The sequence below is a fragment of the Endozoicomonas sp. G2_2 genome (genome assembly GCF_017744135.1).
In the GTDB taxonomy this organism is placed as follows: Bacteria; Pseudomonadota; Gammaproteobacteria; order Nevskiales; family Salinisphaeraceae; genus Salinisphaera.
This window is the reverse complement of sequence record NZ_JAGHQU010000008.1, coordinates 56,222-111,446: the sequence shown is the minus strand read 5'-3', so window position 1 is coordinate 111,446 and position 55,225 is coordinate 56,222. Positions and strand designations below refer to the sequence as shown.

56 protein-coding genes (2 of these 56 cut by a window edge) are annotated in these 55,225 nt (G+C 65.7%); 19 read left to right on the top strand and 37 right to left on the bottom strand.

Annotated elements, in window-relative coordinates; genetic code table 11:
* The 5 genes from glmS to J7355_RS11255 all read right to left on the bottom strand — a co-directional run.
* Nucleotides 1–1,179 carry the 5' portion of a glutamine--fructose-6-phosphate transaminase (isomerizing) gene (gene glmS, locus J7355_RS11275; protein WP_209062728.1) on the bottom strand. The gene continues 666 nt to the left of window position 1, outside the view, so only the first 1,179 of its 1,845 coding nucleotides appear in the window; the start codon lies at nt 1,177–1,179; its stop codon lies beyond the left edge, outside the window.
* 60 nt (nt 1,180–1,239) lie between these two features.
* On the bottom strand, nt 1,240–2,616 hold the full coding sequence (glmU, locus tag J7355_RS11270) for a bifunctional UDP-N-acetylglucosamine diphosphorylase/glucosamine-1-phosphate N-acetyltransferase GlmU (RefSeq protein WP_209062726.1): 1,377 nt from the start codon (nt 2,614–2,616) through the stop codon (nt 1,240–1,242).
* A gap of 30 nt (nt 2,617–2,646) precedes the next feature.
* A complete protein-coding gene (gene mdoH / locus J7355_RS11265) occupies nt 2,647–5,178 on the bottom strand; it encodes a glucans biosynthesis glucosyltransferase MdoH (protein WP_209062724.1) in 2,532 nt (843 codons plus the stop codon).
* Nucleotides 5,175–6,803 (bottom strand): glucan biosynthesis protein, encoded by a 1,629-nt coding sequence (locus J7355_RS11260; RefSeq protein ID WP_209062722.1) that lies wholly within the window; start codon nt 6,801–6,803, stop codon nt 5,175–5,177. Before J7355_RS11260 ends, mdoH begins: the two co-directional genes overlap by 4 nt.
* Before the next feature lie 132 nt (nt 6,804–6,935).
* The gene (locus J7355_RS11255) at nt 6,936–8,057 is read right to left on the bottom strand and encodes a hypothetical protein (RefSeq protein WP_209062720.1); all 1,122 of its coding nucleotides are present in this window, start codon (nt 8,055–8,057) and stop codon (nt 6,936–6,938) included.
* Between J7355_RS11255 and J7355_RS11250 the strand changes: the two genes are divergently transcribed.
* The gene (locus J7355_RS11250) at nt 8,056–8,211 is read left to right on the top strand and encodes a hypothetical protein (protein WP_209062717.1); all 156 of its coding nucleotides are present in this window, start codon (nt 8,056–8,058) and stop codon (nt 8,209–8,211) included. The genes J7355_RS11255 and J7355_RS11250 overlap by 2 nt on opposite strands.
* A 79-nt stretch (nt 8,212–8,290) precedes the next feature.
* Here the strand turns inward: J7355_RS11250 and J7355_RS11245 are convergent, their stop codons facing one another.
* The 12 genes from J7355_RS11245 to rsmG form a co-directional block, all read right to left on the bottom strand.
* Nucleotides 8,291–8,704, bottom strand: coding sequence for a F0F1 ATP synthase subunit epsilon (locus J7355_RS11245; RefSeq protein ID WP_209062715.1), 414 nt, complete (start codon nt 8,702–8,704; stop codon nt 8,291–8,293).
* 70 nt (nt 8,705–8,774) lie between these two features.
* A complete protein-coding gene (atpD, locus tag J7355_RS11240; protein ID WP_209062713.1) occupies nt 8,775–10,166 on the bottom strand; it encodes a F0F1 ATP synthase subunit beta in 1,392 nt (463 codons plus the stop codon).
* Nucleotides 10,167–10,236: 70 nt separating this feature from the next.
* Complete coding sequence (atpG, locus tag J7355_RS11235) at nt 10,237–11,097, bottom strand: F0F1 ATP synthase subunit gamma (RefSeq protein WP_209062711.1); 861 nt, start codon at nt 11,095–11,097, stop codon at nt 10,237–10,239.
* Nucleotides 11,098–11,134: 37 nt separating this feature from the next.
* The gene (gene atpA / locus J7355_RS11230; RefSeq protein ID WP_209062709.1) at nt 11,135–12,676 is read right to left on the bottom strand and encodes a F0F1 ATP synthase subunit alpha; all 1,542 of its coding nucleotides are present in this window, start codon (nt 12,674–12,676) and stop codon (nt 11,135–11,137) included.
* 72 nt (nt 12,677–12,748) lie between these two features.
* Nucleotides 12,749–13,285 (bottom strand): F0F1 ATP synthase subunit delta, encoded by a 537-nt coding sequence (locus J7355_RS11225; protein WP_209062707.1) that lies wholly within the window; start codon nt 13,283–13,285, stop codon nt 12,749–12,751.
* A gap of 2 nt (nt 13,286–13,287) precedes the next feature.
* Nucleotides 13,288–13,761: a F0F1 ATP synthase subunit B gene (locus J7355_RS11220; RefSeq protein WP_209062705.1), complete on the bottom strand. Its 474-nt coding sequence runs from the start codon at nt 13,759–13,761 to the stop codon at nt 13,288–13,290.
* A gap of 53 nt (nt 13,762–13,814) precedes the next feature.
* A complete protein-coding gene (gene atpE / locus J7355_RS11215; RefSeq protein WP_209062704.1) occupies nt 13,815–14,093 on the bottom strand; it encodes a F0F1 ATP synthase subunit C in 279 nt (92 codons plus the stop codon).
* Between the two features lie 47 nt (nt 14,094–14,140).
* Nucleotides 14,141–14,983 (bottom strand): F0F1 ATP synthase subunit A, encoded by an 843-nt coding sequence (gene atpB, locus J7355_RS11210; protein ID WP_209062702.1) that lies wholly within the window; start codon nt 14,981–14,983, stop codon nt 14,141–14,143.
* Nucleotides 14,984–15,035: 52 nt separating this feature from the next.
* The gene (locus J7355_RS11205; RefSeq protein WP_209062700.1) at nt 15,036–15,410 is read right to left on the bottom strand and encodes an ATP synthase subunit I; all 375 of its coding nucleotides are present in this window, start codon (nt 15,408–15,410) and stop codon (nt 15,036–15,038) included.
* Nucleotides 15,411–15,556: 146 nt separating this feature from the next.
* A complete protein-coding gene (locus J7355_RS11200) occupies nt 15,557–16,405 on the bottom strand; it encodes a ParB/RepB/Spo0J family partition protein (protein WP_209062698.1) in 849 nt (282 codons plus the stop codon).
* Nucleotides 16,406–16,435: 30 nt separating this feature from the next.
* Complete coding sequence (locus J7355_RS11195) at nt 16,436–17,281, bottom strand: ParA family protein (RefSeq protein WP_209062696.1); 846 nt, start codon at nt 17,279–17,281, stop codon at nt 16,436–16,438.
* Between the two features lie 322 nt (nt 17,282–17,603).
* Nucleotides 17,604–18,251 carry a 16S rRNA (guanine(527)-N(7))-methyltransferase RsmG gene (gene rsmG / locus J7355_RS11190; protein ID WP_209062694.1) on the bottom strand — a complete coding sequence of 216 codons (648 nt, stop codon included), beginning with the start codon at nt 18,249–18,251 and terminating at the stop codon, nt 17,604–17,606.
* Nucleotides 18,252–18,425: 174 nt separating this feature from the next.
* On the opposite strand from rsmG, the gene J7355_RS11185 reads away from it, so the two are divergent.
* Complete coding sequence (locus tag J7355_RS11185) at nt 18,426–19,916, top strand: carboxyl transferase domain-containing protein (protein ID WP_209062692.1); 1,491 nt, start codon at nt 18,426–18,428, stop codon at nt 19,914–19,916.
* Between the two features lie 198 nt (nt 19,917–20,114).
* Here the strand turns inward: J7355_RS11185 and J7355_RS11180 are convergent, their stop codons facing one another.
* Entirely contained in the window at nt 20,115–21,836 is a 1,722-nt protein-coding gene (locus J7355_RS11180) for a glutamine--tRNA ligase/YqeY domain fusion protein (protein WP_209062690.1), read from the bottom strand.
* A gap of 177 nt (nt 21,837–22,013) precedes the next feature.
* Between J7355_RS11180 and J7355_RS11175 the strand changes: the two genes are divergently transcribed.
* Entirely contained in the window at nt 22,014–22,781 is a 768-nt protein-coding gene (locus J7355_RS11175; protein ID WP_209062689.1) for a hypothetical protein, read from the top strand.
* Nucleotides 22,782–22,790: 9 nt separating this feature from the next.
* Here the strand turns inward: J7355_RS11175 and J7355_RS11170 are convergent, their stop codons facing one another.
* The 5 genes from J7355_RS11170 to J7355_RS11150 form a co-directional block, all read right to left on the bottom strand.
* Nucleotides 22,791–24,305, bottom strand: coding sequence for an NAD(P)/FAD-dependent oxidoreductase (locus tag J7355_RS11170; protein WP_247739929.1), 1,515 nt, complete (start codon nt 24,303–24,305; stop codon nt 22,791–22,793).
* 263 nt (nt 24,306–24,568) lie between these two features.
* Entirely contained in the window at nt 24,569–26,035 is a 1,467-nt protein-coding gene (locus J7355_RS11165) for a wax ester/triacylglycerol synthase family O-acyltransferase (protein ID WP_209062687.1), read from the bottom strand.
* A 372-nt stretch (nt 26,036–26,407) separates the two neighbouring features.
* On the bottom strand, nt 26,408–26,806 hold the full coding sequence (locus J7355_RS11160) for an MAPEG family protein (protein WP_247739928.1): 399 nt from the start codon (nt 26,804–26,806) through the stop codon (nt 26,408–26,410).
* A gap of 245 nt (nt 26,807–27,051) precedes the next feature.
* Entirely contained in the window at nt 27,052–28,185 is a 1,134-nt protein-coding gene (gene prpC / locus J7355_RS11155) for a 2-methylcitrate synthase (protein ID WP_209062685.1), read from the bottom strand.
* Between the two features lie 45 nt (nt 28,186–28,230).
* The gene (locus tag J7355_RS11150) at nt 28,231–29,217 is read right to left on the bottom strand and encodes a YhdH/YhfP family quinone oxidoreductase (RefSeq protein WP_209062684.1); all 987 of its coding nucleotides are present in this window, start codon (nt 29,215–29,217) and stop codon (nt 28,231–28,233) included.
* Nucleotides 29,218–29,345: 128 nt separating this feature from the next.
* Between J7355_RS11150 and J7355_RS11145 the strand changes: the two genes are divergently transcribed.
* The 3 genes from J7355_RS11145 (at nt 29,346) to J7355_RS11135 (ending at nt 31,310) form a co-directional block, all read left to right on the top strand.
* On the top strand, nt 29,346–29,564 hold the full coding sequence (locus J7355_RS11145; protein ID WP_209062681.1) for a dodecin: 219 nt from the start codon (nt 29,346–29,348) through the stop codon (nt 29,562–29,564).
* Nucleotides 29,565–29,610: 46 nt separating this feature from the next.
* On the top strand, nt 29,611–30,252 hold the full coding sequence (gene pdxH / locus J7355_RS11140; RefSeq protein ID WP_209062680.1) for a pyridoxamine 5'-phosphate oxidase: 642 nt from the start codon (nt 29,611–29,613) through the stop codon (nt 30,250–30,252).
* A gap of 101 nt (nt 30,253–30,353) precedes the next feature.
* Complete coding sequence (locus tag J7355_RS11135; RefSeq protein ID WP_209062679.1) at nt 30,354–31,310, top strand: L,D-transpeptidase family protein; 957 nt, start codon at nt 30,354–30,356, stop codon at nt 31,308–31,310.
* A gap of 102 nt (nt 31,311–31,412) precedes the next feature.
* Here J7355_RS11135 and J7355_RS11130 read toward each other — a convergent pair whose 3' ends face one another.
* Nucleotides 31,413–31,667 (bottom strand): Lpp/OprI family alanine-zipper lipoprotein, encoded by a 255-nt coding sequence (locus tag J7355_RS11130; protein ID WP_209062678.1) that lies wholly within the window; start codon nt 31,665–31,667, stop codon nt 31,413–31,415.
* A 183-nt stretch (nt 31,668–31,850) separates the two neighbouring features.
* Between J7355_RS11130 and J7355_RS11125 the strand changes: the two genes are divergently transcribed.
* Nucleotides 31,851–32,972: an enoyl-CoA hydratase/isomerase family protein gene (locus tag J7355_RS11125; protein WP_209062677.1), complete on the top strand. Its 1,122-nt coding sequence runs from the start codon at nt 31,851–31,853 to the stop codon at nt 32,970–32,972.
* A gap of 150 nt (nt 32,973–33,122) precedes the next feature.
* On the opposite strand, the gene J7355_RS11120 is transcribed toward J7355_RS11125, so the two are convergent.
* The 3 genes from J7355_RS11120 to J7355_RS11110 all read right to left on the bottom strand — a co-directional run bounded on the left by J7355_RS11120 (nt 33,123) and on the right by J7355_RS11110 (nt 35,635).
* A complete protein-coding gene (locus J7355_RS11120; protein ID WP_209062676.1) occupies nt 33,123–33,620 on the bottom strand; it encodes a hypothetical protein in 498 nt (165 codons plus the stop codon).
* A gap of 65 nt (nt 33,621–33,685) precedes the next feature.
* Nucleotides 33,686–35,206 (bottom strand): protein adenylyltransferase SelO, encoded by a 1,521-nt coding sequence (locus tag J7355_RS11115; RefSeq protein ID WP_209062675.1) that lies wholly within the window; start codon nt 35,204–35,206, stop codon nt 33,686–33,688.
* A 57-nt stretch (nt 35,207–35,263) separates the two neighbouring features.
* Nucleotides 35,264–35,635, bottom strand: coding sequence for a hypothetical protein (locus tag J7355_RS11110; protein WP_209062674.1), 372 nt, complete (start codon nt 35,633–35,635; stop codon nt 35,264–35,266).
* 117 nt (nt 35,636–35,752) lie between these two features.
* Between J7355_RS11110 and J7355_RS11105 the strand changes: the two genes are divergently transcribed.
* Together J7355_RS11105 and J7355_RS11100 are read left to right on the top strand one after the other, a co-directional pair.
* The gene (locus J7355_RS11105) at nt 35,753–36,331 is read left to right on the top strand and encodes a hypothetical protein (RefSeq protein ID WP_209062672.1); all 579 of its coding nucleotides are present in this window, start codon (nt 35,753–35,755) and stop codon (nt 36,329–36,331) included.
* Between the two features lie 61 nt (nt 36,332–36,392).
* The gene (locus tag J7355_RS11100) at nt 36,393–36,839 is read left to right on the top strand and encodes an SRPBCC family protein (protein ID WP_209062670.1); all 447 of its coding nucleotides are present in this window, start codon (nt 36,393–36,395) and stop codon (nt 36,837–36,839) included.
* Between the two features lie 11 nt (nt 36,840–36,850).
* Here the strand turns inward: J7355_RS11100 and mscL are convergent, their stop codons facing one another.
* The 3 genes from mscL to J7355_RS11085 all read right to left on the bottom strand — a co-directional run bounded on the left by mscL (nt 36,851) and on the right by J7355_RS11085 (nt 38,547).
* Entirely contained in the window at nt 36,851–37,270 is a 420-nt protein-coding gene (mscL, locus tag J7355_RS11095; RefSeq protein ID WP_209062668.1) for a large-conductance mechanosensitive channel protein MscL, read from the bottom strand.
* Between the two features lie 79 nt (nt 37,271–37,349).
* The gene (locus J7355_RS11090) at nt 37,350–37,769 is read right to left on the bottom strand and encodes a hypothetical protein (RefSeq protein WP_209062666.1); all 420 of its coding nucleotides are present in this window, start codon (nt 37,767–37,769) and stop codon (nt 37,350–37,352) included.
* A gap of 16 nt (nt 37,770–37,785) precedes the next feature.
* A complete protein-coding gene (locus J7355_RS11085; RefSeq protein WP_209062664.1) occupies nt 37,786–38,547 on the bottom strand; it encodes a glutathione S-transferase N-terminal domain-containing protein in 762 nt (253 codons plus the stop codon).
* A 263-nt stretch (nt 38,548–38,810) separates the two neighbouring features.
* Between J7355_RS11085 and queA the strand changes: the two genes are divergently transcribed.
* Complete coding sequence (gene queA / locus J7355_RS11080) at nt 38,811–39,839, top strand: tRNA preQ1(34) S-adenosylmethionine ribosyltransferase-isomerase QueA (RefSeq protein WP_209062663.1); 1,029 nt, start codon at nt 38,811–38,813, stop codon at nt 39,837–39,839.
* Here the strand turns inward: queA and J7355_RS11075 are convergent.
* A complete protein-coding gene (locus J7355_RS11075; RefSeq protein ID WP_209062661.1) occupies nt 39,829–40,626 on the bottom strand; it encodes a DUF1206 domain-containing protein in 798 nt (265 codons plus the stop codon). The genes queA and J7355_RS11075 overlap by 11 nt on opposite strands.
* 52 nt (nt 40,627–40,678) lie before the next feature.
* On the opposite strand from J7355_RS11075, the gene J7355_RS11070 reads away from it, so the two are divergent.
* Nucleotides 40,679–41,548 (top strand): phosphatase PAP2 family protein, encoded by an 870-nt coding sequence (locus J7355_RS11070; protein ID WP_209062659.1) that lies wholly within the window; start codon nt 40,679–40,681, stop codon nt 41,546–41,548.
* Between the two features lie 64 nt (nt 41,549–41,612).
* Nucleotides 41,613–42,038: a hypothetical protein gene (locus J7355_RS17730; protein ID WP_247739927.1), complete on the top strand. Its 426-nt coding sequence runs from the start codon at nt 41,613–41,615 to the stop codon at nt 42,036–42,038.
* A 51-nt stretch (nt 42,039–42,089) separates the two neighbouring features.
* Here the strand turns inward: J7355_RS17730 and J7355_RS11065 are convergent, their stop codons facing one another.
* Nucleotides 42,090–43,874: a monovalent cation:proton antiporter-2 (CPA2) family protein gene (locus J7355_RS11065; RefSeq protein WP_348523027.1), complete on the bottom strand. Its 1,785-nt coding sequence runs from the start codon at nt 43,872–43,874 to the stop codon at nt 42,090–42,092.
* 81 nt (nt 43,875–43,955) lie between these two features.
* Between J7355_RS11065 and J7355_RS11060 the strand changes: the two genes are divergently transcribed.
* The 3 genes from J7355_RS11060 to J7355_RS11050 all read left to right on the top strand — a co-directional run bounded on the left by J7355_RS11060 (nt 43,956) and on the right by J7355_RS11050 (nt 46,583).
* Nucleotides 43,956–44,795, top strand: a complete 840-nt coding sequence (locus J7355_RS11060; protein WP_209062657.1) for an MBL fold metallo-hydrolase — start codon at nt 43,956–43,958, stop codon at nt 44,793–44,795.
* 126 nt (nt 44,796–44,921) lie between these two features.
* Nucleotides 44,922–46,253, top strand: a complete 1,332-nt coding sequence (locus J7355_RS11055) for an alpha-hydroxy-acid oxidizing protein (protein WP_209062655.1) — start codon at nt 44,922–44,924, stop codon at nt 46,251–46,253.
* A gap of 24 nt (nt 46,254–46,277) precedes the next feature.
* Nucleotides 46,278–46,583, top strand: a complete 306-nt coding sequence (locus J7355_RS11050; protein WP_209062653.1) for a DUF3301 domain-containing protein — start codon at nt 46,278–46,280, stop codon at nt 46,581–46,583.
* Nucleotides 46,584–46,595: 12 nt separating this feature from the next.
* Here the strand turns inward: J7355_RS11050 and J7355_RS11045 are convergent, their stop codons facing one another.
* The gene (locus J7355_RS11045) at nt 46,596–47,255 is read right to left on the bottom strand and encodes a pyridoxamine 5'-phosphate oxidase family protein (protein WP_209062651.1); all 660 of its coding nucleotides are present in this window, start codon (nt 47,253–47,255) and stop codon (nt 46,596–46,598) included.
* Nucleotides 47,256–47,327: 72 nt separating this feature from the next.
* Nucleotides 47,328–47,906 carry a glutathione S-transferase family protein gene (locus J7355_RS11040; RefSeq protein WP_209062649.1) on the bottom strand — a complete coding sequence of 193 codons (579 nt, stop codon included), beginning with the start codon at nt 47,904–47,906 and terminating at the stop codon, nt 47,328–47,330.
* Between the two features lie 102 nt (nt 47,907–48,008).
* Here J7355_RS11040 and J7355_RS11035 point away from each other — a divergent pair, with 102 nt between their 5' ends.
* From J7355_RS11035 to J7355_RS11020, 4 genes are all read left to right on the top strand, one after another.
* The gene (locus J7355_RS11035) at nt 48,009–48,500 is read left to right on the top strand and encodes an acyl-CoA thioesterase (protein ID WP_209062647.1); all 492 of its coding nucleotides are present in this window, start codon (nt 48,009–48,011) and stop codon (nt 48,498–48,500) included.
* A 243-nt stretch (nt 48,501–48,743) separates the two neighbouring features.
* Nucleotides 48,744–50,357 (top strand): glucan biosynthesis protein D, encoded by a 1,614-nt coding sequence (locus J7355_RS11030; protein WP_209062645.1) that lies wholly within the window; start codon nt 48,744–48,746, stop codon nt 50,355–50,357.
* 21 nt (nt 50,358–50,378) lie between these two features.
* A complete protein-coding gene (locus tag J7355_RS11025) occupies nt 50,379–51,422 on the top strand; it encodes a DUF4105 domain-containing protein (RefSeq protein ID WP_209062643.1) in 1,044 nt (347 codons plus the stop codon).
* A 116-nt stretch (nt 51,423–51,538) separates the two neighbouring features.
* Complete coding sequence (locus J7355_RS11020; protein WP_209062641.1) at nt 51,539–52,009, top strand: DUF4864 domain-containing protein; 471 nt, start codon at nt 51,539–51,541, stop codon at nt 52,007–52,009.
* On the opposite strand, the gene J7355_RS11015 is transcribed toward J7355_RS11020, so the two are convergent.
* The 3 genes from J7355_RS11015 to J7355_RS11005 form a co-directional block, all read right to left on the bottom strand.
* Entirely contained in the window at nt 52,006–52,572 is a 567-nt protein-coding gene (locus J7355_RS11015; RefSeq protein ID WP_209062638.1) for a lipocalin family protein, read from the bottom strand. The two genes, J7355_RS11020 and J7355_RS11015, sit on opposite strands and share 4 nt — an antisense overlap.
* Before the next feature lie 78 nt (nt 52,573–52,650).
* The gene (locus J7355_RS11010) at nt 52,651–53,910 is read right to left on the bottom strand and encodes a patatin-like phospholipase family protein (protein WP_209062636.1); all 1,260 of its coding nucleotides are present in this window, start codon (nt 53,908–53,910) and stop codon (nt 52,651–52,653) included.
* 148 nt (nt 53,911–54,058) lie between these two features.
* Nucleotides 54,059–55,225: the 3' portion of a GGDEF domain-containing protein gene (locus tag J7355_RS11005; RefSeq protein WP_209062634.1), read on the bottom strand. The gene runs 33 nt beyond the window's last position; only the last 1,167 of its 1,200 coding nucleotides appear in the window; the start codon falls outside the window, past its right edge; its stop codon occupies nt 54,059–54,061.

Below are 55,225 nucleotides of genomic sequence, written 5' to 3'. Positions count from 1 at the left end.
GCGGGTGAGCGAGGTTTCCGGCTTGTTGCAGATGGCCAGCGTGGCCATGTATCCGCCGGTGTTATTGTCGCGGCCGTTGCCGAGGGACTTGGCATAGCGTAGCGCGGCGAGCGTATCGGCGGTCTCGCCCGATTGCGAAAGCGTCACGAACAGGCAGTTCTTGGGCACCACCGGGTCGCGATAGCGATATTCGCTCGCCAGTTCGACGTTGCAGGGAATACGCGCCATCGATTCGAGCCAGTAGCGCGCGACCAACCCGGCATGATGACTGGTACCGCAGGCCACGATATGGATCGCCTCGACGCCTTCGAGCAGCGTCTTGGCCTCGGCGCTGATGCTGGAGGCAAAGATATCGTCGGCCGAGATCCGGCCCTGCCAGGTTTCGGCCAGCGCCCGCGGCTGCTCGTAGATCTCCTTGAGCATAAAATGGCGATAGTCGCCTTTCTCTGTCGCCGAGATCGACAGCCCGGTCTCCTTGACCTCGCGTTCGACCACCTGGCCTTCGCCGTCGAGAATGTCGTAGCGCTCCGCGCTCATGATCACCAGGTCGCCTTCCTCGAGGTAGACGAAATTGCGGGTGACCGGCAGCAGTGCTGCCACATCGGAGGCGACGAAATGCTCGCCGATGCCCACGCCAAGCACCAGCGGCGAGCCGCTGCGTGTTGCCACAAGCGTTTGCGGATCGTCGCGGCAGACCACGGCCAATGCATAGGCGCCGTGCAGCTCGTTCACGGTCGCGCGCACCGCGCCTGCCAGATCGGTGCCGGTGCCGAGATGGCTGTCGACCAGATGGGCGATTACTTCCGTATCGGTCTGCGACGTGAATTCGTAGCCCTGGTCCACGAGCCGCGCGCGCAGCGGCTCGAAGTTCTCGATGATGCCGTTGTGCACAACGGCGACGCGCTCGGTCGAGACATGCGGATGGGCGTTGGCCTCCGACACGCCGCCATGCGTGGCCCAGCGGGTATGGGCGATGCCCAGGCTGCCGGGGCGCGGCGCCTCGTCGAGCCGGTCGGCGAGCGCCTGTACCTTGCCGACCGCGCGGGTGCGATCCAGCGCGCCGTCGTGCACCAGCGCCAGACCGGCGGAATCGTAGCCGCGATATTCGAGCCGGCGCAGCCCTTCGAGCAGAATGGGTTCGACATCACGCTGGGCGCTGGCCCCGACAATTCCGCACATTCGAGCGTTCCTTCTTTCGTGGCACCGCGCCGCGAAAGACCGGCACGGTGATCCGGCCTGCTAGTCGTGGCCGGGCGTGTGCTTTATCGGCCGTTTCCAGCCGTCGATACTCACCTGCTTGGCGCGTGACAGCGTCAGTGCCTCGGCGGGCGCGGTCTTGGTGACCGTCGAGCCGGCCCCGATCGTCGCGCCGTGGCCGATATCCACCGGCGCCACGAGCTGGCTGTCCGAACCGATGAAGGCATCGTCGCCAATGGTGGTGACATGCTTGTTGGCGCCGTCGTAGTTGCAGGTGATCACACCGGCACCGATGTTGACGTTGTCGCCAACGGTGGCGTCGCCGACATAGCTGAGATGATTGATCTTGCTGCCCGCGCCGAGGCTGATCTTCTTGGTCTCGACGAAGTTGCCGATCTTGGCGCGGTCGGCCAGTCGCGTGTCCGGCCTCAGACGGGCGAACGGCCCGATCTGGCAACGCGCACCGACCTGGGCGTGCTCGATCACGGTATGCGACAGCACCTGACTGTGGTCGCCGATTTCGCAGTTGCGCAGCACGCAGTGCGGCCCGACCGTGACGTTGTCACCGAGCACCACTTCGCCTTCGATGACCGCGTTGACGTCGATCAGGCAGTCACGCCCGATGCGCAGGGACCCACGCAGATCGAAGCGATCGGGATCGCGCAGCGTCAGGCCCTGATCCATGAGCGCATCCGCCTGCCGGCGCTGCAGCAGGCGCTCGGCCAGCGCGAGATCACGCTTGTTGTTGATGCCCTGGGTCTCCTCGATGTTGCCGGACTGGCCGGCCACGATCTGCACCCCATCGCTCGATGCCATGGCGATGCAGTCGGTCAGGTAGTACTCGCCTTGGGTGTTTTCGTTGGTCAGGCGCGACAGCCAGTCGCGCAAGTGGCGCGCCTGCGCGCACAGCAGGCCCGTGTTCACCTCGCGGATATGGCGTTCGTCGGCGGTGGTGTCCTTGTCCTCGACGATACCGACCACCCGGTTCTCGTCATTACGCTTGATGCGCCCATAGCCCGCGGGATCATCCAGCACCACGGTGAGCAGTGCCAGCGCGTCGCGGCCGGCCGCCTCCACCAGATGCGACAAGGTGCCCGCACGCATGAGCGGCACGTCGCCGTAGAGCACCAGCACACGGGCATCGTCCGGCACATCGTCGATCGCCTGGGCGACGGCATGGCCGGTGCCAAGCTGCTGTGCCTGATAGACCCAGTTCACGTCCAGATAGCCCAATGCAGACTGCACCTGCTCGGCGCCGTGACCGTAGACCACGTGAATCTGCTGCGGGTCGAGCGCCTGTGCGGCCTCGACGACGTGCTTGAGCAGCGGGCGATCGCCCAGAGGCTGCAGGACTTTCGGCAACGCGGAGTGCATGCGTTTGCCCTTGCCCGCCGCGAGGACAACGATATGTAGACCCATAATGAGTGCGATTCGACGGTTTGTCGTGGACTATACAGCCCCGGCCACGCCTTGCGTAGACGGGTCGGCCGGGCGCTCGCCGAGCCAGCCGGCCCATGCCGCGGGCATCTCGGCCCAGACCTCGACATGCAACCAGTGCATCCGTGCCGGATCGGCCAGCAGACGGCGTTTTTCATCGACCGAAAGCGATTCCGGACCATGGTCGAGCACACGCTCGGCCAGCTCCCGCCGATACTCGGCGATGGGCGGCGCGAAACGGCGTTCGTGCCCCTGCATGCCGACATGCATGGCGTTGATCACCGGGTCCACCACGGCTTCCACGAAACCGGCTTCGGGCGGCGCATCGGTTTCGAGTTCGACCACGCGCGCGAGTTCGGCCGGCGCGTTGCGCTCCTCCGGGATCAGCTGGAGATCGTGCCTGCGCATCCAGATGCCCAGATCGGCGCGCGAGGTGAGCACGGTAATCGCCGGAGCTAGGATGAGCGGCACGAGAATCGGCGCCAGCCACGGCGCAAAGCCGGGCGTATACCAGAGCAGCAACCCGCCCCAGCCCAGCGCCAACAGCATGCCCCACATATGAAAACGCAGCGCCCGCAGCCAGGGCACCTGTGCATCGGCCCGCTGCTGCGCGTTCCATTTCACCTGCTTGCCGATAAGCGTGGTGAACACGAAGCGCGTGTGCGCGAGCATGCGGATCGGCGCGAGCAGTGACGTCAGCACGATCTCGATCAGCGTCGATGCGATCAGATTGCCGACGCCGCCGAACTCGCGCTGGGTACCGCGCGCGACGATCATCACCACGCCGAGGATCTTGGGCAGGAACAACACCACCAGGGTCGCCACGAACAGGCTGACGGCCCAGATCGGCTGCCATACCGGCCACTGCGGGAACAACGCGCCCGCAACCGGAAAATAGTCGGGCGTGCGCAGCGCCTCGAGCACCGCCTCGGCACTCGACAGCAGCAGGAATACGAACCAGATCGCGGCCGAGGTATAAGCCATCACGCCGTTGGCGAACAGTGCGCGATGCGCCGGCGCGAGGTTATCCGAAAACAGCAGCCGGATGTGCTGGATATTGCCCTGGCACCAGCGCCGGTCGCGGCCGAGCTCATCGAGTAGCGTCGGCGGCACCTCCTCGTAGCTGCCGGGCAGGTCGTAGGCGATATACACCCCCCAACCGGCACGGCGCATGAGCGCCGCCTCGACGAAATCGTGGCTGAGGATGTCGCCGGACAGCGCCCCCCGGCCCGGCAGTCGCGGCAGCGCGCAGTGGGCCATGAACGGCTCGATCCGGATGATGGCGTTATGGCCCCAATAGTGCGCGTTGTCCAGATGCCAGAAATGCAGCCCCGCCGCGAACATGCGCCCGTAGACACGGGTGGCGAATTGCGCCACCCGTGCGAGCACGCTGTCGCGATTGACCGCCGTGGGCGGCGTCTGGATCAAGCCCGCGCCGGGGTTGGCCTGCATCCGGTCGACCAGCGCGGTTAGCGTGTCGCCCGCCATGATGCTGTCGGCGTCGAGCACGATCATGTAGCGGTAATGCCCGCCCCAGCGCCGGCAGAAATCGGCCAGATTGCCGCTTTTGCGCTTCACGCGCGCGCGCCGGCGGCGATAGAACAGACGGCCGAAGGCATCCAGACGGCGACACGTCTCGGCCCAGGCGTTCTCTTCGGCCACCACCGTATCCGGCTTGACCGAATCGCTGAGCACGAAAAAATCGAACGCATCGAGGCGGCCGGTCGCCTGCAGGGATTCATAGATTGCCTGCAGCCCGGCGAAGGTCCGCGTGACCTCTTCCTCGTAGATCGGCATGACGATGGCGGTACGGGCGTCGTCGGCCGGCGGCGCAGCGGTTCCCATTGCATCGTCGGCGAGCGGTACGGACGCCGCGGCAGGCGGCGACGGTTCAGCCCGTACCAGGTAGCGGTCCCCCCGCCAGAGCACGAAGAACCCCGACAGCGCGGTCCAGAAGCCAACCAGGATCCAGGCGAAGAGCATGAACGCCGCGCCGAGGATGAACGTTTCCAGGATCGTCGCACCGCGATGCGGCAGCACGGTCGCCATATAGGCCGCCGCGCCCGCCGCTGGCAGGGCCACCATGAACGCCAGCAGCGTCTGGCGCCAGCGTACGACGCCCTTCAGCCGACTGGGCACGGCCTTGGGCAGGCCGTTGCTGGCTCGACGCAGCCACGGCAGGAAACGCCACGGCCGGCGGTCGATATCGGCCGGGGACATCGGCCAGCGGTTGAGTTGCGGCATGGCCGCGCTGCGCAGCGCGCCCGCGGTCGGCGGGTGCGCTTCATCCTCGTGCCGCAGGCGCGGATAGGTGGTCTCGATGCGCGAGATCAGCTCGTGATCACTGCCATCGGCCTGGATATCGCCATCATCGTCCTGCAACTGTTCGCGCAACCGCTGGAGCGCCGCACGGCGATCCGCGGGGCGGGCGTCGATGACCCGGGCACGCAGGGCACGGCGCCTGTCGTCTGCCAGGCCGAGCCGCGACAGATAGGCGTCGACCGCTTCGATCACTTCCGCGTTGGCGGGCCTGTCCTCGCTCACGGTGATAGCGCGTAACTCCAGGTCTGGGTAAGCGCGCCGCCATTGGCATCCGCTAGGAACGCGCGCAACTCGAGCGGCGAGTCCAGCGACTCGGTGGGCACCAGGAAAGTCAGGCGCCAGCCGCCGGTATGCGGGTTGCGCACCGCTTCGATGTTGTTGATCGTGGCATCGCGCATCGCATTCACCCGCGGCTGCACGTCACCCGCCTCGGTGAGATTTTCGAGCTCACCGCCGACGAATTCGATGGCCACCCGAATGGTGTCGCGCGGCTGCCCCGGTACCACTGCCGCGCGGCCGATGCGCGAAGCCGCGGCGTGGGCCAGCGAATCGGGGCCGGCGAGCTGCGAGCTCCAGTTGATGTTGTACGCGTAGTGCAGCCGCTCGCCCGCTTCCACCGGATCCTTCGGCACCCAGTAGAGCGCGATGTTGTCGTTGACTTCGCTGTCCGACGGGATTTGCACCAGCTCCAGATGGCCGTCGCCCCAATCGCCCTCGGGGGTGATCCAGGCACTTGGGCGGCGCTCGTACTGATAGTCGAGATCCTGATAGTGGTCGAAATCGCGATCCCGCTGCATGAGCCCGAAGCCGCGAACGTTGTTCGCCGCAAACTGATTCATGGACAGCTTCTGCGGATTGCGCAGCGGCCGCCAGAGCCATTCGCCGTTCGGCGCCGAGATCAGCAGGCCGTCGGAGTCGTGGGCTTCGGGGCGATAGTCGTCGAGGCGCGTGAGGCTGTTCTCGCCCCACATAAACATGCTGGTGAGCGGCGCGACGCCGAGCTTGCCAATCGCCTTGCGCGTGAACAGCGTCGCTTCCACGCGGGTCTTCGTGGCCTCGCCGGGCGTGATCTCGAAGCGATACGCGCCGGCGGCGCTCGGGGAGTCGAGCAGGGCATAGGCCGTGATCGTGTCGGCCTTCTTGTCCGGCTCGACGAGCCAGAAGCTCACGAACGCCGGGAATTCCTCGCCGGATTCTCCGCCGGTGTTGATCGCAAGCCCGCGCGCGGACAGGCCGTAGTGCTCGTCGGCGCCAAGTGCACGGAAATAGGACGCGCCCAGAAAGGACACGATCTCATCGAGCTTACCCTCGGTTTCGAGCTCGTGCAGCAGCTTGAAACCGGCGTAGCCCAGATCTTCCGGTATGCGATCGCGCAGTTCGGGGTTCGGATACTGGAAACGGTTCTTGTCGAACCGGAACTCGCCGACCCCGTGATCGTTGACCAGATGCATCTTCACCGGATGCGTGTAATACGAGCCGGGGTGGTAGAACATCGACTCGAAAGGCAGACCAGTGTCGTGCCACAGGGCACGATCGCGCTTGTAGCCGATCTGATCGAGCTGCGCGAAATCGAATTCCTGCAGAAACTTGGGAATCTGCGACGGCGCGCTGTATGGCTTGCCGGCACGCGCCTTGGCGCGTTCCACCACGTCGTCGTAGCCGAACCCGTCCTTGCCGGTTCGGGTGTCGGACGTCGCATCGGCCTTGGGCGCTTCACCTGCGTCCGAGGTCTGCTTCGCGGCCTTGCCCTCTGCTGCCGATGCCTCGGCTGCCGCTGCAGGTATCGCGAGCGTTGTGCCGAGCACAAGAAACCCCGCGAGCAGGCCAGTGGGCCAGTGCCTAATCATTTGATACTCCAGTGTGAACCACGGCCCCCGCCAATCCTGCTACCGACAGCAGGCGCCCTCGACGAGTTCCGCTTCGATACGCTGCGCTTAATCTAACAAAACGCGTGCCAGCCTGGGCGCGGCGTGCGTATTTCAGTAGCGGCGCTTCCAGGGCAAGCGCAATTTCTGCGCCATGGAACGCAGACCAGGCAGGATCGCGCCGGTACTTTGCGAAAAGTTGACGGTCATCTGCACGTCGTCCTCGGCGCCGGGTGTGGCCGCCCAGCCGGCAGACAGATAATTGACGCTCAGATCCACCCGATCGCTGAGCTGGGACAGGCCGAGGTTCACGCCAGTCCGCGTGGCACCGCGTACCTGCGCATAGCGGCTTTGGCCAAGCGCGAACGTCGGTGACAGCTCGGCATCGAAACCGGCGATACGCAGCCCGCGGCTCGCCGAGAACTGCCAGAGCGTGCCGTCGACCGGTAGCGCCAGCGGTGCCGCCATGCTCGCGGCGTACCAGCCGAGACTGCTGTCGATGCGCCAGTCGCGCCAGCGCAGCGTTTGTGCCGCAAGTTCCAGTGCCAACGGCGTACTGTCGCTGGCACGGCTGTCCACAGGGGCGCCGAGGTGGGCGCTGAACTGCCAGGGGCGGCCGAAATCGGTCATCGTCTTGCGACGCGACACCACCAGCGATTGTGCCAGCGCCGAGTCTTCGCGCAGTGCGGACGGCTGATGCAGGCGCAGATCGTGGGATACCTGCCAGCGCGATCCCAGCGACTGGTTGTTCTGCAACTCGACGCCCCGGTCGCCGGCGACGATCGCGCTGCCGAGCGCATTGAACTGCGGATCGGCCTGGAAATAACTCAGCGTGGATTCGCCCGCGCCCACGCTACCGGTCAGGCCCATGCGGGCGGCGCGGCCGACCAGGGGGTCGCCCTGGGCGTTCTTGTTGCTGACCTGGGCCACTTCCGTGGACAGGTCGGGCATATACCAGCGCCCCCCGAGATCGAGACGATTCTCCGCGCGAACAAGGGTCTGCCCGCCACCGAGGGTATTGCCCTCGCCTTCGGTGCGCAGGGCCGAAACCTTCAGCAGCGGCACGTCGTTGGCGTCGGTACGCCACTGCAAGCCACTGGTTAGATACTGCTGGGTCGCGCTGCTGAGGGCGTCCACGCCGACAAACGCCTCGGCACGGCCGAAGCCGCGTGCCATGCCGGACAGATCGACGGTGCGCTCATCGCCATGGATCGTTCGCTCGAACGAAGACGACATGAAGGGCGATATGGACTTGGCCGGGCTGGCCCCCGCCGAGACGGGGCACAGCAACGCGAAGCCACTGGCCCAAAGAAAAAACCGGATTGCGAAGCCGTCACGCGGCATGGCGTGTACCGGGGAAGGTATGGATGACGCGATGCAACAAACCTAGCGGAATGCTGCACGCACCGCAAGTTACCCGTAGAAGGTGAACTTGTCTATAGGTTTCGTGCGTATCGAACCGGCGGGCCTTACTGACCGGAGCGCAGTTTCTTGACCATGTGCAGGCGTGCCGCTGCTTCGGCCAGTTCGGACTGGGCACGGGCGATATCGACCTTGTCCTCGGCCTTGGCCACCTGCTCTTCGGCGCGTTGCTTGGCTTTCTCGGCCGCTGCTTCGTCGATATCCGCCGCACGCTCGGCGGTATCCGCCATGACGGTCACCAGGTGGGGCTGGACTTCGAGCACGCCGCCGGAGACGAAGAACTGCTGCTCTTCCTGGCCTTCCTCCTGAATACGAACCTGGCCGGGGCGCATGCGCGTGAGCAGCGGCGCATGGCGCGGCGCGATGCCGACCTCACCCATTTCCGCGGCGACGAATACCATGGTCGCCGACCCGGAATAGATCTGGCCTTCGGCACTGACGAGGTCAACGTGTAGTTTCATATCGCTGCTCTATGGAAGAAGAAGGCCGGCGCCGCCACGGCGCCGACCGTCCGTTTCATGCCGGCGGCTATCAGGCCGCCTTCTTGCCCATGTCTTCGCCCTTCTTCACGGCCTCGTCGATGGTACCGACCATGTAGAAGGCCTGTTCGGGCAGGTGATCGTAGTCGCCGTCGACAATGCCGCGGAAACCGCGAATGGTCTCGGTCAGCGGCACGTACTTACCGGGCGAACCCGTGAACACTTCGGCCACGAAGAAAGGCTGCGACAGGAAGCGCTCGATCTTGCGCGCCCGGGACACTGCCAACTTGTCCTCTTCCGACAGCTCGTCCATGCCCAGGATCGCGATGATGTCCTTGAGCTCGCGATAACGCTGCAGCGTCTGCTGCACGTCGCGCGCCGTCTGATAGTGGTCGTTGCCGATCACGTTCGGGTCGAGCTGACGCGAGGTGGAGTCGAGCGGATCCACGGCGGGGTAGATGCCGCGCTCGGCAATGCCACGCGCCAACACCACGGTCGCGTCCAGATGCGCGAAGGTGGTCGCCGGCGAGGGGTCGGTCAAGTCGTCCGCGGGCACGTATACGGCCTGCACCGACGTGATCGAGCCCGTCTTGGTGGAGGTAATGCGCTCCTGCAGCAGGCCCATTTCCTCGGCCAGCGTCGGCTGGTAACCCACCGCCGACGGCATGCGACCCAGCAGCGCGGACACCTCGGTACCGGCCAGCGTGTAGCGGTAGATGTTGTCGATGAACAGCAGTACGTCACGACCTTCGTCACGGAAGAACTCGGCCATGGTCAGGCCGGTCAGCGCGACACGCAGACGGTTGCCCGGCGGCTCGTTCATCTGGCCGTAGACCAGGGCCACCTTGTCGATGACGTTCGACTCCTGCATCTCGTAGTAGAAGTCATTGCCTTCACGGGTACGCTCGCCGACACCCGCGAACACGGAGTAACCGGAGTGCTCCGCGGCGATGTTACGGATGAGCTCCATCATGTTCACGGTCTTGCCCACGCCGGCGCCGCCGAACAGGCCGACCTTGCCGCCCTTGGCGAACGGGCAGAGCAGATCGATGACCTTGATGCCGGTTTCCAGCAGTTCCTGGCCGCCGGACTGATCCTCGAAGGATGGCGCGGCGCGATGGATCGGCGCCTTCTCGTCAGCGCCGATATCGCCCTGCTTGTCGATCGGCTCGCCGAGCACGTTCATGATGCGGCCCAGCGTCTTTTGGCCGACCGGCACGGAGATCGGGCTGCCGGTATTCTCGACCGTGGCACCACGGGTCAGACCTTCGGTCACGCCCATGGCGATACAGCGGACCACGCCGTCACCGATCTGCTGCTCGACTTCGAGCACCAGGTCCTTTTCCTTGAGGATCAGCGCGTCGTGAATGCTGGGCAACGATTCGCGATCGAATTCCACGTCCACAACGGGGCCGATGATCTGTACGACTGTACCGCTACTCATATCCGATTCCTCACCTGGGCAGCGTTTCGCGCTGCCGATCTGTGTCTAGGGTTTCGCTTGTTCGGGTCCGTTACGACACCGCGGCCGCGCCGGCCACGATTTCAGACAGCTCTTGCGTAATGGCTGCCTGACGCTGCTTGTTGTACTCGAGCTGGAGGTCGTCGATGATCTCGCCGGCGTTGTCGGACGCCGACTTCATCGCGACCATCCGGGCCGCCATCTCGCAGGCCACGTTCTCGACCACGCCCTGGTAGACCTGGGCCTCGACGTAGCGAACCAGGATCGACTCCAGCAGCTCGGCCGGCTCGGGCTCGTAGATGTAGTCCCAGTGGTCCGGCAGGTCTTCGTCCTCGTCTTCGGGCACCGGCAGCAGCTGCTGCACTTCCGGCTTCTGCGTCATCGTGTTGACGAACTCGTTGCCCATCAGGAACAGGCGGTCGATCTCGCCTTCGCGATAGCCGTCGAGCATCACCTTGATGCTGCCGATCAGGTCGTCGAGATGCGGGGCGTCGCCGAGATCGACCACTTCCGCCTTGATGTCCTTGATCCGACGGAAGAAGCTCGCGGCCTTGCGGCCCACGACCACGATGTCCACCGGGACGTTCTGCTTCTCCCAGTGGCGCAGCTCGCCGAGGATCTTGCGGAACAGGTTGATGTTCAGACCGCCGCAAAGCCCGCGGTCGGTCGAGATGATGATCATCCCGACCCGATTGACTTCGCGCTCGACCATAAACGGATGCTGGAAGTCGGGGTTCGCCTGTGCCAAATGGCCGATCGTGCGCCGAATCTTCTGCGCGTAGGGGCGCGCCGCCTCGACGCGCTCCTGGGCCTTGCGCATCTTCGACGCGGCGACCATTTCCATGGCCTTGGTGATCTTTTGCGTATTTTCTACGCTCTTGATCTTGGTCTTGACTTCCTTGCCGCCGGCCATCAGTTGACTCCGTTGGTGGACTCAGGAACGCGCGGTGTTACCACGTATGGGTTTCCTTGAATTCCTTCAGCGCCGTGTGCAGCTCCGATTTGATCTCGTCGCTGTAGTCGCCGGTCTCGTTGATCTTGTCGACCAGACCCTTCTGCTCGCTTTCCATGTACTGGTGCAGCGCAGCCTCGAAGTCGGTGACCTTGTCGGCGTCGACGTCGTCGAGATAGCCCTCTTCCGCCGCGAACAGCGACGAGGCCGTCAGCGCCACGGAAAGCGGGTGATACTGCTTCTGAATCATCAGCTTGGTCACACGCTCGCCGTGCTCGAGCTGCTTGCGCGTGGCATCGTCCAGATCCGAGGCGAACTGCGCGAACGCCGCCAGCTCGCGATACTGGGCCAGCGCCAGACGAATGCCGCCGCCCAGCTTCTTGATGATCTTGGTCTGGGCCGAACCACCCACACGTGACACCGACAGACCGGCGTTCACGGCCGGGCGGGTGCCGGCGTTGAACATGTCGGTCTCGAGATAGATCTGACCGTCGGTAATCGAGATCACGTTGGTCGGCACGAAGGCAGACACGTCGCCCGCCTGGGTCTCGATGATCGGCAGCGCCGTCAACGAACCGGTCTTGCCGGTGACCTTGCCTTCGGTCAGCTCTTCCACGTAATCGGCGTTGATGCGCGAGGCGCGCTCCAGCAGACGTGAATGCAGATAGAACACGTCACCCGGGTAGGCTTCACGGCCCGGCGGACGACGCAGCAGCAGCGAAATCTGACGATAGGCAACCGCCTGCTTGGACAGATCGTCATAGACGATCAGCGCGTCCTCGCCCTTGTCGCGGAAGAACTCACCCATCGAGCAGCCGGCGTACGGCGCGATGTACTGCAGCGCCGGCGAGATCGCCGCGCCCGCAGCGACGACGATGGTGTGGTCCATCGCGCCTTCTTCCTCGAGCTTGCGCACCACGGCAGCGATCGAGCTGTTCTTCTGCCCGATGGCCACGTAGATGCACTTGATGCCCGTGCCCTTCTGATTGATGATCGCGTCGATCGCGATCGCGGTCTTGCCGATCTGGCGGTCACCGATGATCAGCTCACGCTGGCCGCGACCGATCGGGATCATGGCGTCGATCGACTTGAGACCGGTCTGGACCGGCTCGTCGACGGACTGACGCTCGATCACGCCCGGTGCGACCTTTTCGATCGGCGACGTCTGGGTGGTGCCCAGCTCGCCCTTGCCGTCGATCGGCTGACCCAGCGGATCGACGACACGTCCCAGAAGTTCCTCGCCGACCGGCACTTCCAGAATGCGGCCGGTGGTCTTGACCTCGGCGCCTTCCGAAATATGCGTGTAGTCGCCCATGAGCACGGCGCCCACCGAATCCCGCTCGAGGTTGAGCGCAATACCGAAGGTGCCGCCCGGGAATTCGAGCATCTCGCCCTGCATCGCGTCGGCCAGGCCGTGAATTTTCGCAATGCCGTCAGCGAGGCTCACCAGCGTGCCGACGTTGCGCGACTCGGTAACGGAATCGAAGTTTTCGATCCGTTTCTTGATCAGGTCTGAGATTTCCGACGGATTGAGTTGCATTGACCTTATTCCTCTATATCCATGTCGCTTGCGGCGAACTGCCGCGAGCGGATGATCGCCTGTGGATCCGGGCTAGTGCGCCAGCGACTGCCGCATGCGCTCGAGCTGAGCGCGCAGCGACCCGTCGATGACCATGTCGCCGGCCCGGATCACGGCACCGCCGATCACGTTTTCGTCCTGCTCGAACGTCAGCCGCACGCTGCGGTCGAGCCGCTTCTCCAGAGACTTGGCCAGTGCCGAGCGCTGCTCTTCGGAAAACTCGACGGCCGATGTCACGCGCACGTCGACGCGATGTTCCGCGTCGGCCTTGCGCTGTTCGTACAGCGTGGCGATCGCCGGCGCCAGACTGAGCCGGTCGTTCTCCACCAACAGCCGCACGAGATTCCGCGCGCCCTCGTTCAGATCGCTGTTACCCACCTCGATGACCACGTCGGCCATGCGGCTGTCGGCGATCTCGGGGTTGTCCATGAGCAGAACGACGTCCTCGTTGGACACGATGGCCGAAAGCGCGGTCAGCGCCTGCGACCAGTCGTCGAGCTGACCCTGCGCCTCGGCGAGTTCGAACACGGCGTCCGCGTAGGGCCGCGCCAGCGTCTGCATCTCGGCCATGGCTAACGAATCTCCGCGACGAGGTCGTCGATGATGTCGTTATGCGCCTTGGCGTCGATCTCGCGCTTGAGGATGCGCTCGGCACCGACCACTGCCAGCGAACCGACTTCGCGGCGCAGGTCTTCCTTGGCGGAAGCCACGGCCTGATCGATTTCTTCGCGGGCAGCGGTGACGATGCGCTCGCCTTCGGCACGGGCGTCGTCGCGAGCCCGCTCGAGGGTATCGTCGGCCTGGCGCTGAGCGTTGGTCAGGATTTCCTGGGCCTGCTCGCGCGCCTTGCCGACCATTTCCTCGGCCTTGGCGGTGGCTTCGTTGAGCTCGCGGGCGCCGCGCTCGGCGGCCGCGAGACCTTCGCTGATCCGCTTCTGGCGATCACGCATGGCCTGCATGATCGGCGGCCATACGAACTTCATGGTGAACCAGACGAAGACCGCGAAGACGATCATCTGGGCCAGCAGTGTGGCATTGATGCTCATGGGTTACCCCTGGCTTTCGTAACTCGACTTAAGCGACTAGGCGAAACCGGGTGTTAGCCGCCCGCAGACTGCACGGCCGCCACGAACGGGTTGGCGAACGTCAGGAACAGGGCGATACCGACACCGATCATGGACACGGCGTCCAGCAGGCCGGCGATCAGAAACATGCGGCCGGTCAGCATCGGGGCCATTTCCGGCTGACGAGCGAGACCTTCCAGGAATTTGCCGCCCAGCAGGCCGAAGCCCAGCGCGGTACCGATGGCGCCGAAGCCGATCAGCATCGCGACAGCAATGGCGGTCATGCCCTGGACGTCAGCAATTGCTTGTTCCATTTTCTACTCTCCAGTTTACGAGTCAGTGGGGTCGTGGGTCAGTGAGATCAGTGGTGCTCTTGGGCCATGCTGAGATAGACAATGGTCAGCATGCCGAAGATATAGGCCTGCAGGGTGATCACCAGAATATGGAAGATCGCCCAGCCAACGCCGAGCAGCACCTGCAGAATGAACATGGGCACGGCCAGCAGGCTGGCGCCCGCGCCGAGCGTGAACACGGCGATCAGAATGAAGATCAGCTCGCCGGCGTAGAGGTTGCCGAACAGTCGCAGCGACAGCGAGACGGGCTTGGCCACGGTCTCCACCACAAACAGCATGAAGTTGAACGGCGCCAGCCAGGGGCCGAAGGGATGGGTCAGCGTTTCCTTGAGGAAGCCAAGCCCACCCTTGATCTTCACGCTGTAGAACATCATCAGCAGAAAGACCGAGATCGACAGACCGAAGGTGATGTTCAGGTCCGTCGACGGCACCACCTTCAGGTACTCGATGCCGCTGGCGTGCGCGGCCGCCGGCAGCGCGTCGACCGGCACCAGGTCCATGAAGTTCATCAAAAAGACCCAGACGAAGATCGTCAGCGCGAGCGGCGCGATGAGCGTGGAACTGCCGTGATAGATGTCGCGCACCTGGGTATCGGTGAAGTCGACGATCATTTCGACGAAGTTCTGCAGCCCGCCCGGCTCGCTGGCCGTGGCCTTCTTGGCCGCCATGCGGAAGAAGAACAGGAAGAAAACGCCCAGCACGATGGCGAAGAACAGGCTGTCGACATTCAGCACCCAGAATCCGCTGGCATGCCCGTCGAAGGACATGCTGGCCAGATCGAACTTGAGGTTCGTCAGGTGGTGCTGGATGTACTGGGTAGCGGCGCTGCCACCTTCTTCGGCACTGGCCATACGATTTGTCCTCGATGAAAGCCTATGTCGAACCCGCTGCCATTCCTGCCAGCTAGCGCGTCAATATGAGGGCAAGCCAGTAACAAGCCAGGCAAGCCACGTACGTTGCCAGCAGCTCGAAAAACTGCTGGCCAAACAAAAGGGCTGCCGTAAGAAACAGCCCTGCGGTCAATCCTAGTTTTCCCAGCTCGCCCCAATAGAAGGACCGAGCCATTCTGGATGCGTCGGTCTGGCGGCGGCGCGGCAACATCCACAACGCCATCCAGAGGCCGGGCACCGCAGCCACGACAGCCCCGAAAAAGGCTGCCATCGCCGGCTCCGGCCCGCCCCTGGCGCCGAACACGGCGGCCATGAACAAACCGGTGGTGATCTGTGCTGCGAACACCGCCCATGCGAGGCGCATGTTACGCAGGCGTGGTCGGGTCATCACTGCGCGAATCCCCCACCGCTGCACCGTTCTGACACGCTTTTCTCTCGCGACAGATCCGGCGCTCGGCGGACTATAGACAAAGCCAAATCGAAGGTCAATCGCGACAAAAACGTGTGTTATCTACAATAATTTGGTTTCTCGCCCTACTTCAGGCGGTCCAGCAACGCGTCCAGTTCGGCGGCATTCGGGTAGTCGATCACGACCCGTGCCCGGCCGCCTCGCTGCGACCGCACGGTGACCTTCGCACCCAGGGTATCGCCGAGCTCCCGTTCGAAACGCACCAGTCGATTGCTCTGGCGCGAGGCGGGCTCGCTGTCGTTCTCGGCCATGGCAGAGGCGACCAGCGCCTCGGTCTGGCGCACGGTCAGCTGACGGGCCGCGACGCGGGCCGCGAGGTCGGCCTGCAGCGCGGCCGGCGCGCCCAGCAGCGCGCGAGCGTGGCCCATCTGTATATCGCCGGCACGCAGCAACGCCTGTGCTTCGGAAACGAGCTCCGACAGGCGCAGCAGATTCGACACGCTAGCCCGCGAACGGCCAACGGCCTGGGCACAGGCCGCGTGGGTCATCCCGCATTCCTCGATCAGCCGGCGCAGCGCAGCGGCCTCTTCCAGCGGGTTGAGATCCTCGCGCTGGATGTTCTCGATGAGGGCGACCGCCATCGCGGCCTCGTCGGCCATGGCGCGCACCACGGCCGGCACCTTGCCCAGCCCGGCCAGACGCGCGGCACGCCAGCGACGCTCGCCGGCGACGATCTCGTAACCGCCATCGGTTTCACGCACGACCAGCGGCTGGACGATGCCCTGGGTGCGAATCGACTGCGCCAGCGCTTCCAGCGCCTCGGCGTCCATGTCGCGGCGCGGCTGATAGCGCCCCGGGCGCAGGGCGTCGAGATCGAGTTCGACGAGTTCGCTGCCGGTTTCCGGTGCTTCGTCGAAATCGTTGCTCAGCAGCGATTCCAGACCCCGCCCCAGTCCTCGTTTCTTCTGTGCCATAGCCGTCTGTTCTTTGGTTTGTACGCGCGATCAGCCGGCCGAGCGCCGACGCCGACCGAACAGGGACGATACCGCGCGGCGCGCGCCCTTTTGCGGCGCATCGATGATCTCGCTGTCGTCGCGCCCCAGAATCTCGGCGGCCAGCGCGCGATAGGCGGCGGCGCCCGAGGCGGCGTTATCGTAATGCATGATCGGCACGCCGTGACTGGGTGCTTCGGCCAGACGGACGTTGCGCGGAATCACGGTGTTGTAGACCGCGCTGCCGAAGTAGTCGGTGAGCTGCGCCGACACGTCGCCGGTCAGCCGGTTGCGCGGATCGAACATGGTGCGCAGCACGCCTTCGATGATCAGATCCGGGTTCATCATCTTGCGCACGCTCTCGATCGTTTCGAGCAGATCGGACAACCCCTCCAGCGCGTAGTACTCGCACTGCATGGGGATGATCACGCCGCGCGCCGCGGCCAGCGCGTTGACCGTGAGCATGGACAACGCCGGCGGGCAGTCGATGACCACGTAATCGAAGCTGTCGGATATTTCCGCGAGCGCCTTCTTGAGCGCCAGGCGACCGTTCTTGCGATCGCGCAGGCCCACCTCGGCGGCCGTCATGTCGCCATTCGCGCCGAGCAGAAAGAACTCGCCGTCGAGTACCACCTGCAGCGCTTCCGACACGCCCTTGTCGCCGAGCAGAAAGTCGCAGACCGTGGCGTCGAGCGCGTTCTTGTCCACGCCCACGCCCATCGTGGCGTTGCCCTGCGCATCCATGTCCACGAGCAGCACGCGCTGCTCGGCCTCGGCCAGGGCCGCGGCGAGATTGATGCTCGTAGTGGTCTTGCCCACGCCGCCTTTCTGGTTGGCAATGGCGATGATATTGCTCATGGGCGCTCAGTCTAGGGCCTGTTGCCGTTTCATACGAGCGCCGCGTTGGCGTCCGCAAATCGTGTTCTGCAAGGCGCGAGTGGCCGATCGTGGCGTGCCACGATCAAGACTCGCAACGCCGCAGGGCATGATTTGCGGCCCAACCCTTCGGGACAAGGGCTGTTTTCTGGCAATCCAGCGTTCTAGCCCGCTTGCGCAGAATGACTGCGCGGCGCGCGCTACGCCTCGTCTTGCCGGAAAACAGTCCTTGGCGCGGACTCGTATGAAACGGCAACAGGCCCTTGGACTCGGCGCCCTGCTGTGACCCGCCGCGCGCCGGCGCCTAGATCAGGCCCGGCTCCAGAATCGCGAGATGCCGCTCCGCCGCCAGCCCCGGCACGGCAAGCGAGACAGTGTCGACGTGCCGGAAGTCCAGCGGCAGCGCAGACAGTTCCGCCGCCGGATCGCGCCCCTTCATCAACAGGAAACGCCCGCCAGGGGCAACAACGTGGCCGGCCAGGCGCGCGCATTCGTCGGCCGCGGCAAAGGCGCGGCAGATCACGCAATCGAATTTCTCGGGCGGCTGCCAGGCTTCGACCCGCTCCTGCGCGACGGTGACGTTTTCGAGACCGAGCCGCCGACGCGCATGGCGCAGAAACGCTGCCTTCTTGCGATTGGCTTCGACCACGGTCACCGCCATGCGCGGGCGCACGATCGCAATCACCAGCCCGGGCAGGCCGGGCCCGCTGCCGATATCCGCCACCGCCGCGCCGGTAACGAAATCCAGCACCGCGAGACTGTCGAGCAGATGCCGCGTCACCATGGCCAGCGGATCACGCACGGCCGTGAGGTTATAGGTGGCATTCCACGTCGACAGCTCGCGAAGATAGGCGATCAGCTGCACCTGCGCGCTTTTCGAGACCGCCACCCCCAGCGTCTCGATGCCTGCCGCGAGCTGCTGCTCGCAGGCGTCCCAATCCGTCATTGCCATGCGTTATCCGTTGTCCCTGCGCGCACAAGTAGCCGCTCAGGATAGCGATTTTCAAGCACTCAGCGCACCGGCAGGGTAATCCAGCGGTGAGCGCACGATGCAGGCAGGCCCGGCTGTGGCTTAATCTGCGAAGCCGGCAGAACAAGAACGCGCACCGCGCACTGGACACCCAACATGACCGATCCCCACGAAGCCGGCCGCGACAGCGCACGCCCCGAGGCCGTCGCGAAGCGCCACAAGCTCGGCAAGCGCACCGCGCGCGAGAACATCGCGGATCTATGCGATGCCGACAGCTTTCTCGAGTACGGCGCGCTGGCGATCGCGGCCCAGCGCAGCCGCCGCGCGGTCGATGACCTCAAGCGCGACACGCCCGCCGACGGGCTCGTCAGCGGCGTCGGCCGCGTCAACGGCGACGCCTTCGACGCGGCCACCGCCCGCTGCGTGGTGATGAGCTACGACTACACCGTGCTGGCCGGCACCCAGGGGTTCCAGAATCACCGCAAGACCGACCGCATGGTCGATATCGCCCTGCGCGATCGCCTGCCCGTGGTGTTTTTCACCGAGGGCGGCGGGGGCCGGCCGGGCGACGTGGACACCGCGCTCATCGCCAGCTCCGGCCTGGAGGTCACCAGCTTCTATTCGTTCGCGCGTCTGAGCGGCGAGGTGCCGTTGATCGGCATCAACGCGGGGCGCTGTTTTGCCGGCAATGCGGCGTTCTTCGGCTGTTGCGACATCACCATCGCGACCCGCGATGCCAATCTCGGCATGGCCGGGCCGGCCATGATCGCCGGCGGCGGTCTCGGCGATTTCGCGCCCGAGGATATCGGCCCGGCCGACGAGCAGGCCGCCATCGGCGTGGTGGATATCGTCGTCGATGACGAGGCCGAAGCGGTGGCCACCGCAAAACGCTGCCTGGCCTATTTCCAGGGCGATGTCACCCATTACACGGCGGGCGACCCGTCCGCGATCGGCGCGGCCATGCCCGACAATCGGCGCATGACCTACGACGTGCGCCGCATCGTCGCCGCACTCGCGGATACGGATTCGATGACCGAACTCGGCGCCACCCACGCGCCCAATCTCGTTACCGCGTTCATCCGGATCGAGGGCAAGGCTCTGGGCGTGCTCGCCAACAACCCGCGCAGCCTGGCCGGCGCGATCGACAGCCCGGCCGCGCGCAAGGCCGCGAACTTCATGCGCCTGTGCGATACCCACGGCATTGCGCTGCTCACGCTCTGCGACACACCGGGCATCATGGTCGGCCCCGAAGCCGAGAAGACCGGCACCGTGCGCCATGCATCGGCCCTGTTCATTGCCGGCGCCCGGGTCAGCGTGCCCTGGTACGGCATCATCCTGCGCAAGGCCTACGGCCTGGGCGCGCAGGCGATGCTGGGCGGGCACCTCAAGCGCCCGCTGTTCACCGTCGCCTGGCCGAACGGCGAACTCGGCCCGATGGGCGTGGAAGGCGCGGTGACGTTGGGTTTCCGGCGCGAACTCGCGGCCATCGAAGACCCGGCCGAGCGCACGGCACGCTTTCAGCAGCTCGTGGACACGATGTACGAGCAGGGCAAAGCCGAGAACGTGGCCACCTTCTTCGAGATCGACGACGTGATCGACCCGGCCGAATCCCGACGCTGGCTGGCCGAAATGCTGGCCACCGCCTGATCACCCACGCTATCGGCTGCGGGCCGGCGAAGTCGGGACTTCGAGGCTGCATATCGGCCGCGTGTCGGCGACGATCCGGCCAGTCGTCAGGCGGCGCCTGGTATCCGGAAGACACGAGGGCGAACGCGCCACGGCCGCGTCAAGAACCTCGATCAATGGATCCAGAACAGGCACAACGTAAGCGCCGCGAGCGAGCCGCTAGCCGTCGCCGGCGATCTTCGCCCAGGTATCGCGTAGCGGCACGATGCGATTGAACACCGGCTTGCCGGGCGCGTGATCGTGGCGGTCGGCGACGAAATAGCCGATCCGTTCGAACTGGACGCGGTATTCCGGCTCGACCGTGGCCAGGTCCGGCTCGATGACGCAGTTTTCGATTACGGTCAGCGAATCCGGGTTGAGATCATCGAGCATGTCGCGATCGCCGCGGCCGGGGTGTTCGCTGGCGAACAGGCGGTCGTACTGGCGCACTACGGCCCGCTTGCCGTGGCTGGCCGAGACCCAGTGGATCACGCCCTTGGGCTTGATACCGTCGGCCGGATTGTCGCCCAGCGTGTCCGGATCGTAGCTGCAATGCACCTCGATAATATCGCCGGCGTCGTTCTTGACCACGTCCGTGGCTTCGATGACGTAGGCGTTGCGCAGGCGCACGCGCTTGCCCAGCACCAGCCGCTTGTACTTCTTGTTCGCCTGTTCGCGGAAATCCTCTTTCTCGATCAGCACTTCGCGGGTGAACGGCAGGGTGCGCTCGCCCATATCGTCGCGGTTCGGGTGGCCGGCAGCCACCAGCTTTTCGACGCCGTCTTCCGGATAGTTCGTGATCACGATCTTGAGCGGGTCGAGCACACACATCGCACGCGGGGCGTTGTTGTTCAGGTCATCGCGGATGGCGTGTTCGAGCATTGCCGCATCGACCACACCGTCGGTCCGCGCCACGCCGATCGTTTCGCAGAAGTTGCGGATCGACGCGGGCGTATAGCCGCGCCGGCGGATGCCGGCCAGCGTGGGCATACGCGGATCGTCCCAGCCGTCGACCACGTTCTCGTCGATCAATCGCTTGAGCTTGCGCTTGCTGGTGACGGTGTAGTTCAGGTTCAGGCGGCCGAACTCGGTCTGTACCGGGCGTGCGGGCACCGGCAGGTGTTCGAGGAACCAGTCGTAGAGCGGGCGGTGATCCTCGAATTCCAGCGTGCAGATGGAATGGGTGACGCCTTCGATGGCATCCGACTGGCCGTGGGCGAAGTCGTAAGACGGATAGATGCACCACTTGTCGCCGGTCTGATGATGGGCGGCATGGCGGATGCGATAGATGATCGGGTCGCGCAGGTTCATGTTGCCGGCGGCCATGTCGATCTTGGCGCGTAGCGAGGCCGTGCCTTCGGCGAACTCGCCGGCGCGCATCTTCTCGAACGCGGCGAGATTCTCTGCCGGCGTGCGATCGCGATAGGGGCTGTTGGTGCCCGGCGTGTTCCAGTCGCCGCGGTATTCGCGCGCCTGTTCCGAGGTCAGCTCGTCGACATAGGCATCGCCGTTTTCGATCAGGTGCAGGGCGTAGTCGTAGAGGGTGTCGAAATAGTCCGAGGTGAAGCGCACCGCGCCGTCCCAGTCGAAACCCAGCCAGTGCACGTCTTCCTGGATGGAATCGATGAACGCCTGTTCCTCTTTTTCCGGGTTGGTGTCGTCGAAACGCAGCCGGCAACGGCCGCCGAAATATTCGGCCAGGCCGAAGTTCAGGCAGATCGACTTGGCATGGCCGATATGCAGAAAGCCGTTCGGCTCGGGCGGAAAACGGGTGACCACCTCGCCGGTATGCGCGCCGCGCTCGATCTGCTCGGCGATCATGTTGCGCACGAAATTGTTGCCACGCCTGGTGTCGGCTGCGGTGGCGTCGCTACGGCTGTCGTTCGATGCGGTGTCGGTCATAGGGTCTGGCGGGCGCTCTGCGGGTCGAACGGATCGATGAATGAACAATACGTGGCGCCAGTATAGCGGCTCGGTCGACCCCGATTCGCCCCGTCTTCGCCTGCCGGGGGCCGGCCCGCGCTGGGCAGATTCGCCCATTTGGGTTATCAATAAAGACGAGACAACCGGAGCGCTTCGATGAGCGACAAGATCGTTTCCATCCACGCCGGGGCCTCGCGGCCCGAACCGCAGGCCGCCCGCGCGCCGCGTCCCGCCGTGCCCCGGGTGCCCGACTTCGCCCATGCCGATGCCACCTGGCTGAGCCCGCGCGATATCGCCTTCCTGCTCGATGCCGCCGGCTATGACACGGCCGACGACGCACTGATCACCGAAGGCGTGTCGCCCGCGATCGAGGCGCTGATCGAGCAGGACGCGATCTATCGCAAGGTCGCCGGCGACAGCGGCGGCTGGCTGGATATTTCGCCGCAGCTGTATTTCCATGTCGTGCTACGCCGACGTCTGCCGCGCCCGAAGACCTATCTGCAGCGGCGCGTGATCCGCTATCTGGCCAATCTGCTCAGCCTGTTCGTGCGCACCGACCGGCTGTACCGCGTACAGCCCGGCGAGCAGGAAAGCTTCGAATACCTGATCGATCTGATCGCCGAGGCCGCCGAGAGCGAGCACGAACGCCAGTTTCTCGTGCATGCGCATCTGGGCAACTACGCGCTGTTTCTGGCCGGCGTCGGCCGCGGCTGGATCGAACACCGGCTGCGCTATGGCCGCAGCGCCCTGGGTGTGGATTATTACCGCGACATGGGGCGCAACGCCTATCACCAGGCCGCCTCGCACCGGCTCGCCCGGGATCTCGACCTGGCGCCGGTGCTGGATTATCTCGCCGAGGGCTTCGACGGCTATGCCCGCGCGCTGCAGCAGCTGCAGCGCGGCACCCAGCCTCGCGTCGGTTAGCGCGTCAGATCAGGCGGCGTCGCGGCGTTCGTCAGCGGCGGCGTCGAATTGAAGCACGCCGTCCTCGATCGGCTGCTCGACAAGCATGTCGCGGTCGCGGCTGTAGTGGTTGAGGACCCGCCACGGCAGCTTGTCGCCCTGACGCGGCAGCCGGTGGCTCGCGCGCTGGACATAGTTGGAGTTCAACGCGTCCATGATCGAACTGTCCTGCGCCTGCGCGTCGACCGCGCGCGGCGTCGCGCTGCGATAACCCTCCGCCGCCATATGCTGGAGCAGGCGACAGACATAGGTCGCGGCGATATCGGCCTTGAGCGTCCACGATGCGTTGGTATAACCGAAGATCGCGGCCAGATTGGGCACGTTCTCGAGCAGCACGCCCTTGTAGGTCATGTGCTGGTTGGGCGCCTGGACCTCGCCGTCCTTCACCAGCTCGATATCGCCCAGCATCTGCATGTTCAGCCCGGTGGCGGAGATCACGATATCGGCCTCGAGCGTTTCGCCCGATTTCAGCTGAATGCCGTTTTCGGTGAACGTCTCGATATGATCGGTGACGATATCGGCCTTGTCCGAGCGCAACGTCTTGAACAGGTCGCCGTTGGGCACGACGCACAGCCGCTCGTCCCAGGGGTTGTAGGACGGCGTGAAATGGCGCATGTCGACGTCGTTGCCGACCTGGCGGCGCACGCTCGCCAGCAGCAGCCGGCGCACCAGCTTCGGGTACTTGCGCGCGGCGACATAGATCAGCCGCTGGATATGAATATTGCGCTTGCGCGCCATGCCGAAGACCCAGCGATCGGGCAGCCAGCGCTGCAGGGTCTTGGAGATCTGATCCACCGCGGGTAGCGAGGCGATATAGGACGGCGAACGCTGCAGCATGGTGATATGCGCGGTCTCTTCGGCCATCGCCGGGACCAGCGTGATCGCCGTCGCGCCACTGCCGATCACCACCACTTTCTTGTTGCGGTAATCGAGATCCTCCGGCCACTGCTGGGGATGGATGAGCTGCCCCTTGAAACGATCCGCGCCGGGAAAGTCCGGCATGTGGCCGGCATCGTAGCGGTAGTAGCCGGTACACAGCACCAGATAGCGCGCGCGCCAGCTGCGGGTTTGTCCGCTGGCTTCGTCCTCGACGGTCAGCGTCCAGCACGCCTCGTCGCTGGACCAGGCCGCACGCGTGGTCTTCTGGCCGTAGTGGATCTGGTCCGCGATGCCGTATTCCTGCGCGGTGTCGACCAGATATTCGCGGATCGACGCGCCATCGGACAGCGTCTTCGGCTCCTGCCAGGGCCTGAACCGGTAGCCGAAGGTGAACATGTCCGAATCCGAACGGATGCCCGGGTACCGGAACAGATCCCAGGTGCCGCCGATCGCGGCGCGGCGCTCCAGAATGGCGAACGACTGCTCCGGGCACGTCTCGCGCAGGTGACAGGCCATGCCGATGCCGGAGATACCGGCGCCGACAATCAGCACGTCCAGAACTTCGGATGCATTCGAGGCTTGCGGCATGACGACTGATCTTCTCATTGAGCGATGAGAAGATTATGGACGCTCAGGCCGGCTCGGCCAAATACGCACCGCACGCACCGAGCGACCGCGGGCTTCCAAAACCCTCGCGGGACGCTCGCCAGACCGATGAGCGAGCGGCGAGACATCGGTGAACGCGGGGCACGCCATCCCTGGATTGACGGCGCTATCGAAAATACCGGCGTGCCGAGCGCCCACCTGTTCGCGGCGTCGCGAACAGGCGGATCCGTCGAGCCGGAGGCGCCAGTCGCCGTCGCGGGCGCCTAGCCGGAACGGCGCTTGGCGGGCTGCTTGCGTCGGGTCGCGCGTGTCTTTTCCGGCTTGGCGTTGGCGCTGTCGCCATACGCGGCCCGAAGCTCGTCGAGCGTCTCGCCGGCGTAGACAGCCAATCGCTGCATAGACGGCAGCGTTTCCCGGCAGCCGATGAAGCCGAAGCCAAGCGTATCGCCATAGCCGTGCACGGTAATGTTGAGCGCCTGCCCGTGGGTGACCAGCGAGGTGGGGTAGAAGGCTTCCATCTCCGCGCCCATCAGGTAGAGCGGCCCGGGCGGGCCCGGCACGTTGGACACGGTCACGTTGAACACCGGCCGCGTACGCCCGCCCATGCCGGTGACCAGCGACAGGATGTAAGGCGCCATGAGTGCGACGGTGTACTGCGTGATCGATGCCGCCGACAGCCGCGCCAGCTCGCGCTTGGCACGCAGGGTCGAATCCGCGATGGTGTGCAAACGCTCGGTGGTCGACTCGATGTCGGTACCGAGATTGGCGACGATGAAGGTGATGGCGTTGCCGGCTTCCTGATCGTCTGCCGGGCGTACCGAAACCGGAATACCGGCCGTGAGCGGCCGCTTGGGCAGCTCGCCGATCTCGCGCAGGTAACGGCGAAGCGCCCCGCCGCAGATCGCAAGCACGATATCGTTGATCGTCACGTGGGCGTTCGCCGCCAGCGCCTTGAATTCGCTCAGCGAGTAGAGCTGGGTGGCATAGCGCCGCTGCGACTGGATCCGGCTGTTGAGCACCGACGACGACGACGAGAACGGCAGGCCCGCCGTACCGGTGGACGAACGCGCGCTCTTGAGCATGCTGCGCACGATACGCGCGAAGCCCGGCAGCGAGCCCACCTGCTCGGCCGCGCCGCCCATAAGCTCCGCGACCGCGCGATAGAGCCCCGGGCGGACTTCGCTCGGCGCGCGTTTGCGGCGTTTTTTCGGCTGCACGGCCCAGAACGGTGGCCGGTCCATGTCGCTGGCGTCATCGGTCAGCGCGCGCGCGAGCTGGCGCATGCCGGCGATGCCGTCGATCAACGAATGATGCAGCTTGATATAGATCGCGAACCGGTTGCCTTCCAGCCCCTCGATGAGATGCGCCTCCCAAGGCGGGTGGCGAAAATCCAGTGGATGACTGTGCAGGCGCGAGGCCAGTTCGCCGAGTTCGCGCTCGCCGCCGGGATACGGCAGCGCCGAGTGACGGAAGTGATACTCGACGTCGATCTCGTCGAGCAGCTCCCATTCCGGGGCGACGTTACGCAGTCGGCCTGCGCGCAGCCGATGATTCCAGGGCGAGTAGGCCTTGGCGAAGCTGTGATAGTGCTCGACGATTCGTCGCGGCAGATCCTTCGGCGCGTCATCGGGCATCCTGAACGTCAGCAGGCCGCCCACCTGCATGGGCGCGTTTTCCGTTTCGACGTTCAGCCAGGCCGTATCGACCAGATTGAGGCGCTTGGTCTCCATCGACGTCATCTCCTGTTCGCACATACGAGCGCCGTATACACCGGCGCGATCATCACCACCGGCATGGGCACCACGTCAGTTTACGCCGCCTGCCGGTTTTGAAACTTGTTCTTTTTACGTATGGACAACGACGCGGTTTGGGGTATTGCTCGCACGCCGCGCTGACCACCGACCGCCGCAAATCACTCTGCGCCTTTTTACCGCGTCACGCACGCATGGGTACACAGGCACTACACGGGACAGGGTCGCTACGACGAAGCAGGGGTGGAACAGCGCGCGGGACACGCACCGCAGCGCAGGCAGAGCAAGCCGATGCGCAAACGAATAACACGGCAGACGCCCGGCGGCCACGCGCCGGGCGCAGGCGACCTGTCAGCCGATGGCTGCCACGATGAACAACGCCACCGTGCAGGCGGCCGCACCGCCCCATACGAGGCTGCGCAGCGTCGCGCGGTCGCTGATATAGCACCAGCCGTAGACCAGCCGCAGCAGGATGAACAGCACCGCGAAGAAGTTGATGGCGCCGATCGAGCCGCCGGAGATAACGGCGATGATCACGCCCGCCGCGAACGGCGGAAACGCCTCAAAGGAGTTGAGCTGGGCCCAGTAGGCGCGCTGCTGTGCGCCTTCGGTCTGTTCGAGCCAGCGGCGCGGATGCCGGTTCTGCTCGAAATCCATCTTCTTGTTGCCGGCGAACTTCGCATAGGCCACGAAGCCGATCGGCATGAGCGCGGCGATGAGCACGCACCAGTACGCCAGAATCATTGCCATCTCCTTTTATCCATTGTTATCGAGGAGGTCGTGACCCGATCATACCGACGCGGGCGCCCACGCCGGTAACCGCCCCCCGGGCAATCGAAGGGCCACCCACCCTTGACACGCGGTAAACGCACCGGCGTACAACGCCGGCACGCACGGTCGACGGGTTTTTGTCCTTCACGGCGCGGGCGCGCGGCGGGCATGACTGCGCATGCGCTCGCTCACGGCCCGGACTGAAGCCGGGTGATGCGGCACCGTTACGTGCCGCGCTGATCGATCGGGCGGAAATCGCGCACGTCCGGGCCCACGTATTCCGCGTTCGGACGGATCAGACGGTTATCGGCGCGCTGTTCGAAGATGTGCGCGCCCCAGCCGGTCAGCCGCGAGATCACGAAGATCGGCGTGAACAGCTTCGTGGGAATGCCGAGGAAGTGATAGGCGGTTGCATGATAGAAGTCGGCATTCGGGAACATGCCCTTCTCGTCCTGCATGACCTGTTCGAGCCGCTCGGAGATCGCGTACAGGTTCTGCTTGTACGGGTCGTCGCCGGCGAGCTTCTTCGACCATTCCTTGATGATGCCGTTGCGCGGATCGGCCTTCTTGTAGACCCGGTGGCCGAAGCCCATGATCTTTTCCTTATTGGCCAGCATCTTCTTCAGGCCGGCCTCGGCATCATCGGGATCCTTGAAAGTCTGGATCAGCTCCATGGCCTTTTCGTTCGCGCCGCCGTGCAGCGGGCCCCGCAGCGCGCCAATCGCGCCGACCGTGGCCGAGTAGAAATCACTCAGGGTGGCTGTGACCACGCGGGCGGTGAACGTGGAAGCGTTGAACTCGTGCTCCGCGTAGAGAATCAGCGAGGTCGACATGCACTTGATCGCGTCCTCGCTCGGCTTCTCGCCGTGCAGCAGATGCAGGAAATGGCCGCCGATCTTGTCGTCGTCGGTGTCCACCTCGATGCGCTTGCCGGATTCCACGAAGTGGTACCAGTACATCAGCATCGACGGAAAGCTGGCGAGCAGACGGTCGGCGACGTCGTGCTGCTGCTTGGCGGGATCGTTTTCCTGCTCGATGGTGCCGAGCACGGAGGCACCGGTACGCATGACGTCCATCGGGTGGGTGTCGCGCGGCAGCACTTCGAGCGCCGTCTTCACGCCATCGGGCAGGGTGCGCATGCCGGCCAGACGCTTCTTGTAGTCGTCCAGCTGGCTCTGCGTCGGCAGTTCGCCGTAGAGCATGAGATAGGCGACTTCCTCGAACTCGGCCTTGGCGGCGAGATCCTCGATCAGATAGCCGCGATAGGTCAGGCCGACGCCCTGCTTGCCCACCGTGCAAATGGCGGTCTTGCCGGCGGTGACGCCCGCCAGGCCGGCCGTGTTTTCAGTCTTGCTCATGCCCTGCTCCTCGGATATTGCTGCAAACCAGCGTGCTGTGTCGTATCAGGCCTGGATGTCGACCACCGTGCGACCGGTGTTCTCACCCGCCATGATCTTCTCGCACACGCCGTGAACGTCGGCCAAGCCTACGGTTTCTGTCGCGATCGTGTCCAGATGTGCCGGCTTCTGGTCGCCCGAGAGCGAACCCCAGATCTGTTCGCGCCAGGCATTCGGGCATTCCACCGAATGGATGCCCAGCAGCGACACGCCGCGCAGGATGAACGGCATCACCGTCGTGGCCAGCTTGGGCCCACCGGCCAGGCCGATCGCGGCGACATTGCCGTAGGGCTGCACCTGGGCAACGATGTTGGCCAGCAGATCGCCGCCCACCGCGTCGATCGCGCCGGCGTAGACCGGCTTGCCCAAGGGCTTGCCTTCGATATCGAGCGCGTCGGGCGTGATCACGTCCGACGCACCGAGCGTCTTGAGGAAGTCTCCTTCGGCATCCGCCTTGCGGGATACCGCGACCACCTCGTAGCCGGCCCGGGCGAGGATGTCGATCGCGAACATGCCCACGCCGCCGGTCGCGCCGGTGACCAGCACCGGGCCATCCTCGGGCTTCTGGAAGTTGTCGGTCATGCGCTTGACCGCCATGCCGGCGGTGAAGCCGGCCGTGCCCAGCGCCATGGTCTGCCAGAGCGTGAGCCCCGCGGGCTTCTTGACCACGCACTCCGCCGGGATACGCACGTATTCGGCCAGGCCACCGTCGCGCGTTTCACTCATGAACCAGCCGGTCACGACGACTTCGTCGCCCGGCGAGAAGCGATCGTCCTCGCTGGACTCGACCACCCCGGCCACGTCGATGCCGGCGTTGAGCGGGCGCTTGCGCGCAATCTTGCCCTTGCCGGTGATCGCGAGTGCATCCTTGAAGTTCAACGAGGAGTAGTGCGACTTGATCACGACGTTGCCGTCGCTGAGCTCGCCTATCTCCATATCGGTGATGTCGGCGCTGGTGCCGTTGTCGGTATCGACGATGCGCAGTGCTTTCATATCCGGCTCTTGATGGACTGATGTCAGGCCGCGTTTGTATCACATTGAACAAATGTTCGCCGTTGCTTGAGGCCTCGGGTGCTCGGGCGTAGGCTTGCCGGGGTTCAATTTTTCGAAGAGAAGATTTCATGAGCGACAACGTTTACAAATCCGTGGAACTGACCGGCTCCTCCGAAACGAGCCAGGAAGATGCCGTGCGCAAGGCGATCGCCGAGGCCTCCAAGTCGATCGCGAACATGCGCTGGTTTCAGGTCACCGGCGTTCGCGGCCATATCGAGAACAACGAGATCGCCCATTGGCAGGTTTCGGTGAAGGTCGGCTTCACTCTCGAAGACAAGGCGGGATGAACCTCGTCCCGGCGCAGGCGGGCGTCGCGCTGCACGATATCCGACCGTGAGCGACGCCCCGAGCGGCTGGCAGGGGCGGCTCGACCGGCGCGATCTCGTCAAGGCGAACGCGCCGGCCGATCCGCTTGCCCTGTTCGCCGACTGGTATGCGTCTGCCCAGCACGCGGACATGATCGAGCCCACGGCGATGACGCTGGCCACCGTCGATGCAAGCGGCCGGCCATCGGCCCGTATCGTCCTGCTCAAGGGTGTCGATGCCCAGGGCTTTCGCTTTTACACGAATTACCGCAGCCGCAAGGGCGAGGCGCTGGCCGCCAATCCGCATGCGGCACTGGTCTTCTGGTGGGAATCGCTGGAACGCCAGGTTCGTGTCGAAGGCAGCGTGCACCCGCTGGCAGCCGAAGTGTCCGACGCCTATTTCGCGCGGCGCTCGCGCGGTAGCCGTATCGGCGCGCATGCCTCGCCGCAAAGCCACGTGATCGCCGATCGCGAGGCGCTCGAACAGCGTGTGGAAGAAGCCGAGGCACGTTTTGCCGCGCAGGATGTCGAACGTCCAGCGCACTGGGGTGGTTATGCGCTGGTGCCGGACATGATCGAGTTCTGGCAGGCCCGCCGCAGCCGCCTGCACGACCGTCTGCGCTATCAGCGCAGCGGCGACGGCTGGCAGATCGATCGCCTGGCGCCCTGATACACCATCCCGGCCGCCGCAGCGGCCGCGAATTCGGTACAGTCTGCAGTCGCACCGACGCCCTGCGCCCCGGTATGACCGCTTCGGATGGAACCTACGTTATGACCCTTCGCCCGCGCCCGGCTTTCTGTTCGCTACCTGCCGTCATCGCGGCGTTCGCACTCTGGCTGTGTGCTGGTGCCGTCCAAGCTGCCATGTACGACATGCCGGCCGAAGGCTCGGATGTCGTCGGCAAGCTGCAGCATATCGAAACCTCGGAAGAGGACACGTTCGTCAAGCTCGCGCGCCGCTACAACGTCGGCTATCGCGAACTGCGTCTGGCCAACCCCGACGTCGATCCCTGGCTGCCGGGTGAAGGTACGCCGGTGGTGATTCCCACCCGTTACGTGCTGCCGGACGTCGCACGCAAGGGTATCGTGATCAACATTCCCGAGATGCGGCTGTACTACTACCCGCCGGAAAACAGCGAGTATGCCGGCAAGGTGGTGACCTATCCGCTGGGCATCGGCCGCGAGGGCTGGTCGACGCCGCTGGCCAAGACATCGATCGTGCGCAAGAAGGCCGATCCGACCTGGACGCCGCCAGCCTCGATCCGTGCCGAACACGAAAAGGCGGGCGACCCGCTGCCGGCGGTCGTGCCCGCCGGGCCCGACAACCCGCTCGGCCAGCACGCACTCTATCTGGGGCTGCCGTCCTATCTGCTGCATGGCACGAACAAGCCCGCCGGCATCGGCCTCAAGGTGTCGCACGGCTGCATCCGCCTGTACCCGGAGGACATCGCCTCGCTGTTCGCGCTGGTGCCCACCGGCACGCCGGTCAATATCATCAGCCAGCCCTACAAGATCGGCTGGGAAGGCAACACGCTCTATATCGAATCGCACCCGCCGGACGCCAACGGCGATGCGCCGGTACGCTCGTTCACGCCCTGGGTGGAAAAACTCATTTCCGCGACCGCATCGCACCCGGACGCGCCGGTGGACTGGGATCGCGCGCAGTCGGTAGTGGAGAACACCGACGGCATGCCCGAACCGATCGGTGTCCAGATCAACAACGACTAGCGCCGCAGCCGATCATCCACCACGAAACCGGCAGACATAAAAAAGCCCCGCTCGAAGGCGGGGCTTTTTCGTCGTGGCGTTCGACACGCCACGTCGCGGCGCTTACTTGCGCTGCGAGCTCTCGAACATGCGCTCGATGCGCTGCGAGTTCGCCTGGCTGGCGGACTTGGCTTCCTGCGCGGTCTGCATCGCGCGGTTGGCCGTACGCTGCGCTTCGTTGGCGGTCGTCTGGGCGGACTCGGCCTTGCGCATGGCCTGGTCGACATTCGACTGCATGGCATCGTTGTTACCGGCACAACCGGCAGCTGCGGCCACAACACCCACAACGAACGCGGATTTCAGCAGCGTCTTGGTCATAATGAGACTCCTGTCTTTCTTGCATATTAACGCCGGGCGCCCGCCCGACAAGGCGTACACAAGCTATCACAGCCATGCGGTTTTGTAGATTACGCCTGTTTACCGGCCGTTCAGCTTCGACTTGTGGCCGGCCTGTCGATCGCGCGAGCATGCGCGCCCTGAAGCGTTTTGCACCCTGAACTCATGACCGAAACCACCATTGTCTTCGAAGAGCTGACCAGCACGAACGGCAAGCGTGTCGGCCGGGCCACCATCGACAACCCGACGGCGCTCAATGCCCTGACGCTCGATATGCTCGAGCCGCTGCACAAGCAGCTCACGGCTTGGGACGCCGATGCCGAGATCGCGGCGATCGTGATCGATGCCACCGGCGACCGCGCCTTCTGTGCGGGCGGCAATATCGTCGCGCTGTACAAGGGCATGACCGGGCAGGGCGATCCCGACTATCCCGATCGGTTCTTCACCCTCGAATACCGCCTCTGCCATGCCATCCACATGCTGGCCACGCCCTGTGTCGCCTGGGGTCACGGCCTGGTGATGGGCGGCGGCATGGGGGTGTTTTCCGCGGCATCGCACCGCGTGGTCACCGGCGCATCGACGCTTTCGATGCCCGAGATCCGGATCGGCCTGTTCCCCGACTGCGGCGCCACCTGGTTCTTCAACCGACTGCCCGCACGCCTGGGCCTGTTCGTCGCGCTCGGCGGCGCGCGTCTCGGCGCGCAGGACGCGCTTGTGTCCGGGCTGGCGGACCGCGCCATCGACCACGCCGCGAAGGCCGAGGTCATCGATGCACTGACCCGCATCACCGACTGGAGCCAGCCCCACGCCGCGGTCGATCGCGTGCTGCGCCAGAGCGCCAAGGACCACCCGGCCGAACTCGGCGCATCCAAGCTGCTCGAGCACGCCATGACCATTCGCGAGGCCACCGATGCCGCCACGCTGTCCGGCATCGTCGGCGGTATTCGCAAGCTCGGCGACGCCGGCGATCCCTGGCTGGTGGAAGCGGCGACCAATCTCGACGGCGGCTGCCCGGTGACCGCTCACCTGATCTACCGTCAATTGCGCCACGGACGCTATCTGTCACTCAAGCAGGCAGTGATGCGCGAACTCAAGATGGCACTGCAGTGCACGCGCCACCCGGATTTCGCCGAAGGCGTACGTGCGCTACTGGTGGACAAGGACAAGACACCACACTGGCATTTCGAATCCGTCTCGGCGGTGCCCACAGACTATGTCGACACCCATTTTCGCGCCCCGTGGGACGGCGACCACCCACTACGCGACCTGCCGGACGTCAAGCCCTGAACGCGAACGCTCCGTGCTAAACGCGCTCGGTTATCGCTAGGCGGACGATTTCCTCTCTATCCGCAGGTTACGCAGCTCGCCGAAGCTCAGTTGTTGTCCGATGCGTCGTATTGCGGCGCACGGGAACTACACCAATTCGTTAGACACCATCTACTTTCTATGGCTTTCAAGCAACACTTGTTTCATCGAAGCCATTGCTGCACACATAGTCACCATTGCCGCGACTAACTCGTGGTTCGCAAATTTAGCGACATCTTCTGACAGGGACTGAGGTTTGCCCCCGTTCTGTATTACGTAATTAACAAAGTCTGAAACTCTATCTTCTAGACCCTTCGAGCTTAGATTGTGCGCTAAGTCGTTACGGAGCTTATTTAGTTTTTTCGCAGCGACCCAAACCCACGGCATACCTTGGCTAAACGGGGTAAGCCCCTCCACTAAACATATGAGCTGATGGCATTGGAAGGACGTTCCATTAGGGCCATTTACTGCCTCTGGGAAACTCAGCTGAAACTGGAATATTTCGCGAAGCCAGTCTTCTATGAGCAAATGGCCCTTTAGTATTTGAAGATCCCGCTCGCCGTCTGCCGGAAAATGGTCGAGAAGCTTCGAGAGATCAGCTTTCGCGACTTCATCGTCCTCTAGGTTCATAGACTGCCTGACTATGGATAAGTCGCTCTAAGCTACGACTACGAAGCTAATACCTGCGGGCGTAATCACGACGAACAGCTGAGCACCAGTCCGCGCGCCCAGTCGGGCGGCAGTTTGGCGTAATCGGCGTTCTCGGGCTGCTCGTCGAAAGGCCGGCGCAGGATCGCGTGCAACCGCTCGATTTCGCTGTAGTCGCCTTCGTCGGCGCGGTCGATCGCGTGCTGAGCCAGATAGTTGCGCAGGATGTACTTGGGGTTGGTCAGACGCATGCGCTCGGCACGGGCGACATCGTCGGCGCCGGTGTTGCCGAGCCGCTCGCGCCAGCGCACTAGCCAGGCCGAAGCAGCGTCGCGATCGGCAAACTCATCGACGAAAGGCGCATCGCGAGCCTCGGGATCGGCCGATACGTGGCCGAGCGCGCGAAACGCGCGGGTGAAATCGGCGCCATCGGCGGCCATGGTCTTGAGCAGGCCGTCCACCAGCTCGCGATCTTCATCGCGTGCGTCCGGCAGGCCGAGTTTGGCGCGCATGCGCTGCATGTAGGCGGCGTCGAACACGCCGCGATAACGCTCCAGCAGTTTCTGGCCGATCTCCACCGCGGTATCGGGGTCGCCCGAAAGCAGCGGCAGGATGGCCTGCACGAAACGGCCGAGATTCCAGAGCCCGACATGCGGCTGCTGCTCGTAGCTGTAGCGCCCGCCGGCGTCGGTGTGATTGCAGATCCAGCGCGGGTCGAAACTGTCCATGAAGCCGTACGGGCCGTAGTCCAGGGTCAGCCCGAGCACCGACATGTTGTCGGTATTCATCACCCCGTGGCAGAAACCGACGGCCTGCCAGTCGGCGATGAGCGCAGCCGTGAGATCGATCACCCGCTCGACCCAGACGCGATAGCGCTCGGCCGCGTCGTCGATCGCCGCGATCTGCGGGAAATGCTCCTCGATCACGTGATCGGCCAGCGGCGCGAGCGCATCGAAGTTGCGGTTCTCGAACAGGATTTCAAAGCTGCCGAAACGCACCAGGCTGGGCGCGACGCGGGTCATGACCGCCGCATGTTCGACCGTCTCGCGATAGACCGGCGCGTCGCTGCCGACAATGGCCAGCGCGCGCGTGGTGGGAATGCCAAGCGCGGCCAGCGCTTCGCTGGCCAGATACTCGCGCACGGTCGAGCGCAGTACGGCGCGACCGTCGGCAAAGCGCGAGAACGGCGTCTTGCCGGCGCCCTTGAGCTGTATCTCGTAGGCCTGGCCACGGCGATTGCGCACGTCGCCGATCGTGATCGCGCGCCCGTCGCCCAGTTGCCCGGCCCAGACACCGAACTGGTGACCACCATAGCGATGCGCGACCGGCTCGCAGCCGCCCGGCAGGGCATTGCCGGACAGCGCCTCGGCATAGCCGGCGGCGCGTATGGCGTCTGCATCCAGATCGAGCAGGGCGGCCACATCGTCGTTGAAGGCAATCGGATAGGGCGCCGGCAGCGTGGTCGGCGCCTGGGCAAAAAACCATGGCTCGCCCAGCGCGGCCTGGCGGTTGATCCAGTTCAGCGCGAGGGCGCTCGCGGGCTGATCGGCGGTTGCTGCGTCGCTCATGCGTTCAACAATGGCGACGCGAACGCGCTCAGACAAGCGCGCCGCGCAAACGCGATATTAGCGGCCGTCGGCGGGCTGGCAATAGGTCGCATCCGGATCGCCGCTGCCATCGCGGATCGCCACCTCGCGCGACCCGTCACGGGCACGGCATTCCGCCTGGCGACGCTGGGTTTCGGCGCGCAGGCGCTCCTGTTCCTGCTCGTAGGTCTTGCGCGCGTTCTGCAGGCGCTCGATATCGGTGGACAGCGTGGTGTCCTCGCGATTGCTTGCGCCATCGGGGCGACGCGGCTCGCCGACCGCTTCGAAGGCATCGACCGGCTCGTCCAGCGGCCCCGGTTCGACGCGCTCGGGCTCGCTGGCGCAACCGGCCAGCAGGACACAGACGAAAACGGCGCTCCACAGCAGACCGCGCAGACTCGGATAGGACATGTCGTTCCCCCCAACGGCTTGAACCCCGAGTCTAGACCAAAAGACCGGCGCGCGGGGCGTCATTCGCCTGTCATGACGGCAGGTTACAAGGCAGGTTTGCTCCGAAGGCCTGTGCCCATGTTCGCTTCCGATGCCCGCCTGCTGTTGCGCCTGTGGTTGCGCGCGCCCCGCCGGATCGCCACCGCGGCGCCGAGCGGGCGTGCCGTGTGCAATGCGCTGATCGACGATGCCACGAACACGCGCGCCCGCGACGGCTGGGTGATCGAACTGGGCGCCGGCACCGGCCCCGTCACCCGGCAGCTGCTAGCACGCGGCGTCGGCGCCTCCCGCCTACTCGCGGTGGAGGCCAACCCGGCCCTGCATGCGCGGTTGTGCGAGCGCTTCGAGCCGCGGGTTCTAGCCTGCCACGACGCCACCGATCTGCCCACGCTGTTCGATCAGCGCGGCATCGACCGCGTAGCCGCCGTGGTTTCCACCCTGCCGATACTCAACATGCCGATCGCGGCCCAGCGGGCGATCCTCGACGGCTGTTTCGAGCGCGCCGGCACCGCGGCCAGTTTCACCCAGATCACCTACCTGCCGGGCTCGCCGGTACGCCAGCACCGACTCGCGGAATGGGGCTATCGCGCCGACGTCGCACGCTTTGTATGGTCCAACCTGCCGCCATCGACCATCTGGCGCTATCGCCGCGCCTGACCACCCGGACCCTGCAGGAACGCGGTAGCATGCGTGCCTTGCTTGCACGCATCTTTACCCCATGCAGAGTCTTCATGTTTCCCGGGTCTTCGAGGCCGATGCGGCCACGGTTTTCGACGTCATCTCCGACCACGCCGGCTATGCCAGCCTGCCCGGCGTGCGTCGCGCCTGGCTGCGCCGGACCGGCGACGCGCATCGCGACGGCGTGAACGCGGAGCGCGTGCTGGATCTGGGCCTGGCCCGGATCGTCGAGCGCATCACCGAGTACGAGCCCGGCAACGTGCTGGGGTATCGCATCATCGAATCGCCGCTGCCGATCGAACATGCCGGCGCGCGCCTGACCTTCGAACCGCTGCCCGGCCCGACCCCGCGCACCCGCGTGCACTGGCGTTCGCAGCTGCGCGCGAGCACGCCGCTGGTACAGGCGCCCGTGGCGTTCGCCATCGCGCGCCAGATGGCCTTCGCCTACGGTGTGGCGCTACGTATCTGGGCCCGCCGTCTGCGCTAGCGCGGCGGCGATCACGGCCGATCCTGCGGCGCGCGCTCGCGCAGGGCGTCGCGGATCTCGGTCAGCAGTGTCTCTTCCTTCGAGGGCGCCGGCGGCGCGCTCGGTGCTTCGGCTTCCTTGCGTTTGAGCGAGTTGATGGCCCGCACCACGAGGAAAATCGCGAACGCGATGATGACGAAGCTGATGATCGTCTGGATGAACACGCCGTAGTTGATCGTCACCGCCGGTGTCTCGCCCACGGCTTCGCGCAGCGTCAGGGTGAGATTGGAAAAATCCACGCCGCCGATCAGGATGCCCAGCGGCGGCGTGATGACGTCCGCCACGAGCGACGACACGATCTTGCCGAACGCCGAACCGATAACCAGACCCACGGCCAGATCGACGACGTTGCCGCGCACGGCGAACGCCTTGAATTCGCTGAAAAACCCCATGATCTACCCCCGATGAGAACAACACCCGGGTCAATCATAGCCTGCAGAAAAGCGAATCGGTAGCGCGCCTGCCCCGGGCTCAGTCCCAGCCGATCGATTCGTAGCCCTGCTCAGCCAGACAGCGGTTCACATAGGCGCGGTATACCGGCGCCGGGTCGTTACGATCGAACAGGCCGCGGATAAGCCCGGCGGTGGCGCCGCCGGCGGCGCCGGCCACCGCGCCACGCGCCGCGCTGCCGTAGATCGCACCCGCCACCGCGCCGCCGGCGCCGCCGACCGCACCGCTTTCGGCGGTGCGCCGGGCGACATTGCCCTTGGAATAATCCAGCCCGGCCGCCTCGGCGCGCTGCATGCAGCCTTCGATCGCGCGATCCCCGGCAACGTCGCCGCGCTGCTGCAGGGTCGAGTTCGGATACAGCACCGGCCGCTGGCTGGCACAGCCGACCAGCAACAGCGCGCCCAGGCCGGCGCCGATCAGGGGAGAGACAGTACGGGCCATGGCAATGCTCCTGGCGTCAGCCGCCGTAGGTCTGGCGCAGATAGCGCACGATATCCGACGATTCATACATCGCGGTGCCGGTGTTGGGGTCGATCAGGTAGGGCACCTGCATGCGCCCGGTAAGCTCGATCATGCGCTTGCGGTTGCGGCCTTGCACCGGCGTGTCGGGAAAGAACTTCGTCCGAACCCAGGGCGGGCCCATATCCGCCTTGACCGCCTTGCCCATGTTGCGCAGCACATAGGCCAGTTCGAGCTCGCACAGCGCTTCGCGCGCGATCCGCGAGAAGGGGCTGGATTCGAAGCTGTAGAGTTCGAGCAGTTCGCTCGGGCCGCTCCCGTTGGCGCCGCGTGCGCTCAAGCCGGCAAAACCGCGCAGCGCGGTGGCCGCATTGGCGCCGACCTGAGCCAGCGGGCCCGGCGATGCGGCGTTGCGATTACGCCCTTCGCCGTAGTTTTCGCGCAGATAGGCGATGATCTCCGACGACTCGTAGAGCGTGCGGCCCGTGTTGTCGTCGACGAGCAGCGGGAACTGCTGGCGGCCGCCGATACGCTCGGCTTCGGGGCGCCAGCGCGTGCCGCCGCGCGGACAGGGATGAATCACCGCGTCGAGATCGAGCTCGGTCAGCGTTTCACGCACCAGCCGACAGAACGGGCAGCCTTCGTATTCGTAGAGTTTGAGCATCTTTTCCGGTTGGCGGGACTCGCGGGCCGCCTGGGTGCCGCGCCAGCCCCGGGCGGTGCTGGCCAGCGTGGATGTGAGTGCATTGACGATCTGCATCGCGCATCTCGGTTTGGAAAACTGTGATTTTACGCATCTCGCCGACACGCACCTGAACGACGCACTTGTCGTGGTGGCCGGCGCTGACCAGAATCCGCCCCCGAACGCGCGAAATAGCTAGCACGAATCGGGCCGCATACCCTGTTTCAGCCGGTCCCGGCCCGTCGCCGCCGACCCGGCTGGCGGCTGCAGCGTTGCGCCGGTGGTTGACGGGCCGGCCGCGACGCGCCGAGCCGGGCCAGCGCGATAAAATAAGGCACGCAATGAACAAGCACGACTTCGATTACGATCTGCCGGCGGACTCGATCGCCCAGCAGCCGCTGGCACGGCGCAGCGCCTCGCGCCTGCTCACGCTGGGCCGCGACGATGGCCACCTGATCGACGGCGCGATCACCGATCTGCCGGATCGGCTCGCCGAAGGCGACCTGCTGGTGTTCAACGATACCCGCGTGCTCGCCGCGCGCCTGTTCGGCCACAAGCACAGCGGCGGCGCGGTCGAGGTCATGCTCGAGCGCATTCTCGACTCGCAGCGCATCTCGGCCAAGATCCGGGCGAACAAGCCGCCGAAACCGGGCGTCGGGATCGTCATCGGCGACACCACGCTCGAGGTCGCGGCCCGCGAGGGCGAGCTCTACACCCTCGCGCACGTCGCGGGCGACAGCATCGCGACGATGATCGAAGCCCACGGCCACGTGCCGCTGCCGCCGTATATCCGGCGCGAAGACACCGCCGGCGACCGGGCCCGCTACCAGACCGTCTGGGCGCGCCACGACGGCGCAGTCGCGGCCCCGACCGCCGGCCTGCATTTCGACGACGCACTGCTCGCCGCGCTCGCCGACAAGGGCGTGGACTTCGGCTATGTCACCCTGCACGTGGGCTCCGGCACCTACCAGCGCCTGCGCGAAGGCGACCTGGCCGATCAGCGCCTGCATGCCGAGCGGGTGCACGTCGACGACCGGCTATGCGCCCAGGTCGCGGCCGCCCGTGCCCGTGGCGGGCGCGTGGTCGCGGTCGGCACCACGGTGGTGCGCAGCCTCGAAAGCGCGGCGCGCCAGCCGCAGGCCGAGGGCCGTCTGCAACCGTTCGCGGGCGAGACGGCCCTGTTCATCAAGCCGGGCGACCCTTTCCACGTGGTCGATGCCATGCTCACCAACTTCCACGAGCCGCAATCGAGCCTGCTCATGCTGGTCTCGGCGTTTGCCAGCCGCGAAGCCGTGCTCAACGCCTATGAGCACGCCAAGACCGGCGGCTATCGCTTTCTGAGCTACGGTGACGCGATGTTCATCGGCTGACCCGGCCCAGGCCCACGCGCCGCACGAAGGCCTCGATAACGCTGTACAGGCCGAACGCCATCACGCCCAGACCGAGGATGCCGAGCAGGATCCGGCCATAGGCGCGCTCCTGCACCCAGATCATCACGCCCTCGATACCGCGCGCCTCGGAGGCATCCAGGGTGAGCGCCGCATAGATCACGAACGCCGCGATGCCCATGAACAGCAGCCCGCGGGCGGTAAGCCCGAAGCGGCTGATCGGATCGATCCAGCGCATCGCCCAGGCCGGCGCCTCGAACCAGCGCCGGAAACCGCCGGTCGCGCCCTTGTGGATATGGGCCACGCCCGCGCCCCCGACGATCAGACCGCCGGCCACCACCAGCCAGGGCCCGAACGGCCAGTCGAGGGTGCGCTCGACCGCGCGCTGCACCGGCTTGCCGCCGTTGCCGGCCAGGCGCATGGCGATCTGCATGCAACCGTAGGCCAGCGAAGCGTGCATCACCGAGCTGACCAGCAGCCCGATGCGCACCGCGAGCCCGCCCGGTTTCCAGCCGTGCTCGTCGACATCCAGCGTGGTCTGCACCAGGCGCCAGAGGCTGTAGGTGAGCAGGCCGGCGGCCAGCCCGAACAGCGCGATCTGGCCGCCGGCCTGGGTGCTGATCTCCTGCATGGCGCCGCGCACGTCGCGCGCTTCCTCGAATTCCATGGCGGCGTTGATCGCCAGCGCGCCCACGGTCAGATAGACCAGACCGCGCGCGCCGTAGCCCACGCGTGCGACCCAGCGCACCGTCGTGCGGGTGTAACTCATGACGGGTTCTCTCGGTATACTCGCCGCAAGCTTAAACTGCCTTGCCCCGCTTATGGCGCCCCTGCCGTTCTGGCAACTGCTGCTCGGTCTGATCTGTGTTCTCGTTGTCGGCCACGTGCTGTCCTGGTGGGCCTGGCGGGCGCTGGCGTTTTCCGGGCCCTGGGTGGGCCGCGGCATCACCGGCATGGCTCACCGCCGCAAGGCGCTGGCCTGGCTGCAGCGTCGCGCCCCCGCGACCACCCGCTTCATGGGCGCCCGGCTGACCGTGGAACGTTTCTCCGGGCTGCCGCTCACGCTGATCGCCGGCCTGGCGGTCTATCTCGTCTTTCTCGGCGCGGGCCTGCTCGAGGATCTGTTCGAAGGCGAAGAGCTCGTGCAGTTCGATCAGCACGTCAACAACGCGCTCGGTGTGCTGCGCGAGCCGACGTTTCTGAAGCTCATCGCCGGCATCACGTCGCTGGCGAACCTCGAAACGCTGATCGCGATCACCATCGTCGCCACCGGCTTTCTGTGGGCCCACCGGCGCTTTGCCTACATACCGGGCCTGCTGCTCACGGTGATCGGCTCGCAGACACTGACCTATATCGGCAAGTACGCCATCGCCCGCGACCGGCCCGACTTCCTCACCTTTGCCAGCGCCAGCACGCCGTCGTTTCCGAGCGGCCACGCGACCGGCGCGATCGCGGTCTACGGCTTCATCATCTACGCGATCGCGCGCGACATCCCGGGCGTGCGCCGGCGCTTCGAGCTGGCCTACTGGGGATGCGCGCTGATCGCCGCCATCGCGGCCAGCCGCGCGATCCTGTCGGTGCATTTCGCCAGCGATATCGCCGCCGGCCTGCTGGTCGGCGGGTTCTGGCTTCTCTCGGGTTTTGCGCTTACCGAGTACCTGCGCCAGCGGGCCGACATGCCCGGTCGATGACCCCTTCGTGGTAGATTGCGGGCGGTAACGAAAAATACCGACTCAGCATCACGAGGGGATGACGATGACTGCCAAACTATCACTCGGCTTTGCTGCCGGCGCGCTCGGCGGGCTGGCCACCGCGCTCACGATCTGGCTGTTCGGCCTGCTCGGCATCACCCCCGCGCTGGGCGTGAGCATCGCGCCGTCGATCGGGCCGAGCTTTCTTTACGGGCCGATCATCTGGGGCGGCATCTGGGGCTGGATTTTTTTGACCCCGCTCGCAGCCGGCCTGCCGCTGTTCGCGCGCGGCCTGCTGCTCAGCCTCGGCCCGTCGCTGGTGCAGTGCTTTGTCGTATTCCCGTTCAAGCTCGACGCGGGCGTGCTCGGGCTTGCCGTGGGCACCCTGACCCCGCTGTTCGTGCTGGTATTCAACGCGGTCTGGGGCCTGGTCACGGCCGCCACGCTGCGCGCCCAGGGCGGCACCGCACTGCCGGGCAACCGCTTCTAGCGTTTTCTCCGCCCGCCGTCCCCGCTGCGCGATCGCGCACCGGGGACGCTTTCACTGGCCGGCGTGTTCGGCTTCGTCGCGCTCGAACTGTTCCTCGAGTTCCTGGGCGGCTTCCATCACCAGCTTGGCGTAGCGGGTCTCGTCGTCCGCGGCTTCGTAGTGTTCGAAAAGCCGCTTTTCGTCGTGGCTGCGGAACAGCCGCTTCGCGCGGTCGACCTCGTCGGACTTGAAGCCCAGCATCTTCAGCGCGTCGCCAGCTAATTCCAGGCTGGAAAGAAACGTTTCGCGCTGGAGCACAGTGATGCCCAGATCCATCAGCTCGTAGGCATGCTTGCGATTGCGCGCGCGGGCGATGATCTTGAGATGGGGAAAATGCTCGCGCACCGTGCGTGCGGTACGTAACGAGGCCTCGCGATTGCCGATAGCGAGCACGAACAGACGCGCCTCCTCGGCCCTGGCGGCACGCAGCAGGTCCAGCCGCGAGGCATCCCCGTAGTAGACCTTGTTGCCGTACTTGCGTACGAAATCGACCTGGTCGGCGTTGATCTCGAGTGCCGTGAAGCCGACGTGCTTGGCCCGCAGCAGACGGGCCACGATCTGGCCCACGCGGCCGAAGCCGGCGATGACCACCGGATGCTCCGAGCCGTCGGGCGTATCGAAGGTCGGCTCGCTCTTCGGGGTGCGCCAGGCGTTGTACCAGGCGACGAGCTTCACGAACAGCGGCGTGACGACCATCGACAGCGTCACGGTTGCGACCAGCAGATCGGCCTCGGCCTGCACGAACAGACCACCCGCGACCGCGGTCGACAGGATCACGAAGGCGAACTCGCCGCCCTGCGGCAGAAACGCCGCCAGACCGCGCGATGCGCTCCAGCTCAGCCCCTGGCGGCGGCCGAGCACGAACAGGATGGCGGCCTTCACGCCGATCAGGCCGAAGGTGAGTCCGAGCAGGAACAACGGCTGGGCCGCGATCAAACCGAGATTGATCGACATGCCCACGGCGATAAAGAACAGCCCGATCAGCAGATCCTTGAACGGCTCGATATTGGCCTCGAGCTCGTGCCGGTATTCGGAATCGGCGAGCAGCACGCCGGCAACGAACGCGCCGAGCGCGACCGAGACGCCGGTGGCCTCCATGATCACCGCGGTGCCGACCACGATCAGCAGCGTCATGGCGGTGAAGATTTCGGGCATGCGGGTCGCGGCGACCAGCCGGAAGATCGGGCGCAGCAGGTAATGGCCGCCGACGACCATGGCCGCCATCACGGCCGCGATCTTGCTGGTTTCCCAGAGCGCGCCGAGAAAGCTCACCGACTCGCTGCCCGACGACAGCAGCGGCAGCAAGGCAAGGATGGGAATCACCGCGAGATCCTGAAACAGCAGGATGGCAAAGGCCGCGCGGCCATGCTTGGCGGTAAGTTCGCCGCGCTCGGCCAGCAGCTGCAGCGCGAATGCCGTCGACGACAGTGCAAGCGCCAGACCGGCCACGACAGCGGGCGCGAGCGGCAACTCGAGAAACAGCGACGCCGCGAGCGCGAGTGCGCCGGCCGACAACGCGACCTGCATGCCGCCCAGGCCGATGATGGCCTTGCGCAGCGCCCACAGGCGTTTCGGCTGCATTTCCAGGCCGATGATGAACAGCAGCAACACTACGCCGAACTCGGCGATGTGCAGGACTTCATCGACTTCGCTGATCAGCCCCAGACACCAGGGGCCGATGATCACGCCGGCGGACAGATAGCCCAGCACCGAGCCCAGCCCCAGTCGCTGGGCAATCGGCACGGCGATGACCGCCGCGGCCAGGAAAATCGCGATTTCTTCGAGTAACGGCTCCACACTCCACTCCCTTGCGACATGGCCCGTGATCGGACTTGTCAGGCATGATTCTAGCCGAGTACCCGGCGCCGAGGAGGCCCAATGTCCGCCCCGAAAATTCATCATCTGAACTGCGCCAGCATGCATCCGCTGGCCGGCTTTACGCTCGAACACCGCGGCCAGGCGCAAGATTACGCCGGGCTCGTGTGCCACTGCCTGCTGATCGAGACCGATGCCGGGCTGGTGCTGGTGGATACCGGCCTCGGCAGCGCCGACGTGGCCCAGGGCTGCCCGCGCCTGGGCGCCATGTTCAGCCATGTCGTGCGCCCCGCGTTGCGGGCCGAGGAGACGGCACGTCACCAGATCGAAGCGCTCGGCTTCTCGCCTGACGATGTGCGCCATATCGTGCTCACCCATCTCGACGTCGATCATGCCGGGGGCATCGGCGACTTCCCGAATGCGCGCGTGCACGTGCTGGCCGCCGAACACGCCGCTGCCAAGGCGCGCCGCCACGTCAAGGAACGCGACCGCTATCGCCCGGCCCAGTGGCAGGGTCACGATGACTGGCAGCTTTACGACGCCACGGGCGAGGCCTGGCACGGCTTCGACGCGGTACGCGCGGTGATCGACAACGATCCGGACATCCTGCTCGTGCCGGTCACCGGCCATACGCGGGGCCATGCCGCGGTTGCGGTACGCCACAATCAGGGCTGGCTGCTGCACGCCGGCGATGCCTATTTCCATCGCGACGAAATGGCCGCGAAGCCCTGTTGCCCCTTCGGCCTGCGCCTGTTTCAGGCCGCCGTTGGCGTGGACAACACGGACCGGCGCCGCAACCAGGCGCGGCTGCGCGAACTGGCGGTCGGCCATGCCGACGTGAATGTTTTCTGCAGCCACGATCCGGTCGAGTTCGCCCGCGCGAGCGGCCAAGCCCATCGCTGACGCCGGCGTGGACATGTCCCGACCCGATCAAGGCGGCTCAACACGAACGACAGACTTCGCCAACAAGAAGAACGACATGACCCGATACCGACCGTCAGACATTTGCGCGATCTTGGGGGACACGCCGTGACCGACACGCCGTTTTCGAACGAAAGCGACAGCCAGGGCCCGCGCGCCGGCACCATGGCCCGCCAGCAGGCGATCTATACGGGCGGCATGTCCGGCCAGAAGCCGGCCGTGCCCGTCGACTATGCCGCGCTCGAGGCCGCGGCCGAGCAGCGCATGTCGCGGGAAGCGTTCGCCTATATCGCCGGCGGCGCGGGCCGCGAGTCGACCATGAGCGCCAACCGGCGCGCCTTCGAGCGCTGGCGGATCGTGCCGCGCATGCTGCGCAACGTGGACCGTCGCGACACGGCCATCGACCTGTTCGGCCGGCGTCTGAACCAGCCCTTCGTGCTGTGCCCCATCGGCGTGCTGGAGATGGCGCACGGCGAGGCCGACATGGCGGTGGCCCGCGCGGCGGCCGCCCGCGGCGTGCCGATGCTGTTCTCGAACCAAGCCAGCCGACCCATGGAAGACTGTGCCGCCGCGATGGACGCGGTCACGCCCGGCGCGCCCCGCTGGTTCCAGCTGTACTGGTCGAAATCCGATGCGCTCGTCGAGTCGCTGGTATCGCGCGCCGAGGCCTGCGGCTGCGAAGCGCTAGTGGTCACGCTCGACACCACGCTGCTCGGCTGGCGTTCGCGCGATCTGGACATGGCGCACCTGCCGTTTCTGCTCGGCCAGGGCATCGCCCAGTACACCTCGGATCCGGTTTTTCGCGAAAGTCTCGCCGGCACCGAGGATAGCGGTCCGCGCCCGAAGATCACCACACGCACGCTACGCAACGTGCTTGCCGCCGCCCGGCATTATCCCGGTTCGAGCCTACGCGCGTTGACCAGCGGCGAGGCGCTGGCGGCGGTGCGTCAGTTCATCGCCACCTATTCGCGGCCGAACATCACCTGGGCCGATCTGGCCTGGCTGCGCGAACGCACGCGCCTGCCGATCGTGCTCAAGGGCGTGCTCGACGGCGCCGACGCGAAGCTGGCGGTGGAACACGGCGTGGACGGGCTGATCGTGTCCAACCACGGCGGGCGCCAGGTCGACGGCGCGCGCGCCAGTCTCGATGCCTTGCCCGAGATCAAGGCCGCCGCCCCCGATCTGCCGGTGATTCTGGACTCCGGCATCCGCGGCGGCGCCGATGTGTTCAAGGCGCTGGCGCTGGGCGCGACGGCGGTGGGGCTGGGCCGGCCCTATGCCTACGGGCTGGCACTGGCCGGCGAAACGGGCGTCGGCGAAGTGCTGGACAATCTCGCCGCCGATTTCGAGCTGACCATGGCCCTGGCCGGCTGTGCCGATATCGCGGCGATCCGGGCCGGCGAGACGCGCCTGGTGCGCGACGAGACCATCGCCGGCTGAGGCCGGGTCTCGGCACGGCAAGCGATGTTCGATTTCTTTCCCTGGCTGATCGGGCTGTCGATTCTGGGGCTGTTCTGGTGGCAGTCGCTGGGCGCGCGCTGGGCCGCACGGCGGGCGGCGCTCAGGGCCTGCGAAGACGCCGAGGTGACGTTCATCGACGAACTGGCCTTCCAGCGCCTGTCGTTCGCCCGCGGTACGCTCAAGCGGCGCTATCGCTTCGAGTTCTACCGCCGCGGCGATCGCCGCTATACCGGCTGGGTCGACATGCGCGGCCAGCGGGTCGAGCACGTGGAAATGGACCCGCACCCGTTCGGGCCCGATATGTCGTAAGCGCCCGGCGACTCAGGCACGCGGATCGCCGCGCCGGATCTGGTCAGTCCACGCCTGTTCGCTGATCACGCCTTCGTCCTCGGCACGACGCTGGTCGGCATCCGACAGCACGTCCTGCATGCCGTCGATACGCTTCCAGCCGGCCAGGGGCGCCTCGGCACCGGCGACCGGCACATAGGGCGAGGCCGCGACACGCCGGTAGCGATGGATATAGCGCGGGCAGTTCTGCCACAGGTCCTCGACCGCGACCCGCACCAGCAGGTCGGCGCCGGGCCATTCGTGGATGAGCGGGTCGTCGGCGCTGACGCTGGCCCGGCCCTGCACGCGCAGCCGATGCGGACGCTCGAAATCGATGAACAGCAGCCCGACCTGCGGATTCAACCGCGCGTTGCCCATCGACAGATACATGCCGTTGCCGTCGTAGTTGGGAAACGCCAGCGTGCGATCGTCGAGTACGCGTACGAAACCCGGCGCCCCGCCCTTGTGGGAGACCGTCGGCCGACCGTCCGGGTCGATCGTGGACAGAAAGAACAGATCGCGGCTTTCGATAAAGGCGCGGCTTTCATCCTCGATGACCGTGGCCGCGGCCACGGTCTCGATGCGATCGGCCAGCGCGCGGGTCCGGAAACGATCCTGAAGCGCGCGATGCGGTGCGCGGTAGAGTCGACTCATGCGGTGTCTCCAACGTCGCCCTCGGGCGATTCGTCGAGACTGGGCCGACCCCGGGCGCGGGTCAAATACGCGCTACAACGCCTTGCGCGGATCGGTCGCGGCGACCATCGGCTGATCTGCGAAGCGCGCCTTCAGGTCGCGCAGCGGCTCGTGGCCCGAGAAATCGAACAGCTCGCGCATCTCGGCCCAGTCGACGAGACAGAACAGGCACATGCTGGGGTAATGCCAGGCATCGAACGCGCCGTCGGCGGCCATGGCCGACAGGGCGTCGATGGAACGCGCGATACGCTCGTGCTGCAAGGCGTAGAAGTTGATGTCGCGACTCGTATCCAGCCCGGAACGCTTGGACAGGGCGATGGTGACCATCGAATCGTTGGCGGCGTCGATCAGGGTGAGCTGATTCTCCTGCGCCCAGTCCGGGCGCTCGAGGCCCAGCTTCGCGGTGAGATAGCGGGCGATCACGCGCGAGTCGTAGATCGACTGGCCATCGTCGTCGATGAGCATCGGGATCTTGAGCGCCGGATTGTGCTTGCGCAGTTCGTCGCGGTCAGCGCCGTAGATATCGAGGCTGGCGAACTCGTAGTCGGCATCCCCCAGGAGCAGGCGCGTGCGCCGTACGTAGGGAGAGGTGCCTGAACCCAGCAGTTTCATGTCGCGTCTCGGCAAATGAAATGATCACCGCGATTCTACGTGCGCCCGACGGCCGCTCACAGCTAGACTTTTGTGCCGTGAACCTCAGCCGGACAGGCCGCGATGAACTCGAACCCCGAAGCCGACATCACCCTGCGCTTTCTCGCCGAACCCTCGGACGTGAATTTCGGCGGCAACGTGCACGGTGGCAACGTGATGAAGTGGATCGATCATGCCGGCCACACCTGCGCGGCAAACTGGAGCTCGGCGTATTGCGTAACGGTATACGTCGGCGGCATCCGGTTTCTCAAGCCGATCAGCGTGGGCGATCTGGTCGAACTCAAGGCCGAACTCATGCACACGGGACGCACGAGCATGCATATCTCGGTGAGCGTGCACGCCCGTAACCCGCGCGACCCGCAGCGACGCTTCACGACCCACTGCATCCTCGTGTTCGTGGCCCTGGACGACCAGGGCAAACCGCAGCGCATTCCCGACTTCGTGCCCGACTCCGACCACTCGAAGCGACTCAACGCCTATGCGAAACGCATGATCGAACTGCGTGAACAAATGCAGAGCGAAGCCCAGGCCTTTCTGACCGAGATGGATGTCTGACCGCCATGCCGCAGACGCGAAGCCATGGCGCACCAAGGCCCCGGCCGCGTCGCCATGGTTCGACAAGCGCCGGCATGCTGTAATCTGTAACCCTCGAATCCGCGTGTGCGGATCCGGTTTCGCCAGCGGGGGCTGCGAGGCGCGGCGAAAGGCAAACACGAACAGGGGCCGGGCCGTTGCGCGCGGGGGGGAACCCTCTTCCATGCCGCCTGTCTTGTCTTTCGAGTTTATGAAGAGCGAGCCATGAATCGACGCAATCTGCTGAAGGCCTCCCTGGCCCTGACTTCCCTGGGCCTGCCGGCCTTTCCGCTTCTCGCCCGCACGCTGGGCGAGGACTCTCCCGGCGAACACTTCGACTACGCCTGGCTCAAGCAGCGCGCCAAGGCGCTGGCCGACAAGCCATACAAGTCGCACGTTGAAAACCTGCCCGATACGCTGGCGAACCTGCAGCCGCTCGACTATCAGAAGATCCGCTACGACCGGAAAAAGGCCCTCTGGCACGGCCATTCCGAGTTCGACCTGCGCATCAACTTCTTCCATGTCGGCATGCAGTTCGACGTGCCGGTACGCATGCATTCCGTCGACCCGAAGACGAATACGGCGCGCGAAATCCATTTCCGCCCCGAGCTGTTCGACTACGACAACTCGGGCGTCGATACCGGCCAGCTGCAAGGCAAGGATCTCGGCTTTGCCGGCTTCGTGCTCGCACGCAATCCGCATTCCGAAGTCATCGACGAGGCCGGGGCGTTTCTGGGCGCCAGCTATTTCCGCTTCATCGACGAGAACAAGCAGTACGGCATCTCGGCGCGCGGCCTGGCGGTGGATACCGCCACCGACGATACCGAAGAATTCCCGGACTTCACCGAGTTCTGGTTCGTACAGCCCGACAACGACAACCGCCGGGTCACGGTCTACGCGCTGCTCGACTCACCGAGCGTGACCGGCGCCTACCGTTTCGATATCGACGTGCAGAAGAAAGGCACGGTCATGGATGTCGACATGGTGATCTTCACCCGCAAGGACATCGAGCGCCTGGGCATCGCGCCGATGACCAGCATGTTTCTCAAGGGCACGAGCCAGCAGCAGGCCCGCGACACCATCCATCCGCAGGTCCACGACTCGGATCGGCTGGAGATGTGGCGCGGCAACGGCGAATGGGTCTGCCGCCCGCTGTTCAACCCCAAGACGCTGCAATACAACGCCTTCCCCGACGAGAACCCGCGCGGTTTCGGGCTCGTGCAGCACGACCACGATTTCGACAACTACCGCGACGACGTCGCCTGGTACAACCGCCGCCCGAGCCTGTGGGTGGAACCGACCAGCGACTGGGGCGCCGGCGAGATCGCGCTGGTGGAACTGCCGACCGTGGGCGAGACGGTGGACAACATCGTCTCGTTCTGGATCCCGGAAGAGCCGGTCAAGGCCCACGATCACCTGCATTTCAGCTACAAGCTGCACTGGTTGCCGCTGCCGCCGGTCGGGCCGACGCTCGCCCAGGTGGAAAAAACCTGGTCGGGCATGGGCAACGTACCGGAAGGCTGGATTCCCGGGGATCGCTCACCCGAGGAGTATGCCCGCCGCTTCGCGGTCGATTTCGTCGGCGACCCGCTGGACGACCTGCCGGAAGACACCCAGGTCGAGGTCCAGGTCGACGTCTCGCGCGGCAAGCTGGGCATGGTCCAGGCCCGCCGCTTCGAGCCGATTCAGGGCTACCGGGCGATCTTCGACTGGGTGCCCGAAAGTGATTCCGACGAGGCGGTCTCGATCCGGCTGTTCCTGCGCGCCGGCGATCGGCCGCTGACCGAAACCTGGCTCTACCAGTGGGTGCCGCCCAAGTCCGAGGAACGCTATTACTAGCCGCGCACGGCGAGGGCCGGCTTGAGCGGCACGCTGCTGGCTCTGGCCTGGCGGCTGCCGCTGATCCTGCTGACCCTCGCGGGCGGGGGCTGGGGCGCGTTGGCGCTGCATTTTCGCGGGCCCGACAACGGCTTTGTCCGTAGCCTGCTCATCGCGCTGTGGCTGCTGGCGGCGCTCGCCAGCATCGCCGCCTTCATCCTGCCGCGCGCCCCGGACGTGTTCTGGCTGGGGCCGGGCGTGTTCGCGCTCGCGATCCCGGCGTTCGCCGGCTGGTGGCACGGCATTCAGCCCCGCCATGATCGCGACTGGGCGCCCGACGTGGCGCGCCTGCTGGATGCCCGTATCGACGGCGATACCGTCACCCTGCACAACGTGCGCAACTTCGACTGGCGCAGCCGCGGCGATTTCGACGCCCACTGGGAAACGCGCCGCTACGATCTGTCCACGCTGCGTTCCGCCGATCTCATCGTGTCCTACTGGATGGGCCCGGCCATTGCCCACACGCTGGTCAGCTTCGGTTTCGAGGACGGGCGTCACCTGGTGTTCTCGGTCGAGGTCCGGCGCACGCGCGGCCAGGAATTCTCGGCGCTGGGCGGCTTCTTTCGTCAATCCGAGCTGGTGCTCGTGGCTGCGGACGAACGCGACATCGTGCGTACCCGCAGCAACGTGCGCGGCGAGCAGGTGTATATCTACCCGGTGGCCATGCCGCCGGCCGAACTGCGCTCGCTGTTCGCCGCCTATGTGGACGAAGCCCGGCAACTGCGGCACGAGCCGCGCTTCTACAACACGCTGCTGTCGAACTGCACGACGATCGTCTACGACATGGTCAAGCGCATCGTGCCCGGGCTGCCCTGGGATCATCGCCTGCTGCTGTCGGGCTATCTGCCGGATTACATCTACGACCTCGGCGCCCTCGACACGCGTCGCCCCCTGGCCGAGCTCAAACGGCGCGGCCATATCAACGACCGCGCGATCGCTTCCGATGTCGCCGGCCAGGCCAGCCCGGCGTTCTCGGCCGCCATTCGCGAGGGCGTGCCGACGCTGCCGGCCCACACCGCCGACTAGGGCCTGTTAACGCTAACGACATCGCCGCGACGCGGCTGCTGCCGGCTCGGGCTGGCCAAACACGCGCATGGCGCGCAATGATGAAGCCGTGCGCGTTATCGCCTTCGGAGCCCGCCATGTCGACACGCTGGTCTGCCGCCGCCTGTTTTGTCCTGCTGCTCTACGGCGCCTGCGGGATCGCGCTCGCCGAGACACTCGAGCCGTCGCCGGCGCTGTCGCCGACCGATGTCGTGCGCGCCCAGCTTGTGGCTCTGCGCGATGACGACCGTGCCCGCGGCGCACGCCGCGCCTTTCGCTTCGCCTCGCCGACCAACCGGCGCACCATCGGCAGCGCGGCCGATTTCGCCGCCGTGCTCGAACGCGGCTATGCCGACATGTTCACCCAGACCCGCGCCCGCGTGCGCCTGCAGAAACGCGACGGCGGCCAGGCACGCGTTCTGGCGGAGCTCGAGCAGCTCGACGGCCGCCAGAGCGCGTATGTGTTCTTTCTCAGCCGACAGGCCGGTGGCGACTGCGAAGACTGCTGGATGACCGACGGCGTCTATCCCCTGGAGCCCGCCCACGACGCGCCGCTCTACAGCATCTAGCCCGTAGCGGCGGCTTCGCGATAGTCGGTACAGGCTTCGCCCTGATCGACCGCGATCAGTGCCTCGACCGGAAAACCCAGTGCCTGGGCACGGCCGACGAACCGGGCCCGCTGGGCCGGGTCGAGGGTCGGCGTGCGGGCCAGCAGCCACAGATAGTCACGGTCATTGCCGGCGACCAGCGCGACCCGGTAGTCCTCATCGATCGCGAGCACGTTGTAGCCGCCGTAGAACGGACCGAAGAAACTTACCTTCAGGCGCGCCACCGCCTTATCGCCGGTGAAATAGGCCTGGCCCACGGCCTCGCTCACCTCGCCCGCGGCCAGGTCCACACCGCGATTGACCACCCGCAGACCGCCATCCGCGCGCCGTGAATAGGTCACCGTGACACAGTCCAGACCCTGCTCGAAACCATGATCGAGCCGCGCGATTTCATACCAGCGGCCCAGATAGCGCTGCACGGAGAAATCGTGCACCGCACGCGTGTTTTCGGGCAGGCCGGCACAGCCGGCAAGTACGCACAGCAGTGCGAGAGCGGGGGCGACGCGAACAGGGCGCACGAACATCGATAGGATCCACATGAACAGGGGGAGCACGATTGTAACCGCCGGTACCGGCCACGCCGATCGTGTCGACCCGTGCGCTCACCCTCGCCGCAGGAAGGCTTCGATCTCGTCGATGCGATCGCCCGCGTCCCGATAGCCGATATCGATGAGCGCACGGGTATACCCCGGATCGAACAGCAGATAGCTGGTGAGGTCGGCGCTTTTCGGGTCGGGCGTGCCGAGCACGTCGAGCATGAAGCGCACGGACGCCGGCATGCGCCGAACCTGAGCGCTGGCGATCTCGGCGAAATCCTGCGACGGCGTGATCACCAGCGGCTCGATCAGGCGCATGGGCTCGCTGATGTCGTGCCGGACATCGGCCGGCGGCGAACCGTCGCCGGTGTAGGCCTGCACCAGCTCGTTCATGCGCATCAGATGATCGATATCGGCGTCGAGATGGTCGAGAAAGATCGCGTTCAGAAACACGCCGCAGATCTGCGACAGCGGTGGTCGCGGCAGCAGCGGGCCGGGGCGGGCGCGATCCGGGTCGGCGGCTTCCACATGGCTGGCCAGCTCGGTCTCGGTGAGCGCCTGCTCGCTCTCGCGGCAACGGATACCGATGGCCAGCACGCGTTCTGCGCCGAGCCGGATAGCCGGGCTCAGCGGGTTGGTCAGGCGCATCGCGCCGTCGCCGAACCAGGCCATGGAACCGCCGGTATTCAGCGCGACCGGTGGAAACACCAGCGGAATGGACGCGGATGCACAGACATGATCCACGCTGATGCTCGCCGGCAGGGCAATACGCCGGCTCTTGCGCCACAGCGGATGACGCGGGCGCCCCTGAATGAAGGTATAGGACTTGCCGGAGTGATAGCCGGTCGCCGTGATCGCCAGCGCATACAGCCGCCGCTGTTCGATCGCGCGCCGAATACCCAAGAGCGGCAGCTCGCGCGCCAGCAGAGCGCGCAGCGGCGCGGCGTCGAGCAACGCCTGAACACGGCCGGCGCCCAGCAGCGGCCCCAAGGCCGCGTCGCGCAACAGGCGGCTTGCATTGCGTGCCAGGGCACGCAGGTCGGTGCGATAGACCTGGGATGCGGTGAGGTTGGCCCACAGCCCGGCCAGTGCTTCCGTGGCCTCGTGAAAGCGCTCGCCCCGGGCGGCGAGGGCCGCGCCGTTGATCGCCCCGGCCGATGCACCGGCGATGATGTCGAATGGCGCCGGCCGGTCACGCAGGCCGGGTACCTCCCCGATCCGCTTGAGCACGCCGGCCTGATAGGCGCCGCGCGCGCCGCCGGCAGTCAATGCCAGGGCGTTGAGATCGGACGGCGCGGCCGGGTGGCGCACAACGCGCGCGCTCATCGCCGCCGCCCGGCGACCCGACGCAGCGGTGCGTAATCACGAACGAAGGCGAAGGCCATGGCTGTTCCTGCGGCGCGGGCGCCGCCTGTGACGTACTGCCCCGGCGATCAAGCAAGGAGGGTGCCAGCCGCAATCGACGCGATACGCGTCAGGCGTGCGGGCGGCCGGACTCGAGCGGCTGGGGATAACCCTGGGTGCCCGTGCGCGCGACCCGGTCGCGGCCGTCGTTCTTGGCCCGGTATAGCGCGTGATCGGCTGCATGTATCAGCAGGTCGATATCCGCCGGCGTGCCCGCCTCGGGGCGATAACTGGCGACGCCGACGCTGATGGTGAGCACCAGCGGCTGGCTGTCGTCCGCACGCACGCCGTTGAAGGGGCGCTCGCGCAGGGCCACGCGCATTCGATCCGCCATGCTGAAGGCCGCGTTATCGGTCGTATCCGGCAACAGCACGACGAACTCCTCGCCACCATAGCGCGCCATGAGATCGCTCTTGCGCATGAACGGCTCCAGCGTTTCCACCACATGACGCAGGGCGGCGTCGCCTACCGCGTGGCCATAGGTATCGTTGATGCGCTTGAACCGATCGATATCGATGAACAGCAGACTGGCCTGGCGATTGCCACGCTTATGGCCTTCCAGGATGCGCGCGCCCTCGACGATGAAGTAACGCCGATTGGCAAGGCCGGTCAGCCCATCGGTGACGGCCAGCGTCTCGACCTGCCCTCGATAGACGAATACGCGCCAGTAGAGATATTCGCAAAGCACCAGAATGGCCACGATCGGCGCGAAGCCAATCCAGACATAGGCGTTGTAGACCGCCCAGTTCAGCCCGGCCGACAGCCCGAGAGGCGCGACGGCCATGGGGAAGATCGAGATCACGGTCAGTACCAGCACCGCGAAGCTGAACGGCTGGCCGGCCACGAGAAACGGCACGAAGATGAAGAAGTACAGAAAGCCGCCCACGCCATAGGCCGGGCCGTTGTCGAGCAGGCCCAGAATCGCGATGAACGTGGCCGACACGGCCAGCGGCGTCAGCAGCGCGGCCGCGCGCGACATGGGCGAATGCAGGTGCTTCCAGCTGGCGACACACCAGACCAGCACCGCGGCACACTCGGTTAAACGCAGCCACACCGCGCGCCCGGCATTCACCGGGTCGATGGCGTAGTCCCAGATGATGATAAAAACCAGAAACACCGCGGTGATCAGCAGTGCAACGCGCGTGAACACGCGAAAATCCTCCGCCTTGGCGGCCAGATAGTCCGGCGCGTGGACCGCGTTCACCCACACGAACAAGGCACGATAGTGCGCACGCAG

What these genes read in the sequence shown, in the direction of transcription:
- J7355_RS11180 (WP_209062690.1), bottom strand. Translation starts at nt 21,836, where the DNA reads ATGACCGACACCGCATCGAACGACAGCCGTAGCGACGCCACCGCAGCC.
- J7355_RS11225 (WP_209062707.1), bottom strand. Translation starts at nt 13,285, where the DNA reads ATGGCCGAGATGCAGACGCTGGCGCGGCCCTACGCGGACGCCGTGTTC.
- J7355_RS11020 (WP_209062641.1), top strand. Translation starts at nt 51,539, where the DNA reads ATGTCGACACGCTGGTCTGCCGCCGCCTGTTTTGTCCTGCTGCTCTAC.
- J7355_RS11195 (WP_209062696.1), bottom strand. Translation starts at nt 17,281, where the DNA reads ATGAGCAATATCATCGCCATTGCCAACCAGAAAGGCGGCGTGGGCAAG.
- J7355_RS11145 (WP_209062681.1), top strand. Translation starts at nt 29,346, where the DNA reads ATGAGCGACAACGTTTACAAATCCGTGGAACTGACCGGCTCCTCCGAA.
- J7355_RS11120 (WP_209062676.1), bottom strand. Translation starts at nt 33,620, where the DNA reads ATGAACCTAGAGGACGATGAAGTCGCGAAAGCTGATCTCTCGAAGCTT.
- atpA (WP_209062709.1), bottom strand. Translation starts at nt 12,676, where the DNA reads ATGCAACTCAATCCGTCGGAAATCTCAGACCTGATCAAGAAACGGATC.
- J7355_RS11010 (WP_209062636.1), bottom strand. Translation starts at nt 53,910, where the DNA reads ATGAGCGCGCGCGTTGTGCGCCACCCGGCCGCGCCGTCCGATCTCAAC.
- J7355_RS17730 (WP_247739927.1), top strand. Translation starts at nt 41,613, where the DNA reads ATGACTGCCAAACTATCACTCGGCTTTGCTGCCGGCGCGCTCGGCGGG.
- glmU (WP_209062726.1), bottom strand. Translation starts at nt 2,616, where the DNA reads ATGGGTCTACATATCGTTGTCCTCGCGGCGGGCAAGGGCAAACGCATG.
- J7355_RS11090 (WP_209062666.1), bottom strand. Translation starts at nt 37,769, where the DNA reads ATGGCCCGTACTGTCTCTCCCCTGATCGGCGCCGGCCTGGGCGCGCTG.
- J7355_RS11245 (WP_209062715.1), bottom strand. Translation starts at nt 8,704, where the DNA reads ATGAAACTACACGTTGACCTCGTCAGTGCCGAAGGCCAGATCTATTCC.
- J7355_RS11205 (WP_209062700.1), bottom strand. Translation starts at nt 15,410, where the DNA reads ATGACCCGACCACGCCTGCGTAACATGCGCCTCGCATGGGCGGTGTTC.
- J7355_RS11110 (WP_209062674.1), bottom strand. Translation starts at nt 35,635, where the DNA reads ATGTCCTATCCGAGTCTGCGCGGTCTGCTGTGGAGCGCCGTTTTCGTC.
- J7355_RS11200 (WP_209062698.1), bottom strand. Translation starts at nt 16,405, where the DNA reads ATGGCACAGAAGAAACGAGGACTGGGGCGGGGTCTGGAATCGCTGCTG.
- J7355_RS11105 (WP_209062672.1), top strand. Translation starts at nt 35,753, where the DNA reads ATGTTCGCTTCCGATGCCCGCCTGCTGTTGCGCCTGTGGTTGCGCGCG.
- J7355_RS11115 (WP_209062675.1), bottom strand. Translation starts at nt 35,206, where the DNA reads ATGAGCGACGCAGCAACCGCCGATCAGCCCGCGAGCGCCCTCGCGCTG.
- J7355_RS11035 (WP_209062647.1), top strand. Translation starts at nt 48,009, where the DNA reads ATGAACTCGAACCCCGAAGCCGACATCACCCTGCGCTTTCTCGCCGAA.
- J7355_RS11050 (WP_209062653.1), top strand. Translation starts at nt 46,278, where the DNA reads ATGTTCGATTTCTTTCCCTGGCTGATCGGGCTGTCGATTCTGGGGCTG.
- J7355_RS11160 (WP_247739928.1), bottom strand. Translation starts at nt 26,806, where the DNA reads ATGGCAATGATTCTGGCGTACTGGTGCGTGCTCATCGCCGCGCTCATG.
- J7355_RS11165 (WP_209062687.1), bottom strand. Translation starts at nt 26,035, where the DNA reads ATGGAGACCAAGCGCCTCAATCTGGTCGATACGGCCTGGCTGAACGTC.
- J7355_RS11040 (WP_209062649.1), bottom strand. Translation starts at nt 47,906, where the DNA reads ATGAAACTGCTGGGTTCAGGCACCTCTCCCTACGTACGGCGCACGCGC.
- J7355_RS11075 (WP_209062661.1), bottom strand. Translation starts at nt 40,626, where the DNA reads ATGAGTTACACCCGCACGACGGTGCGCTGGGTCGCACGCGTGGGCTAC.
- mscL (WP_209062668.1), bottom strand. Translation starts at nt 37,270, where the DNA reads ATGGGGTTTTTCAGCGAATTCAAGGCGTTCGCCGTGCGCGGCAACGTC.
- rsmG (WP_209062694.1), bottom strand. Translation starts at nt 18,251, where the DNA reads ATGGCAATGACGGATTGGGACGCCTGCGAGCAGCAGCTCGCGGCAGGC.
- J7355_RS11030 (WP_209062645.1), top strand. Translation starts at nt 48,744, where the DNA reads ATGAATCGACGCAATCTGCTGAAGGCCTCCCTGGCCCTGACTTCCCTG.
- J7355_RS11135 (WP_209062679.1), top strand. Translation starts at nt 30,354, where the DNA reads ATGACCCTTCGCCCGCGCCCGGCTTTCTGTTCGCTACCTGCCGTCATC.
- atpB (WP_209062702.1), bottom strand. Translation starts at nt 14,983, where the DNA reads ATGGCCAGTGCCGAAGAAGGTGGCAGCGCCGCTACCCAGTACATCCAG.
- J7355_RS11260 (WP_209062722.1), bottom strand. Translation starts at nt 6,803, where the DNA reads ATGATTAGGCACTGGCCCACTGGCCTGCTCGCGGGGTTTCTTGTGCTC.
- J7355_RS11015 (WP_209062638.1), bottom strand. Translation starts at nt 52,572, where the DNA reads ATGTTCGTGCGCCCTGTTCGCGTCGCCCCCGCTCTCGCACTGCTGTGC.
- J7355_RS11255 (WP_209062720.1), bottom strand. Translation starts at nt 8,057, where the DNA reads ATGTCGTCTTCGTTCGAGCGAACGATCCATGGCGATGAGCGCACCGTC.
- J7355_RS11250 (WP_209062717.1), top strand. Translation starts at nt 8,056, where the DNA reads ATGAAGGGCGATATGGACTTGGCCGGGCTGGCCCCCGCCGAGACGGGG.
- J7355_RS11175 (WP_209062689.1), top strand. Translation starts at nt 22,014, where the DNA reads ATGAGCGACAAGATCGTTTCCATCCACGCCGGGGCCTCGCGGCCCGAA.
- atpD (WP_209062713.1), bottom strand. Translation starts at nt 10,166, where the DNA reads ATGAGTAGCGGTACAGTCGTACAGATCATCGGCCCCGTTGTGGACGTG.
- prpC (WP_209062685.1), bottom strand. Translation starts at nt 28,185, where the DNA reads ATGAGCAAGACTGAAAACACGGCCGGCCTGGCGGGCGTCACCGCCGGC.
- J7355_RS11150 (WP_209062684.1), bottom strand. Translation starts at nt 29,217, where the DNA reads ATGAAAGCACTGCGCATCGTCGATACCGACAACGGCACCAGCGCCGAC.
- J7355_RS11125 (WP_209062677.1), top strand. Translation starts at nt 31,851, where the DNA reads ATGACCGAAACCACCATTGTCTTCGAAGAGCTGACCAGCACGAACGGC.
- J7355_RS11060 (WP_209062657.1), top strand. Translation starts at nt 43,956, where the DNA reads ATGTCCGCCCCGAAAATTCATCATCTGAACTGCGCCAGCATGCATCCG.
- J7355_RS11100 (WP_209062670.1), top strand. Translation starts at nt 36,393, where the DNA reads ATGCAGAGTCTTCATGTTTCCCGGGTCTTCGAGGCCGATGCGGCCACG.
- atpG (WP_209062711.1), bottom strand. Translation starts at nt 11,097, where the DNA reads ATGGCCGGCGGCAAGGAAGTCAAGACCAAGATCAAGAGCGTAGAAAAT.
- J7355_RS11070 (WP_209062659.1), top strand. Translation starts at nt 40,679, where the DNA reads ATGGCGCCCCTGCCGTTCTGGCAACTGCTGCTCGGTCTGATCTGTGTT.
- atpE (WP_209062704.1), bottom strand. Translation starts at nt 14,093, where the DNA reads ATGGAACAAGCAATTGCTGACGTCCAGGGCATGACCGCCATTGCTGTC.
- J7355_RS11220 (WP_209062705.1), bottom strand. Translation starts at nt 13,761, where the DNA reads ATGAGCATCAATGCCACACTGCTGGCCCAGATGATCGTCTTCGCGGTC.
- J7355_RS11085 (WP_209062664.1), bottom strand. Translation starts at nt 38,547, where the DNA reads ATGCAGATCGTCAATGCACTCACATCCACGCTGGCCAGCACCGCCCGG.
- queA (WP_209062663.1), top strand. Translation starts at nt 38,811, where the DNA reads ATGAACAAGCACGACTTCGATTACGATCTGCCGGCGGACTCGATCGCC.
- J7355_RS11130 (WP_209062678.1), bottom strand. Translation starts at nt 31,667, where the DNA reads ATGACCAAGACGCTGCTGAAATCCGCGTTCGTTGTGGGTGTTGTGGCC.
- J7355_RS11185 (WP_209062692.1), top strand. Translation starts at nt 18,426, where the DNA reads ATGACCGATCCCCACGAAGCCGGCCGCGACAGCGCACGCCCCGAGGCC.
- J7355_RS11170 (WP_247739929.1), bottom strand. Translation starts at nt 24,305, where the DNA reads ATGAGAAGATCAGTCGTCATGCCGCAAGCCTCGAATGCATCCGAAGTT.
- J7355_RS11045 (WP_209062651.1), bottom strand. Translation starts at nt 47,255, where the DNA reads ATGAGTCGACTCTACCGCGCACCGCATCGCGCGCTTCAGGATCGTTTC.